The sequence below is a fragment of the Candidatus Avelusimicrobium fimicolum genome, assembly GCF_021632165.1.
GTDB lineage: Bacteria > Elusimicrobiota > Elusimicrobia > Elusimicrobiales > Elusimicrobiaceae > Avelusimicrobium > Avelusimicrobium fimicola.
Genome location: NZ_JAJWTS010000008.1, coordinates 1 through 56,012, shown reverse-complemented (window position 1 = coordinate 56,012; position 56,012 = coordinate 1). Strand labels below are relative to the sequence as shown.

Annotated in this window: 59 protein-coding genes (1 of these 59 running past the window's edge); 24 read left to right on the top strand and 35 right to left on the bottom strand. The window is 47.0% G+C overall.

Annotation, left to right across the window (positions count from 1 at the left end):
• Nucleotides 1-898 carry the 5' portion of a signal peptide peptidase SppA gene (gene sppA / locus ACQY2K_RS04495; protein ID WP_428040906.1) on the bottom strand. Its footprint begins 233 nt before the window's first position, so the window shows 898 of its 1,131 coding nt (coding positions 1-898); the start codon lies at nt 896-898; its stop codon lies beyond the left edge, outside the window.
• A 98-nt stretch (nt 899-996) separates the two neighbouring features.
• On the opposite strand from sppA, the gene dapA reads away from it, so the two are divergent.
• Genes dapA through ACQY2K_RS04475 form a run of 4 tightly spaced genes read left to right on the top strand, consistent with a single transcriptional unit; the run spans nt 997 to nt 4,854 of the window.
• Nucleotides 997-1,884: a 4-hydroxy-tetrahydrodipicolinate synthase gene (gene dapA, locus ACQY2K_RS04490; protein ID WP_428040905.1), complete on the top strand. Its 888-nt coding sequence runs from the start codon at nt 997-999 to the stop codon at nt 1,882-1,884.
• A gap of 8 nt (nt 1,885-1,892) precedes the next feature.
• Nucleotides 1,893-2,771 (top strand): aspartate-semialdehyde dehydrogenase, encoded by an 879-nt coding sequence (locus tag ACQY2K_RS04485; RefSeq protein ID WP_428040904.1) that lies wholly within the window; start codon nt 1,893-1,895, stop codon nt 2,769-2,771.
• Complete coding sequence (locus tag ACQY2K_RS04480; RefSeq protein ID WP_177746715.1) at nt 2,768-3,442, top strand: dihydrodipicolinate reductase C-terminal domain-containing protein; 675 nt, start codon at nt 2,768-2,770, stop codon at nt 3,440-3,442. The genes ACQY2K_RS04485 and ACQY2K_RS04480 overlap by 4 nt, the downstream gene beginning before the upstream one ends.
• Nucleotides 3,439-4,854 carry a UDP-N-acetylmuramate--L-alanine ligase gene (locus tag ACQY2K_RS04475; protein ID WP_428040903.1) on the top strand — a complete coding sequence of 472 codons (1,416 nt, stop codon included), beginning with the start codon at nt 3,439-3,441 and terminating at the stop codon, nt 4,852-4,854. The genes ACQY2K_RS04480 and ACQY2K_RS04475 overlap by 4 nt, the downstream gene beginning before the upstream one ends.
• A 76-nt stretch (nt 4,855-4,930) precedes the next feature.
• Here ACQY2K_RS04475 and pth read toward each other — a convergent pair whose 3' ends face one another.
• From pth to hrcA, 10 genes are all read right to left on the bottom strand, one after another.
• Nucleotides 4,931-5,491 (bottom strand): aminoacyl-tRNA hydrolase, encoded by a 561-nt coding sequence (gene pth, locus ACQY2K_RS04470; protein WP_428040902.1) that lies wholly within the window; start codon nt 5,489-5,491, stop codon nt 4,931-4,933.
• A gap of 3 nt (nt 5,492-5,494) precedes the next feature.
• Nucleotides 5,495-6,193, bottom strand: coding sequence for a 50S ribosomal protein L25 (locus ACQY2K_RS04465; RefSeq protein ID WP_428040901.1), 699 nt, complete (start codon nt 6,191-6,193; stop codon nt 5,495-5,497).
• Nucleotides 6,194-6,220: 27 nt separating this feature from the next.
• On the bottom strand, nt 6,221-7,165 hold the full coding sequence (locus tag ACQY2K_RS04460) for a ribose-phosphate diphosphokinase (protein ID WP_177746706.1): 945 nt from the start codon (nt 7,163-7,165) through the stop codon (nt 6,221-6,223).
• Nucleotides 7,158-8,561: a bifunctional UDP-N-acetylglucosamine diphosphorylase/glucosamine-1-phosphate N-acetyltransferase GlmU gene (gene glmU / locus ACQY2K_RS04455; RefSeq protein WP_428040900.1), complete on the bottom strand. Its 1,404-nt coding sequence runs from the start codon at nt 8,559-8,561 to the stop codon at nt 7,158-7,160. The genes ACQY2K_RS04460 and glmU overlap by 8 nt, the downstream gene beginning before the upstream one ends.
• A gap of 175 nt (nt 8,562-8,736) precedes the next feature.
• Entirely contained in the window at nt 8,737-9,294 is a 558-nt protein-coding gene (locus ACQY2K_RS04450) for a type IV pilin protein (RefSeq protein ID WP_428040899.1), read from the bottom strand.
• A 281-nt stretch (nt 9,295-9,575) separates the two neighbouring features.
• The gene (mtaB, locus tag ACQY2K_RS04445; protein WP_428040898.1) at nt 9,576-10,808 is read right to left on the bottom strand and encodes a tRNA (N(6)-L-threonylcarbamoyladenosine(37)-C(2))-methylthiotransferase MtaB; all 1,233 of its coding nucleotides are present in this window, start codon (nt 10,806-10,808) and stop codon (nt 9,576-9,578) included.
• Complete coding sequence (locus ACQY2K_RS04440; RefSeq protein WP_428040897.1) at nt 10,805-11,500, bottom strand: RsmE family RNA methyltransferase; 696 nt, start codon at nt 11,498-11,500, stop codon at nt 10,805-10,807. Before ACQY2K_RS04440 ends, mtaB begins: the two co-directional genes overlap by 4 nt.
• A 64-nt stretch (nt 11,501-11,564) precedes the next feature.
• A complete protein-coding gene (gene dnaK, locus ACQY2K_RS04435; protein ID WP_428040896.1) occupies nt 11,565-13,442 on the bottom strand; it encodes a molecular chaperone DnaK in 1,878 nt (625 codons plus the stop codon).
• A gap of 54 nt (nt 13,443-13,496) precedes the next feature.
• A complete protein-coding gene (locus tag ACQY2K_RS04430) occupies nt 13,497-14,066 on the bottom strand; it encodes a nucleotide exchange factor GrpE (RefSeq protein ID WP_177746695.1) in 570 nt (189 codons plus the stop codon).
• A complete protein-coding gene (hrcA, locus tag ACQY2K_RS04425; RefSeq protein ID WP_177746694.1) occupies nt 14,059-15,156 on the bottom strand; it encodes a heat-inducible transcriptional repressor HrcA in 1,098 nt (365 codons plus the stop codon). The genes ACQY2K_RS04430 and hrcA overlap by 8 nt, the downstream gene beginning before the upstream one ends.
• A gap of 259 nt (nt 15,157-15,415) precedes the next feature.
• Here hrcA and ACQY2K_RS04420 point away from each other — a divergent pair, with 259 nt between their 5' ends.
• Genes ACQY2K_RS04420 through ACQY2K_RS04410 form a run of 3 tightly spaced genes read left to right on the top strand, consistent with a single transcriptional unit; the run spans nt 15,416 to nt 17,601 of the window.
• Entirely contained in the window at nt 15,416-16,222 is an 807-nt protein-coding gene (locus ACQY2K_RS04420; protein ID WP_428040895.1) for a TatD family hydrolase, read from the top strand.
• A gap of 28 nt (nt 16,223-16,250) precedes the next feature.
• Nucleotides 16,251-16,898 carry a hypothetical protein gene (locus ACQY2K_RS04415; RefSeq protein WP_428040894.1) on the top strand — a complete coding sequence of 216 codons (648 nt, stop codon included), beginning with the start codon at nt 16,251-16,253 and terminating at the stop codon, nt 16,896-16,898.
• 16 nt (nt 16,899-16,914) lie between these two features.
• Complete coding sequence (locus ACQY2K_RS04410; RefSeq protein WP_428040893.1) at nt 16,915-17,601, top strand: hypothetical protein; 687 nt, start codon at nt 16,915-16,917, stop codon at nt 17,599-17,601.
• Between the two features lie 111 nt (nt 17,602-17,712).
• Here the strand turns inward: ACQY2K_RS04410 and ligA are convergent, their stop codons facing one another.
• A complete protein-coding gene (ligA, locus tag ACQY2K_RS04405) occupies nt 17,713-19,692 on the bottom strand; it encodes an NAD-dependent DNA ligase LigA (protein ID WP_428040892.1) in 1,980 nt (659 codons plus the stop codon).
• Between the two features lie 5 nt (nt 19,693-19,697).
• Nucleotides 19,698-20,108: a transcription antitermination factor NusB gene (gene nusB, locus ACQY2K_RS04400; RefSeq protein WP_428040891.1), complete on the bottom strand. Its 411-nt coding sequence runs from the start codon at nt 20,106-20,108 to the stop codon at nt 19,698-19,700.
• A 113-nt stretch (nt 20,109-20,221) separates the two neighbouring features.
• Between nusB and ACQY2K_RS04395 the strand changes: the two genes are divergently transcribed.
• The 4 genes from ACQY2K_RS04395 (at nt 20,222) to rplT (ending at nt 21,918) form a co-directional block, all read left to right on the top strand.
• Nucleotides 20,222-20,629 (top strand): hypothetical protein, encoded by a 408-nt coding sequence (locus ACQY2K_RS04395; RefSeq protein ID WP_428040890.1) that lies wholly within the window; start codon nt 20,222-20,224, stop codon nt 20,627-20,629.
• 81 nt (nt 20,630-20,710) lie between these two features.
• Nucleotides 20,711-21,250, top strand: a complete 540-nt coding sequence (gene infC, locus ACQY2K_RS04390; protein WP_177746687.1) for a translation initiation factor IF-3 — start codon at nt 20,711-20,713, stop codon at nt 21,248-21,250.
• A gap of 103 nt (nt 21,251-21,353) precedes the next feature.
• On the top strand, nt 21,354-21,560 hold the full coding sequence (locus ACQY2K_RS04385) for a 50S ribosomal protein L35 (RefSeq protein WP_177746685.1): 207 nt from the start codon (nt 21,354-21,356) through the stop codon (nt 21,558-21,560).
• Between the two features lie 10 nt (nt 21,561-21,570).
• The gene (gene rplT / locus ACQY2K_RS04380) at nt 21,571-21,918 is read left to right on the top strand and encodes a 50S ribosomal protein L20 (RefSeq protein ID WP_177746683.1); all 348 of its coding nucleotides are present in this window, start codon (nt 21,571-21,573) and stop codon (nt 21,916-21,918) included.
• A gap of 147 nt (nt 21,919-22,065) precedes the next feature.
• On the opposite strand, the gene atpC is transcribed toward rplT, so the two are convergent.
• The 16 genes from atpC to dnaA all read right to left on the bottom strand — a co-directional run bounded on the left by atpC (nt 22,066) and on the right by dnaA (nt 39,521).
• Nucleotides 22,066-22,476 carry an ATP synthase F1 subunit epsilon gene (atpC, locus tag ACQY2K_RS04375; RefSeq protein WP_177746681.1) on the bottom strand — a complete coding sequence of 137 codons (411 nt, stop codon included), beginning with the start codon at nt 22,474-22,476 and terminating at the stop codon, nt 22,066-22,068.
• A gap of 3 nt (nt 22,477-22,479) precedes the next feature.
• Nucleotides 22,480-23,898 (bottom strand): F0F1 ATP synthase subunit beta, encoded by a 1,419-nt coding sequence (gene atpD / locus ACQY2K_RS04370; protein ID WP_428040889.1) that lies wholly within the window; start codon nt 23,896-23,898, stop codon nt 22,480-22,482.
• A 21-nt stretch (nt 23,899-23,919) separates the two neighbouring features.
• Entirely contained in the window at nt 23,920-24,825 is a 906-nt protein-coding gene (gene atpG, locus ACQY2K_RS04365) for an ATP synthase F1 subunit gamma (RefSeq protein ID WP_177746677.1), read from the bottom strand.
• Nucleotides 24,826-24,834: 9 nt separating this feature from the next.
• Nucleotides 24,835-25,770, bottom strand: coding sequence for an ADP-glyceromanno-heptose 6-epimerase (gene rfaD / locus ACQY2K_RS04360; protein WP_177746675.1), 936 nt, complete (start codon nt 25,768-25,770; stop codon nt 24,835-24,837).
• On the bottom strand, nt 25,771-27,306 hold the full coding sequence (atpA, locus tag ACQY2K_RS04355) for a F0F1 ATP synthase subunit alpha (protein WP_428037855.1): 1,536 nt from the start codon (nt 27,304-27,306) through the stop codon (nt 25,771-25,773).
• A gap of 13 nt (nt 27,307-27,319) precedes the next feature.
• A complete protein-coding gene (gene atpH, locus ACQY2K_RS04350; protein ID WP_177746672.1) occupies nt 27,320-27,847 on the bottom strand; it encodes an ATP synthase F1 subunit delta in 528 nt (175 codons plus the stop codon).
• A 1-nt stretch (nt 27,848) separates the two neighbouring features.
• Nucleotides 27,849-28,343 carry a F0F1 ATP synthase subunit B gene (gene atpF / locus ACQY2K_RS04345; RefSeq protein WP_428040888.1) on the bottom strand — a complete coding sequence of 165 codons (495 nt, stop codon included), beginning with the start codon at nt 28,341-28,343 and terminating at the stop codon, nt 27,849-27,851.
• An 18-nt stretch (nt 28,344-28,361) separates the two neighbouring features.
• On the bottom strand, nt 28,362-28,592 hold the full coding sequence (atpE, locus tag ACQY2K_RS04340) for an ATP synthase F0 subunit C (protein WP_177746667.1): 231 nt from the start codon (nt 28,590-28,592) through the stop codon (nt 28,362-28,364).
• Nucleotides 28,593-28,636: 44 nt separating this feature from the next.
• Nucleotides 28,637-29,398 (bottom strand): F0F1 ATP synthase subunit A, encoded by a 762-nt coding sequence (atpB, locus tag ACQY2K_RS04335; RefSeq protein ID WP_428040887.1) that lies wholly within the window; start codon nt 29,396-29,398, stop codon nt 28,637-28,639.
• Entirely contained in the window at nt 29,385-29,642 is a 258-nt protein-coding gene (locus ACQY2K_RS04330; RefSeq protein ID WP_177746663.1) for an AtpZ/AtpI family protein, read from the bottom strand. The genes atpB and ACQY2K_RS04330 overlap by 14 nt, the downstream gene beginning before the upstream one ends.
• 202 nt (nt 29,643-29,844) lie before the next feature.
• Nucleotides 29,845-31,308 carry an alpha-amylase family glycosyl hydrolase gene (locus ACQY2K_RS04325; protein WP_428040886.1) on the bottom strand — a complete coding sequence of 488 codons (1,464 nt, stop codon included), beginning with the start codon at nt 31,306-31,308 and terminating at the stop codon, nt 29,845-29,847.
• 193 nt (nt 31,309-31,501) lie between these two features.
• A complete protein-coding gene (gyrA, locus tag ACQY2K_RS04320; protein WP_428040885.1) occupies nt 31,502-34,015 on the bottom strand; it encodes a DNA gyrase subunit A in 2,514 nt (837 codons plus the stop codon).
• 56 nt (nt 34,016-34,071) lie between these two features.
• Entirely contained in the window at nt 34,072-36,546 is a 2,475-nt protein-coding gene (gene gyrB, locus ACQY2K_RS04315) for a DNA topoisomerase (ATP-hydrolyzing) subunit B (protein WP_428040884.1), read from the bottom strand.
• 30 nt (nt 36,547-36,576) lie between these two features.
• On the bottom strand, nt 36,577-36,873 hold the full coding sequence (locus ACQY2K_RS04310) for a DciA family protein (protein WP_428040883.1): 297 nt from the start codon (nt 36,871-36,873) through the stop codon (nt 36,577-36,579).
• Nucleotides 36,873-37,982, bottom strand: coding sequence for a DNA polymerase III subunit beta (gene dnaN, locus ACQY2K_RS04305; protein WP_177746652.1), 1,110 nt, complete (start codon nt 37,980-37,982; stop codon nt 36,873-36,875). Before dnaN ends, ACQY2K_RS04310 begins: the two co-directional genes overlap by 1 nt.
• Nucleotides 37,983-38,153: 171 nt before the next feature.
• Nucleotides 38,154-39,521 (bottom strand): chromosomal replication initiator protein DnaA, encoded by a 1,368-nt coding sequence (dnaA, locus tag ACQY2K_RS04300; protein ID WP_428040882.1) that lies wholly within the window; start codon nt 39,519-39,521, stop codon nt 38,154-38,156.
• A 471-nt stretch (nt 39,522-39,992) separates the two neighbouring features.
• Between dnaA and ACQY2K_RS04295 the strand changes: the two genes are divergently transcribed.
• From ACQY2K_RS04295 to ACQY2K_RS04260, 8 genes are all read left to right on the top strand, one after another.
• On the top strand, nt 39,993-40,379 hold the full coding sequence (locus tag ACQY2K_RS04295; RefSeq protein ID WP_428040881.1) for a desulfoferrodoxin: 387 nt from the start codon (nt 39,993-39,995) through the stop codon (nt 40,377-40,379).
• A gap of 20 nt (nt 40,380-40,399) precedes the next feature.
• Nucleotides 40,400-41,596, top strand: a complete 1,197-nt coding sequence (locus tag ACQY2K_RS04290) for an FprA family A-type flavoprotein (protein WP_428038356.1) — start codon at nt 40,400-40,402, stop codon at nt 41,594-41,596.
• Nucleotides 41,597-41,609: 13 nt separating this feature from the next.
• Nucleotides 41,610-42,122 (top strand): flavin reductase family protein, encoded by a 513-nt coding sequence (locus ACQY2K_RS04285; protein ID WP_428040880.1) that lies wholly within the window; start codon nt 41,610-41,612, stop codon nt 42,120-42,122.
• Between the two features lie 20 nt (nt 42,123-42,142).
• Nucleotides 42,143-42,304: a rubredoxin gene (gene rd / locus ACQY2K_RS04280; protein ID WP_177746643.1), complete on the top strand. Its 162-nt coding sequence runs from the start codon at nt 42,143-42,145 to the stop codon at nt 42,302-42,304.
• A 136-nt stretch (nt 42,305-42,440) separates the two neighbouring features.
• Nucleotides 42,441-43,550 (top strand): glycosyltransferase, encoded by a 1,110-nt coding sequence (locus ACQY2K_RS04275; RefSeq protein ID WP_428040878.1) that lies wholly within the window; start codon nt 42,441-42,443, stop codon nt 43,548-43,550.
• An 8-nt stretch (nt 43,551-43,558) separates the two neighbouring features.
• A complete protein-coding gene (gene lepB / locus ACQY2K_RS04270; protein ID WP_428040877.1) occupies nt 43,559-44,527 on the top strand; it encodes a signal peptidase I in 969 nt (322 codons plus the stop codon).
• Nucleotides 44,528-44,612: 85 nt separating this feature from the next.
• Nucleotides 44,613-45,446: a ParA family protein gene (locus ACQY2K_RS04265; RefSeq protein ID WP_428037265.1), complete on the top strand. Its 834-nt coding sequence runs from the start codon at nt 44,613-44,615 to the stop codon at nt 45,444-45,446.
• Nucleotide 45,447: 1 nt separating this feature from the next.
• Nucleotides 45,448-46,353 (top strand): ParB/RepB/Spo0J family partition protein, encoded by a 906-nt coding sequence (locus ACQY2K_RS04260; protein WP_177746634.1) that lies wholly within the window; start codon nt 45,448-45,450, stop codon nt 46,351-46,353.
• A 547-nt stretch (nt 46,354-46,900) separates the two neighbouring features.
• Here ACQY2K_RS04260 and ACQY2K_RS04255 read toward each other — a convergent pair.
• From ACQY2K_RS04255 to ACQY2K_RS04240, 4 genes are all read right to left on the bottom strand, one after another.
• Nucleotides 46,901-48,040 carry a DegT/DnrJ/EryC1/StrS family aminotransferase gene (locus ACQY2K_RS04255; RefSeq protein ID WP_428040876.1) on the bottom strand — a complete coding sequence of 380 codons (1,140 nt, stop codon included), beginning with the start codon at nt 48,038-48,040 and terminating at the stop codon, nt 46,901-46,903.
• A gap of 18 nt (nt 48,041-48,058) precedes the next feature.
• On the bottom strand, nt 48,059-48,688 hold the full coding sequence (locus ACQY2K_RS04250; RefSeq protein ID WP_177746632.1) for an MgtC/SapB family protein: 630 nt from the start codon (nt 48,686-48,688) through the stop codon (nt 48,059-48,061).
• 97 nt (nt 48,689-48,785) lie between these two features.
• Complete coding sequence (locus ACQY2K_RS04245) at nt 48,786-49,424, bottom strand: outer membrane protein (protein ID WP_428040875.1); 639 nt, start codon at nt 49,422-49,424, stop codon at nt 48,786-48,788.
• A gap of 42 nt (nt 49,425-49,466) precedes the next feature.
• The gene (locus tag ACQY2K_RS04240; protein WP_428040874.1) at nt 49,467-50,063 is read right to left on the bottom strand and encodes a KdsC family phosphatase; all 597 of its coding nucleotides are present in this window, start codon (nt 50,061-50,063) and stop codon (nt 49,467-49,469) included.
• Nucleotides 50,064-50,110: 47 nt separating this feature from the next.
• Between ACQY2K_RS04240 and ACQY2K_RS04235 the strand changes: the two genes are divergently transcribed.
• The 5 genes from ACQY2K_RS04235 to ACQY2K_RS04215 all read left to right on the top strand — a co-directional run bounded on the left by ACQY2K_RS04235 (nt 50,111) and on the right by ACQY2K_RS04215 (nt 54,322).
• The gene (locus ACQY2K_RS04235; RefSeq protein WP_177746626.1) at nt 50,111-50,791 is read left to right on the top strand and encodes a CsgG/HfaB family protein; all 681 of its coding nucleotides are present in this window, start codon (nt 50,111-50,113) and stop codon (nt 50,789-50,791) included.
• Nucleotides 50,788-51,042, top strand: a complete 255-nt coding sequence (locus ACQY2K_RS04230) for a hypothetical protein (protein WP_428040873.1) — start codon at nt 50,788-50,790, stop codon at nt 51,040-51,042. Before ACQY2K_RS04235 ends, ACQY2K_RS04230 begins: the two co-directional genes overlap by 4 nt.
• Before the next feature lie 10 nt (nt 51,043-51,052).
• Nucleotides 51,053-52,342 (top strand): serine--tRNA ligase, encoded by a 1,290-nt coding sequence (serS, locus tag ACQY2K_RS04225; protein ID WP_428040872.1) that lies wholly within the window; start codon nt 51,053-51,055, stop codon nt 52,340-52,342.
• Nucleotides 52,342-53,535 carry a tetratricopeptide repeat protein gene (locus ACQY2K_RS04220; RefSeq protein ID WP_428040871.1) on the top strand — a complete coding sequence of 398 codons (1,194 nt, stop codon included), beginning with the start codon at nt 52,342-52,344 and terminating at the stop codon, nt 53,533-53,535. Before serS ends, ACQY2K_RS04220 begins: the two co-directional genes overlap by 1 nt.
• A 151-nt stretch (nt 53,536-53,686) precedes the next feature.
• Nucleotides 53,687-54,322 carry an outer membrane beta-barrel protein gene (locus ACQY2K_RS04215; protein ID WP_428040870.1) on the top strand — a complete coding sequence of 212 codons (636 nt, stop codon included), beginning with the start codon at nt 53,687-53,689 and terminating at the stop codon, nt 54,320-54,322.
• Nucleotides 54,323-54,485: 163 nt separating this feature from the next.
• Here ACQY2K_RS04215 and speB read toward each other — a convergent pair whose 3' ends face one another.
• Both speB and ACQY2K_RS04205 read right to left on the bottom strand, forming a co-directional pair.
• Nucleotides 54,486-55,358, bottom strand: a complete 873-nt coding sequence (speB, locus tag ACQY2K_RS04210) for an agmatinase (protein ID WP_177746616.1) — start codon at nt 55,356-55,358, stop codon at nt 54,486-54,488.
• 14 nt (nt 55,359-55,372) lie between these two features.
• Entirely contained in the window at nt 55,373-55,927 is a 555-nt protein-coding gene (locus ACQY2K_RS04205) for a pyruvoyl-dependent arginine decarboxylase (RefSeq protein WP_177746613.1), read from the bottom strand.
• Nucleotides 55,928-56,012 lie beyond the last annotated feature (85 nt).

Sequence of the window (56,012 nt, the reverse complement as noted above, 5' to 3'; positions counted from 1 at the left end):
TAAATACACGCCCGTCGGTATATTCGGCCAAATCTTCGGGTTTTACATTAGGCCGCCCTGCTTTTACGGCCGCAAAAAACTGCGTATAAGTATCGTTTACCATATCCTGCAAAATGGCTTTTTCGGCATCACTCATCGGGCGGAAAGCGGACCCCATATCCTTATATTTGCCGGAGGTAATCGGGGTAACTTTTACGCCGATTTTATCAAACAAACCTTCTACATTGCTCGTTTGCATAATCACTCCCACCGAACCGGTAATCGTGCCGGGCTCCGCCACGATTTTATCCGCCGCCATAGCAATATAAAAGCCACCGCTTGCCGCCACATCCCGGAACAAGGCTACAACTTTCTTTTTCTCTTTGGCTTTTAAAATTTCGCTGTAAATGTTTTGAACGGAAGCCACCGTGCCGCCGGGAGAATTGATATCCAGCACAATGGCTTGGACGTTTTCATCGCGCCCCGCTTCGCGGATTTTTTTAGCGATAGAGGAGGCCCCGGACGGACGGGAAAACGCAGAGGAATTATTATCCTGCGCAATCACACCGCGGACCTTAATCCAAGCAATACCCTTTTCCCCTTTGGACCGTACAAATGCCGCCGCCAGTTTGGAAGTGTTATCCTCCTTCTCGGCCGTTTTGGCAGGAGCACATTTAGCCACAGGCTTAACCGTTAAATACACCCCGCATACCGCAGAAACGGCAAAAACGGCCAGCAACAGCGCGGCCCAAATGCCGTGTACGGCGTGTTTGTCTGCGGGCTTTTTTTCGTTAGGGTCTTGCGGGAGCGGAAACTCCGTGAAGGCCGTTTTTTCGTTTTCTAACAACTTCTTTTCCCACTCTTCTTTGGGAAGGCTGATATCCGTATTGGTTTGGTTTGTTTTATCGTTTTCTGGCATAAAATATCCTTTCATTAAAATTGTTACTTAATTATACAAATTAAATTGCTAAAATATGGGCAGTTCTTCTTGCGCGCAAAACATATTCAGGAGGCGTTATGTTTACCGGAGTTTACACCGCACTTGCCACCCCTTTTACGAAGCAGGGCCAAGTGGATTATCCCGTTTTAGAGCGTTTAATTCAGGCGCAACTGGCCGCCCGGATAGAAGGCTTTGTATTGTTAGGCACTACCGCCGAAGCCGCTACTTTGTCAGCCGAGGAAAAGACCGAAATCTTACGTTTTTGCACCCCTCGCATAAAAGGCCGCGCCAAAATAATTATCGGCACAGGCACGAACGATACCGCTTCTACTGTACAAAACACCCGCGCCGCGCTTGCGTTTGAACCGGACGGGGTTTTAATCGTTACGCCTTATTATAATAAACCCAATCCAAACGGGCTGGTTGCCCATTATAAACAAGCGGCGGCTTTGGGAGTGCCGGTTATTTTATACCATATTCCCGGCAGAACAGGTTTAAAACTTGCTGCCGCAACTTTGGACAGATTACTAAATGAAGTACCGCAAATTGCAGGGGTAAAAGAATCCGATTATGATATGGCACACGTTACCGATACCGCCGTAAAATATAGCAGCAAGTTAAGTTATCTGTGTGGAAACGACGATTTATTCCCGCAGTATCTGGCACTTAACTCCTCCGGCATTATCAGCGCGGCGGCCAATGTGTTTGCTCCTGCTTTTGTGCAAATTTATAAACTCTTTCAAGAGGGCCATACAAAAGAGTCTTTTGCCTTGTTTGCACAACTTTATCCGCTTATAAAAGCCTGCTATTTGGAAACGAATCCCACTTGCGTAAAGTATATGCTTTCCAAAATCGGATTCGGCACGGAAGCCGTGCGCTTGCCGCTGGGAGAAATATCCACAGAAAACAAGCAAAAGATTGACCGTTTATTGCAAACGGCAGATAACAATTTATTTATTAAATAAGGAATTTTATGAAAACCGTTGGAATTATCGGCATTAACGGGATGGTGGGGCAGAATATGCTCCGCGAACTCAAAAAACTTAAAACACCCGTTGAAATTAAAACCTTTGGGCGCGAGGACGAAATCACACCCCTGGATGTTGCTATCTTATGCACGGACAACCCTGTCAGCGCAAAATTGGCTCCCCTAATCAAGGACCGCGTAAAATACATAGTGGATATGTCCTCCGAGTTCCGTATGACACCGGGAGTACCTCTTGTGATTCCGGAAATTAACCCGCAGGACATTACGCCTGCTACCCGCTTAATCGCAAGCCCTAACTGCACAACTACCGGGCTTGTAATGAGTTTGGCCCCGCTTAAACCGTTTTATCATTTTGAGGAAGTTTTTTTCTGCTCTTACCAGGCCATCAGCGGCGGGGGCAAAAAACTGTTGGACGATTTTCACACGCCCGGGTCCTATTACGAAAACAACTGCGTGCCGCTTATCGGCTCGGTGCAACCCAACGGCCACACCGCCGAGGAATTAAAGGGCTTGTACGAATCACGCAAAATTTTAGGGCTTCCGGGCTTAAAAGTATATTGCCACACGGTGCGCGTATCGGTGGAAAATTCCCACTCGTTAGGCGTTACCGTAAAAGCCAAGGAGCCGTTTGACTTGGCCCAGGTAAAGCAACAGTGGAACGTCTTTCCGAATTTATCATACAGCGAAAGCGTAGTTACCCCCAAAGAAGCCAGCGGACAAGAAACCACTTACATCTGCCGCCTGCGCCAAGATGTAGAAGAACCAAATGTAATTCACTATTTTGTAACTTTTGATAATTTATTAAAGGGGGCCGCGATGAACGGCCGCCAAATTGCAGAACTGTTATTGGAGCGTTTTGTATGAAGAAAGTTTTATTAAACGGCGCGGAAGGGAAAATGGGCAAAGCCATTACGCGCTTAATTGAAACCAACCCCCAATGGGGACTCTCCGTAGCCGTTAAGCGCGAAAGCGGACAAAAGGTAATCGGCGATTTTGATATTGTGATTGATTTTTCCACCCCGCAGGGCGCGCAGGAAGCCTTTACTATTGCGCATAAGCACCGCCGGCCTTTTTTAACGGGCACCACGAATTTGCCCGAAACCTTTTTGTTCCAAATGCAGGCAGAAGAAAAAATACCTGTTTTTTATGCCCCAAACGTCAGTTTAAGCGTTTATTTCTTTACCGAACTGGTACGCCTGGCAGGTAAAATGTTTCCGCAATATTCGGCCGCCCTGCACGAAATACACCATATCCATAAAAAAGATGCCCCCAGCGGCACAGCCAAAACTTTGGCCGACGGAATCGGCCTGCCATATGAAGCCGTTACTTACGAACGGATTGGCGAAACGGTGGGCACGCACACGGCTAAGTTTGTTTCCCCCTTTGATGAAATTACGCTCACGCACGAGGCCAAAAACCGGGACTTGTTTGCCGAATCGGCTATACAGGTAGCCCTGTGGCTGATGAAGCGCGAGAGCGGGTTTTACACAATGTCGGACTATGCAAAATTTAAATTGAAGGAAAAACGCAAATGAAAATTCACTTCGTAGGTATTGGCGGTGTAGGAATGAGCGCCCTGGCGCAACTGCACGCTATGGGCAAGGACCAGGTAACCGGGTCCGACCGTTTAATCAGCAAAGGTTATACCGATATGGCCTTATGGGAATATCTTAAAAAATTGGGCATACAACTCTTTCCGCAAGACGGCAGCGGCATTGACCACAAAACCGATTTGGTTATTTTGTCCTCGGCCATTGAGGAAACCAACCCCGAAATTATCAAAGCCAAGGCCCTGGGCATTCCCACTATGCACCGTTCGGAACTATTGGCCAAACATGTGGCGGAACACCGCACCATTGCCGTTTCCGGCACCAGCGGCAAAAGCACCACGACCGCTATGGTTTACGACATTTTGGCTTTTGCAGGATTAAGCCCGTCCGTTATTACGGGAGCATCTATTTTGTCTTTGCAAAAAGAACAGGGTGTTTTCGGCAATGTATATAAGGGAAATAGCGATATTTTGGTTATTGAAGCCGACGAAAGCGACGGCTCTATTGTCAAATACCATCCCCATTTGGGCCTTTGCTTAAATCTGCAAAAAGACCATAAAGAAATCAATATTTTACAAGGATATTTTAAAGAGTTTATCTCCCATTGTAAAACGGCTATTATTAATGCCGAAGAAGAAAACCTGCGCGTGCTGGCTCCCCAAGCCAAAACCTTCGGGCTTTCTCTGGGCGACATACACCCGAGCGAAATCAAGGCCGACGGATTCGGCTCGGATTTTACGATTCAAGGACAACCCTTCCGCCTGCATATTCCGGGCCTTCACAATGTATGCAACGCCACTGCGGCGGTAGCCGTAGCCCTGCAAATGGGAGTAGATTTGGAAACCTGTGCCAAGGCATTAAACAAATTTACCGGAATTGCCCGCCGTTTTGCCAGTGTAGGCAGTTACAACAAAATTGAGGTAATAGATGACTTTGCCCACAACCCGCACAAACTGGCAGCCACCATTGAAGCGGCCCACTTGCGCGGCAAACGCGTGCTGGCCTTTTACCAGCCCCACGCGTTTACTTCTATCAAAATGCTGGCAGCGGACTTTGTGGACAGTTTTGCTAACCATATCGGCCCCAATGACCACCTGTGGCTGACCGAGGTGTATTATCCGGGCGGAACGGTTCCGCAAGGGATTTCCTGCCGGACGATTTTTGAGGGCTTAAAGGCGCGCGGCACAAACGTAAGTTACGACGACTGCCGCGAACGCATTTTGCAAGAAATGGCCGGAGCGGCACAGCCGGGGGATATCTTGCTGGTTTTAGGTGCGCGCGACCCCACTTTAACAGATTTTGCCCGCAAGTTGTTGGCTTCTTTAAAAGACCGCCAGCCGGCAGAGCCGTGCAAAACCTGCATGTTGGGCAACTGTTGTATGGCCTACACCAAATAACCTTGCCGTAATATACGAAAATCCGCCCCGGAGTGAAAAATACTCCGGGGCGGTGTTTTATCTAAACAAATTTATATTAATTAAAGCGGTTCATCGCCTTTTCTATGCCGTCTTTTAAAAACACTTCCAGTGCTTCCACCGCGCGGTTAAGCGATTCTTCCAACAAAGACGCATCTGCTTTGGGAAAATTAGACAGTACAAAATTGGCCAAATCAAACTTTTCGGGTTTTGGCCCAATACCCACGCGCAGACGGGCAATTTCCTGCGTACCCAACTGCTCAATCACGCTCTTCATACCCTTTTGTCCGCCCGCAGAGCCATTTTTGCGGATACGCAATTTGCCCACATTGAGCGATACATCATCAAAGCAAACCAGGCAATTTTGCGGCGGAATTTTGTAGAACCGGGCCAGGCTGGATACAGCCCGACCCGATTCGTTCATATAAGTGGATGGTTTGATGAGAAAGACATCACACCCGGCCACAAAGACCTTGGCATACACTCCCAGGTTTTGCCAGGCTTTCCACTCGGCCCCCCATTGGCGCGCAGCGTGGTCCAACACCATAAATCCGGCGTTGTGCCGCGTATGCTCGTATTGGGTTCCGGGGTTGCCCAGCCCAGCCAGGAGATATTGCATAGGTTATTTCTTCGCAGCGTCCTTGGCAGGGGCGGCGGCGGCAGCGTTCTTGGTGAGGTTGCCTTCTTCGTCCTTTTTGCCTTTGGTAGAAGAACTTTCCGGCTGCGCAGCAGCGGCATCAGCCGCGGCAGGAGCAGGGGCTTCTTCTTCTTTCGGAATCATCAAGTGTACGACCGGGGCTTCCGGATCGGTCAAAAGTTCAACGCCTTCCGGCAATTTCACTTCGCCCGCGACAATACCTTTGTTGATGGTCATCGGCGTAATATCAAGCACAATTTCGTGCGGGATAGCGCTTACCAAGGCGCGGACTTCAATTTCGCGCATAATGTGTTCAATGATAGCGCCATAGTTGGCCACATCGGCAGGCGTACCTTCCAGTTTGAGCGGAACGATAACGTCCATTTTGTCCTTCATACTAACGCGCTGAAAATCGGCGTGAATCGGGTTGTCGGTTACAGCGTGGTATTGGATTTCTTTTACCAAGGCAAGTTCGTTGTCTTTGCCCAAGGCAATTTCTACCAGCGTGTTTTTACCGGCTTTAACGATTTTATCCAAATCTTTTACGGTTACGGTTACGCTAACAGGTTCTTTATGACCGCCGTAGATTACGGCCGGTACTTTCTTTTCGGCTCTGATTTTAGAAAGAGCCCCTTTGACACCGATTCCTTCGCGGGATTCGGCAGCAATATTTACTTTTTCCATTTGTTTCCTCCAAAGTATTTACAAAATTTAGTTAAACATATCGCTGATAGAGCGGCCATCGTGGTTGCGTTTAATGGCGTCCGCCAGCAAGTACGAAACGGACAGTACGTCCACTTTCGGGCCCAGGTCGCGGATAGGCAGCGAATCGGAAATGATTAATTTTTTAATATCGGACTTGTTAATCTTTTCCATTGCGTTGCGCGAGAGCAACCCGTGCGTGCAGACGGCGTAAATTTCACGCGCGCCGCGTTCTTTGATTTTTTGGGCTACGGTGGTCAGCGTGCCGGCCGTATCCACGATATCGTCAAAAATAATCGCCACTTTGTCTTTTACATCACCGATAACGTTATAAACCACGGCTTCGTTCGGTTTCGGGCGGCGTTTATCAATAATCACTAGCCCCGCGTCCATACGGGCGGCAAATTTGCGGGCGCGTTCCACACCGCCCACGTCGGGGGAGATAACCACGATATCTTTTTTATCAAAATCTTTAAAATAATCCAAAAATACTTTGCGGGCGCGCAAGTGGTCCACCGGGATATCAAAGAACCCCTGAATTTGGCCTGCGTGCAAATCTACCGTCATAATGCGGTCCGCCCCGGCCGTAGTAATTAAGTTGGAGGCCAGTTTGGCCGTAATCGGCACACGGGGAGAGGCCTTGCGGTCTGCACGCGCATAACCGAAATAGGGGAGCACCGCTGTAATTTTCCCTGCACTGGCGCGTTTGAACGCGTCAATCATAATGAGAAGTTCCATCAAGTTTTCGTTGACGGGCGGGCAGGTGGGCTGAATAATATAGCAATCGTGCGCGCGCACACTTTCCAAAATCTGCACGTCAATTTCGCCGTCGGCAAAACGCTCCACGCGCAACTTTCCCATCTCCATATTCAGGTGATTGCAAATCTTTTGAGCCAGGGCAATGTTGGAATTGCCGGAGAAGATTCTCAAATCGCCGTTTACGCTTTTAGTCATTTTTTTTGATACCTTTGTTTTCTAGAACGACCTGGCGCGAGCGGGCAATAGCCAATGATTCCGCCGGAACCTCTTTGGTTATGGTTGAACCCGCGCCGATTTTTGTATATTCGTGCACCGTTACAGGCGCTACAAAATTTACATTGGACCCCACAAAAGCGTGGTCCCCGATGACGGTTTGGTGTTTGTTTTTTCCGTCGTAATTGCAGGTAATGGTTCCCGCACCGATATTGACACCCGCGCCCATTTGGGTATCGCCGATGTAACTTAAATGGTTGACCTTGGACCCTTCCCCAATAACAGATTTCTTAATTTCCGAAAAATTGCCAACCTTCGCACCTTTCTTTAACACGGATTTCGGGCGCAGGTGGGCATAAGGCCCCAACTGGCATTCTTCGGCCACTTCGGACTCCTCAATATACGTTCCCATTTTAAGGGTTACGTTATCACCAATAATGGAATCTTTAATATAGACGTTGCCCTCAATCGTGCAATTTTTACCGATAACCGTTTTGCCGCAAATATAGCAACCGGGGCAAATGAACGTATCCACACCGATTTTTACGCCCGGATCAATAAACACCTCGTGCGGGCGGACCAGGGTTACACCTTCGTCCATTAACTCGTGGGCTACGCGGTCGCGCATAATCTGCTCGGCCTCGGCCAGTTGCGCCTTACTATTCACGCCAAGGGCTTCGCGGTAGTCCGGCCCGGCAAATACCAAGACCGGCTTTTGCATTTCTTTAATCAAAGCCAAGGTGTCGGTTAAATAATATTCCTGTTTCGGCCCTTGCGGAGTTAACTGGATAAGCGCGGCTTGTAAGGCTTTGGAATTAAAAACGTACATACCGCTGTTGATTTCGGAAATCTTTTTGGTGTCCTCGTCGGCGTCGGTTTCTTCTACAATTTTTTCAAACGCGCCGTCCTCCGCGCGGATAATGCGCCCGTATCCCGTAGGATTTGGTACATTTACGCCTAAAACCAACGCTCCCATTTCGCCGCCTTCAAACACATCTGCCATATGGGCAAGCGTTTTGGCTTTCAAAAGCGGAGTATCGCCGTTTAACACCATTATCGTTTCAAATTTTTGCAAGAGAGGCACCGCGGCTTTTACAGCGGAAGCAGAGCCGGATAAATCCGTCTGCGGAATAAACACTACCGGGGCAGTAATGCCCCAATCGGTCAGCCCGGCCTTAACAGCCGAAACAACTTCGTCAGCCCCGTGGCCGACCACAATGCCGATAGCGGCGGGACCCAATTCCTGGGCCGCCTTTAAAATATGTGCAAGTATCGGGATTCCGCAAACCAGGTGAAGCGGTTTGGGAAGAGGAGATTTCATCCGGGTGCCCTTTCCGGCCGCCAAGATGAGTACACACAGATTTTTTTTGGCTACCATTTTGTTTAACTCTTGCCTAAAAAAGAATCTAACTTGTTAATGAAAAATCAGGAACAAATTATATAAATATTATACCAATAAACCGCCAAATCTGCAAAGCCGGAGTGTTGGCACTTCCTGCCATAGGCGGGGCATTAAAAGTATTGTAGCATTTATACTCCAAGGTGAATACCTTTTAATGCACCAGATAACTCCCACTGTCTGACCGCTTGCCACCGGATAATGCTCTGCAGACTTTTTCACCTTCTGCTGCAGCGACATAGTCTACCAGTGGCTCACAGATAACACGATTTGGGGTTCTCCAGTTAACGCTAACGGCATACCGCCAATACCCGCCGGGGGTGGAAGTACCTTTAGGAGGCTTCTCAAACACACGCAACTGCAAATCATTCCATTGATAATAAAAATGCTCTCCCTCCGCCTCATAAGGTCCCGGCGGAAGTTCTTTTAAACCCGTATCCTCTAACAGCATGGAGACGCTGTTTGCATCTAATTTTATATAAGATTCCTTCAACGTGACCCAGTATTGCATCTCTGCACCAGATAATTCCAGCATATGGTAATTATCTTGTATCTTCTTCATCATTATACGCGCTTCCGTATACCGGGCCTTAATGACTGCTTTTTCATACTGTGGCACCGCTATGGCCGCCAAAACACCAATAATCAAGACTGCCACCAAAAGCTCTAGAAGCGTAAACCCGCCTATCCTGCTCGTCAATGCGTCTTTCATGTACCGCCCTCCATTTTTGATAAAGTGTATTTTCATCCAATTTATCAAAAAAAAAGAACCAAATCAATCCATTGCACCGGAGATATCCCCTTCCAAGCTGACAATTTTGTGCGATGCACTGCTTCTTCCTGGAAATGACAGTTTACACACAACCGGAGGACAGCAAGTCATCCCTCCGGACAGGCCCCTGTTCCATGGGAGTACGCTCCGCAGGGGCGGAAAGCAAATAAATGCAAAAAGCCGCCCATGTATTGGGCGGCTTGTGTGGCATCAAATGATTATTAGTCAGTCAATATACCGTAACAGACAGGGCCTTCGGCCCGGGTGATTCGGGCGCGTACCAGCCCGTGCGCCTGAGCCGCGTTTTCCAACACGACGGGCTGAAAGTTAGACGTAATGCCGTGCGGGCGTCCGTCTTTATGTTCTTCCACAAACACGTCCTGTGCCGTACCCACCAAAGAGGCCGCAAAGGCGGCGCGCAATTCCTTATCCAGCGCGCGCAAAGCCTCTGCGCGGCGCTTGATTTCTTCGTGCGGCAGTTGCTTTAAAGCGGCCGCCGGCGTGCCGGGACGCGGGGAATAACTAAAAACGTGAAGCCCCGCCAACTTTACCTGTTTAATAAATGCGTAAGTGGCTTCAAAATCCGCTTTCGTTTCGGTGGGGTATCCGGCAATTACGTCTGCAAAAATGCCTATTTGCGGCACGCGGGCACGCAACTCCTTTACCTTGTCCGCATAGGCGGAAGTGTCATAATGACGGTTCATATCTTTTAGCACCTTATCGCACCCGGCCTGCAAGGGCAAGTGAAAATAGTTGCAAAAGCGGGCGGGGTATCGGTGCATCATTTCTATCACGCCGTCCGTAACCGTTTGGAGTTCAATAGACGAAAAGCGTACGCGGAAATTGCCCTCCATTTGGGCAATATGGCGGCATAGTCCTGCTAAATCGGCCCCTGTTTGCGGGCATTTGTAATTACCAATGTTAATACCCGTCAAAACGACCTCGGCAAAGCCCTTCCGCTCCAAAGCATCAATTTCTTTGAGTACATCTTTTAAAGGTTTGGAACGTTTTACGGGGCGGGCATACGGTACAATACAATAGGAACAAAAACAATCGCACCCGTCCTGAATTTTGATAAATGCGCGGCTATGTCCCTCGTGTCCGGAAACCGTCCAACAAATATCGTCCGTATGAAACAGGGTCTTGCCTAAATCATATTTCCCTACAATTTCCGCCTGCGGAAATTTTTGGCGGACTTCGTCCGCGTGTGCCGCGGCATAGCACCCCGTCAGCACAAGGCGTGCGTGCGGATTACGGCGCAGAATTTGGCGGATTTGCTTTTCCACGTCTTTATCAGCCTGGTGCGTAACCGTGCAGGTATTAAGCACGCAAATATCGGCGGTTTCAAAGGAGTCCGCAGGAACAGCCCCGGAGTTTAAAAATTGCTCCAATAATGCCTGGCTTTCCACTTGGTTGACGCGGCAACCGAAGGTTTTAATAAAAAATGTGGTCATAAGAGTTTAGCGGCTACCGCAATACAGGCCGTTTCTGCACGCAAAATATTTACCCCTAGCGTAACCGGGAGCACATTGTATTGGGCGGCTACGACAATTTCCTCGTCCGTCCACCCGCCCGCAGGCCCCACAAATACGCGCACCCGCTTGGGATGGCCTAACTTTTCAAGTCCCCATTGCAAAGTATGCGTTTCCTCGGCCTCGTAAGCAATTAAAGACGGTATTTCCTGCACCAAGGCCGCCGGAAATTTAACAGGCGGCAGAATTTCGGGCACAAAGGGGGTATTACATTGTTTGCAGGCGGCAATCATAATTTGGTGCCAGCGGTCGTTTTTACCGTCCCATTTTTTGAGCACATCATACTCGCTGCGCTCCGTTATAATCGGGCGAAAAGCGGCTACCCCTAATTGGGTTCCTTTGTCTAATACTTCTTCCAGCCCTGTACGGGAATTGGGAGCAAAGCAAAGTTCCAACTCTAAGGGAACGCGGCGCACCGCACAAGGTTTTAACAATGTTCCGCGGACAAACTTTTTTTGTACGCGGTCTATGCGGGCCAAAAACTGCTTGCCTTTTCCGTCAAAAACACGGATTTCATCGCCCTCTTTATGACGGGCGACGGCGGACGCGTGGTGTGCTTCTGCGTCGGTTAAAAAAAATTCTGTTTCTTTGATATCGGCAAAATACTGCGACATAGGGATATTTTACAAAAAAAGGGGAACCTTTCGGGTTCCCCTTTTTAGCGGCTGTATTACTAGATTATTTATCAACGACTTCCGCTTCCACTACGTCGTCTTTTCCGTCGTTGCTGGCGGCACCGGCTTGCTTGCCGGCATTGGCGCCCGCTTGGGCTCCGGCCTGTTGGGCCTGGGCACTCGCGTTAGCCTGCTGCGATTTGTACATCGCTTCGCCAAGTTTCTGGCTGGCTTGCAAGGCCGCATCAGTGGCCGATTTCATCTTGGCAGCGTCTTCGCCTTTCAAGGCATCGCGCAAGTCATTCAAAGCGCGGTCAATGGCCAAACGGTCGTCCTGGGACACTTTATCACCGTATTCTTTCAAGGCCTTTTCGGTCTGATAGAGCACGCTGTCGCCCTGGTTTTTGGCTTCAATAACTTCTTTGTGCTTTTTATCTTCGTCGGCGAATTTTTCCGCATCTTTGACGAATTTTTCCACTTCGGCATCGCTGAGTTTGTTAGGCGAACTAATGGTAATGTGCTGTTCCTTGTTAGTACCCAAGTCTTTGGCGGATACGTTCAAGATACCGTTGGCATCAATATCAAACGTAACTTCAATCTGCGGCACGCCACGAGGAGCTGGCGGAATACCGTCCAAGTCAAACTTGCCCAGCGGTACGTTGTCTTTGGCCATCGGGCGTTCACCCTGCAAGACGTTAATGGTTACGGCCGGCTGGTTATCAGAAGCCGTAGAGAAGATTTGCGTCTTGCGCACCGGGATAGTGGTGTTGCGTTCAATAAGGCGCGTGCATACGCCGCCCAAAGTTTCCAAGCCCAAAGACAAGGGGGTAACGTCCAACAAGAGGACGTCTTTCACGTCGCCCGTCAAAATACCGGCTTGCACGGAAGCACCGATTGCCACGCACTCCATCGGGTCAATACCGCGTTCAATCTTTTTGCCGACCAAGTCTTCCACATATTTCTGCACAATCGGCATACGGGTCGGACCACCGACCAAGATGATGCGGTCAATTTGAGAGGCGGACAATTTGGCGTCGCTCAAAGCCTGTTCCACAGACTTGCCGCAGCGTTTTACAATGTCGTCCACCAAACTTTCCAGTTTTGCGCGGGAAAGCGTCAAAGCGAGGTGTTTGGGGCCGGTGGCATCGGCAGAGATGTAAGGCAAGTTGATGTCCGTTTCCATAGTGGTAGACAATTCAATCTTGGCTTTTTCGGCCGCGTCTTTCAAGCGTTGTTGGGCTTGAATATCTTTGGACAAATCAATACCCGTTTGTTTGCGGAATTCATCTTCCATCCATTTGATAACGGCATTATCCATATCCGTACCGCCCAAATGCGTATCGCCGGAGGTGGAAAGCACGTCAAAAGTACCTTCTTTACCCATTTCCATAATGGTTACATCCAGCGTACCGCCGCCCAAGTCAAACACCATTACTTTTTGCTCTTTCCCGGCCTTATCAATACCAAAGGCCAAAGCGGCTGCCGTCGGTTCGTTTACAAGGCGCACCACATCCAAGCCGGCAATGCGGCCCGCATCTTTGGTGGCCTGGCGCTGGTTATCGTTAAAATAGGCAGGTACCGTGATGACGGCCTTTTCCACAGGCTCGCCCAAAAAGGCTTCGGCATCCTTTTTAACTTTCTGCAAGACAAACGCAGATAATTGTTGCGGTGTAAATTCCTGTCCGCGCAAATTATATTTATAATTTTCCCCCATTTTGCGTTTGAACGCAGTTACCGTGCCATCCGGGTTGGCGATGGCCTGGCGGCGGGCAGGTTCGCCCACGAGGCGTTGTCCGTCCTTGGTAAACGCTACATAAGACGGAAATGCTTTACCGCCGATAGAACTGCCTTCGGCAGACGGAATAATCGTTCCTCTGCCCCCTTCCATTACCGCCGCGGCGGTGTTAGAAGTACCCAAGTCAATACCAATAATCTTAGCCATATATGTCTATCTCCTTCAAATCTTATAAATTAAATTGTTGTCAAATGGGCGGAATTAATCTTCCGCGTGCTGGCCGACAATCACGCGCGCCGGGCGCAGGACTTTGCCGTCCATTGTAAATCCCATTTGCACTTCCTGCAACACGAGACCGTCTTGGTCCCCGGAGGAAGGAATCATCGCCACCACTTCCTGCGTGGCAGGGTCGTACGGTTTATCAAGCACGTCCATATGCTCAATACCCTCGGCCTTAAATGCTTTTTCCATTTCGCCAAACACCATTTTCAGGCCCGTTTTAACGGCTTTAAGTTCGGCGGACATTTGACCTTCTTCTTCCTTTTTGTCCATCTCCACTAACTGACGCAAGAGCACTTCGTACGAAGGGAGCAACTTCTCGGCAAATTCTTTTTTGCCATATGCCAAGAAAGAGGCTTTTTCGCGCTCGGTGCGTTTGCGGAAGTTTTCAAAATCTGCGCTTAAACGCACATATCTGTCGTAATAGTCAGGCTTTTGTTCTGCGGCGGGAGTTTCCTGCTCGGTTTCGGCGTTGCAAGGCTGTTCCGGCTGCGGAACTTCTTGTTTCATTTCGGCGTGTTCGTGTTCGCCGTGTTTTTCGTGCTTACTCATAATCATCTTCCCCGGAGGGTAATGCCGTCCAATTTTTCATAGAGGATTCCAACAAACTGCCGATAAAATTTACCAGCGACATCACCCGCGTATATTCCATATGTTTCGGCCCGATGATGCCCAGCATACCCACCGTTTTGTCCCCCACACGGCAAGCGGTAGAAACGATACTTAAATTTTTAAGTTCTTTCAGTTCGTTTTCGCTGCCGATACTGACATTTAATTTTTGTTTGGATTTCTCCATATCCGTCATTTTCTCGCTAAGCAGCGAGGAAAAGCGTTCGCGCTCCTCTACTACGCGCATCATTTGTTTCAAATCTTCGTAATCGTCCTCGGTCGTGTTTTCCAAAAGCCGGCCGATACCTTCCACATATAACTCGTCCGCACCCGTTTGGGGGCGCTCTATATCCTTTAATACCTTCGTGGCTAAATCGGCTACGCCTGCAATTTCCGGGTGTCCGCTGTGGATATGATGCCAGAGCACTTGGCGCGCTTCCGCCAAGGTGCGGCCCGCAATCTCGCCGTTAATAAAGCGGCTGAGCACACGCAAGCGGGCAGGGTCAATGACATATGCCGTGCGCACCGGCCAATGGCGTACGGCCCCGGACTGGGTTACCAAAACCGCCAACATCATACCGGGAGCCAGCGGAATAAAATCAAGCCGTTGGATACGTTGGTCGTCCACGTGGGCTGTATAGACAAACCCCGCCGCCCCGGACAGCATTGCCAGCAAACGCGAGGTTTGCACGAGCATATTGTCCACTTCGTTTACGCGCTCATCATATTGTTCTTCAATGCGTTGGCGTTCACGGGCGGCCATTTGCTGCACACTGGCCAAGTAGTCCACATAATAGCGGTAGGCTTTATCCGTAGGAATACGTCCGCCGGAAGTATGCGGCTGGTAAAGATACCCTTCTTCTTCCAGTTCCTTCATAATGTTGCGAATCGTAGCGCTGGATATATCTTGCAACGCTCCGTCCGCAATCATCTGCGAACCGACCGGGCGGCGGGTTTCCACAAACTGCTGAACCACCCACCTTAAAATCTTTTCTTTACGCGCCTTGGCAATTTCCGGTTTTAAAATTCTCATACGCTTAAACTTCCCGGGTTCTGGGAGTGTGTTTCGTTTTTATTTTAGCACTCTTTGAACCTCTCTGCTATTATTATAGGTAAAAAATTCTTTTTTGTCAACCCCCTTTTTTGAGTGCTAATTTTGAAATTATATTTTTGCATTTTCTCCTATACAAATACTAATTTTTATTTGCGTTTAACAAGTGTTTTTTTGGATTAGTAGTTTTCGTTGCACCCGCCTGATGACGGGAGCCTGCCAGAAAAGTTACAATATTATTATGCAATTTATTGATTCACACGCCCATTTGAACGACCCGGCCTTTGACCCTGACCGGGAAGAACTGATTTCTAAACTCCCCGCCGCGCAGATTGCGATGAGCGTGGAAATCGGCTGTTCGCCCGAAGAGTGGCAGCCCGCCTTGGACCTTTCCCAAAAACATCCGGGCTTTATCTCCGCCGTCCTGGGTGTCCACCCGGAGTATGCCGTTAAAACCGCTCCCGGTGATTTGGAGGTTTTGTCCGGCCTGCTGAAACACAAAGATTGCGTGGCGGTGGGAGAAATCGGGCTAGATTACACTTGCTTGGATATTTCCGGCAAAGAACTCCAACAAACCATTTTTTCACAAATGCTTACGCTTGCCAACCAAACGGAAAAGCCTATTGTACTGCACACCCGCCGGGAAGGCGAAGATTACAGCGCCTACGAAGATGTTTTTTATTCGTTAAAACACGAGTGGAAGCAGAAATCTTCCACCGCATATCCGGGTGTCCTCCATTGTTTTTGCGCGCGCTATGAGGAGGCCCGCAAAGCACTGGATATGGGCTTGTTATTAGGTATTAACGGTTGCTTTACTTATAAAAAGAACGAATATATCCGCGAGGCTGTTAAAAAAGCCGGGGCAGATAAAATCATATTGGAAACAGATTGCCCGTATTTATCCCCCCAAGGCAAACGCGGGCAGCGCAACGACCCCTCCAATATCCCGCTGATTGCACAATATGCCGCCGATTATTTGGATATCCCGTTGGAAAAATTAGCCGAAATTACCACCCGCAATACAAAAGCCTTGTATGGACAGGTGTAATTTGTTATATTTTGAGAACAGAGGATTTATGAAAAAATACACGTTACTGCCTTTAATTGCCGTAGCCCTTTTAGCGGGGTGCACCACCAAAGAACAAGACGAAAAAATCAAAACTTTTTGGATGATGCAATCTATGCAATTAATGAATAAAGTGGCTAGTACTAAAATGGACCAACTGACCAAGTTAGCAGCCGGTTCGGCCAATTTCGGCGCAATGGGTGCGATGGGAGCCCGCCATATGGATTTTCCTGAACATTTTGACGGCCCCACCCCGGCACTCCCGGCGCAAAATGCGTCCACAGCCGCTGTTCCCGTCCGGCGCACGACACCCGCGCCGCAAATTATGGATGTAACGATGGACACGGACGAGTTGCCCGGCAAAGCCCCACAAGCCGAACGTGCCAAAATGAAGCGCGCCTTTGACGCGGTGCAGGTTAACAATCAAGCAGCGTTAGTTTCTATTGAACGGACTTTCAATACCGCTGTAAAGCATAAAGCTTTTTTAATTACTACTCAAACAGAAAAGGACTTGAAAGCCGCCGCTGCCAAAAGCGCCAATTTTCAAGCCTATCTGTCCGAGCAAAAAAGGCTCTTGGCGCTGCAAGACCAGAAACTGATGCAACTGATGAAGCAGAACGCCGCCAATTTAAAACGGACCCGCCGCACCAACCGCTGATAGATAAAGGAACAGTATGAAACGATTTCAGTTTATTGTTTTCCTACTGTTGATTGCCGTTTCTCTGCATTATTTTGCCAATACCCTGCGGGCCACCTTGTTTTTGGTCCGCGGGGAATTGCCAACAAAAATGACCTCTCCAAGTGTTGCCCGTTCTGCCAAAACTGCCTTTGCCCGCCAAGTAAAGGGCATACGCGCCTTTTGGGATAAGTTACAACCAAAACCTAAAATGATATTGATTACATACCAAGACAGTCCGGCAGAAAAGAGCCCGGCGGTAGCGGTGCCGGGACCGGCAGTAATGCAAATCACTATGGAAAACAAACGGGAGCCCATCCGCAACACGCACTTGGGCAAAGCAAATTCCGCCAAATTAAATATGTGGCTGGCAAGCCGATGGTCCGCCAACGCAGAACTAACCGCCGAAACCGGACGTTTATTTGGAGAACAGGCAAAAAAAGAAGCGTTGTTCATTTTACTGGATGATGAAAAAGCCTGTCTGGACAACGCCACATCCAGCCAAACGGTCAAGGAATTCGACACCCGCCAAAGCCAAATCAACCGGCACACCATAGCCCGGTTAAACGAAGTGTTTGAGAAATATAAACAGGAAGTAACCCGCCCCAAAGGTATTTCCCCCGAGTGGGAGGCCTTTTTCCGCCGGCTGGACAATTACCGCAACGCATCCTTACGCGTGCCTTAACCACACCCTGAGTGCGGTTTTTCCTTGTCCGCCTGCTATGGCAATTTATGGAAATTGGTTTTATTTAAAAAGAGGAAAGCGGAAAATGAATTTAGTTTGGTTGAACACCAACTATTTTCCTAACAGTTTTAAAAATTCTTCTTCGGTCAGTACGGGGATACCCAGTTCCTGTGCTTTTTTAAGTTTTGTTCCGGCCGCTTCCCCCGCTACTACATAGGAAGTCTTTTTGGATACACTCCCGCTGGCTTTGCCGCCATATTCTTTGGCGAGCCGTTCGGCTTCGGTGCGGGACATTGTTTTGAGTTCGCCCGTAAACACGAGCGTTTTCCCTTCTAAAACATTTCCGGAGAGTTCCTTTTTGGGCTGGGTGAAATTAAGCCCGGCGGTGCGCAATTTTTCAATTTGGGCCAAGGCGCTTTGGCTATGGAAAAAATCATAAATACTTTGCGAAACCGTTTCCCCCACGTCCGGGACGGCTTGCAATTCAACCAAAGAAGCATTTTTTAAAGCATCTAAAGTGCGGAACTTGTCGGCTAAAATTTCGGCTGTTTTCGCGCCCACAAACGCAATTCCTAATGCAAAAAGCAGGCGGGATAAAGGTTTTTGTTTGCTGGCTTCTATGGAGTCCAACAGATTTTGGGCTTTTTTATCTTTAAAATTTTCCAAATTTAAAAGGTGCAGAAAAGTCAGCCCGTAGATATCGGCAAAGTCATTTACATAATGGCTTTCCAACAATTTATCCATTACCACGTCGCCCAACCCCTCAATATCCATTGCCCCGCGCGAAGCAAAATGCAATAGGCGCGCACGCAACTGGGCCGGGCAAGCGGGGTTTATGCAATAATAGCCCACCTCATCAGGCTCTTTATAAACAGGTTCCCCGCAGGAAGGACACTTGGCGGGGGGCAAAACCTCTTGCGCACCTAATTGCTCCACCACCTTTACCATTTTGGGGATAACTTCCCCCGCACGCTCAATAATTACGCGGTCCCCAATGCGTACGCCCAAGCGTTTAATTTCATCAAAATTATGCAGGGTGGTGTTGGAGATAATCACGCCCGCACACGGCACAGGTTCCAATTCGGCCACCGGGGTAATCACCCCGCTTCTGCCTACGGAAAATATAATATTTTTAACCGTCGTCGTGGCTTGCGGAGCCGGATATTTAAAGGCAATCGCCCAGCGCGGGCTTTTAGCCGTTACCCCTAATATCCGTTGGTCCTCAAACCGGTTCACCTTTACCACCAGGCCGTCCACATCAAAGGGCAGTTGGTGGCGGGATTCGTTAAACTGGTTGTAAAAACGGATTACGTCGCTGATGAGCGTCGTTTTCGTGCGGACAGGGCAAACGGAAAAGCCCCAAGATTTGCACAAATCAATAAACCCGCTGAAACTGTCTGTGGCTATGTTACCCGTGCCAAACGAGTGGGCAAAAAATTTAAGGGGCCGCTGGGCCGTAATAAGCGGGTCCTTTTGGCGCAAAGACCCTGCCGCCGCATTGCGGGTATTGGCAAAAATATTTTCGCCTTTTAATTGTTGGCGTTCGTTGAGGGCGGTTAAATCCTTTTTATCCAAATAAACTTCGCCGCGCACTTCCAAAAGTCCGGCAGGGGCATTTTCTATCTTTTGCGGGATATTTTTAATAGTACGGACATTTAACGTAATATCCTCGCCTACTTTTCCGTCCCCGCGGCTGGCGGCCGTAATCAAAATACCGTTTTCGTAAGTGAGAGAGCAGGAAACTCCGTCAATTTTGCCCTCCACCACCATTTCAAAATTGTTGCGCTGTAAAATCTTTTCCGCGCGGGCATACCACTCCCGTATTTCGTCCGGAGAATAGGAATTATCCAAGGACATCATCGGAACGGCGTGCTTGACGGGCGTAAATAAATTGCCCGCTTGCCCGCCCACGCGCTGGGTGGGAGAGTTTTTGGTGCGGTATTGCGGATATTGGTCTTCTAAATCTTTAAGTTGTTTGTAAAGTTCGTCGTACTGTGTGTCGGACAAAACGGGGTTGTCCAAGTTATAGTACAGGTTATTGTGATAATTGACCAGTTTTTTAAGCCGCTCAATTTCTTCTTTCGGGTGCATAACTTTTATTTGCGTTCTTTTTTCAGTTGGTCCAACAATCCGTTAATGAATTTGCTGGAATTTTCGGTGGAATATTTTTTTGCCAGTTCAATGGCTTCGTCCATAATTGCGGCCAAGGGCGTGTTCTCGGGGCTGAAAACCATTTCGTAAGTAGCCATACGCAAAATAGAGCGGTCCACCGCCGACATACGCGAAATGGTCCAGTTTTTGGCATAGGAGGAAACGAGTTTATCAATTTCGGACAAATGTTCCGTGGTGCCGGTAACTAATTCTTCGCAGAACGGATAGCAATCGCCCAAGTCGTGTTTGAAATCCGCCGCGTAACGCAAAATATTGTTTTCATCGGCCGATTTGGAACTGTCGGCGTAATAAAGCGATTGTAGGGCACACTCACGGGCCATTCTTCTGTTGCTCATAGTTTCCACCTGTATAAAGCGTACAAATTTTAAATAAAAGTTTACATCTATTTTAGCAAATTTACGTCGTCCTTGCAGAGCCGCCTTGCGCGGGTTTGTGGTAAAATATACTTATGAATAGAAAAGTCCTTTTTACAATGATTCTGGCATCTTCTTTGGGCGCGTGTGCTTCCACCGGCCCGTTGACGGGTGCGGACAGAGATAAACACGGCTGTATTCCGTCCGCGGGGACCGCTTGGAGCAACGTGAAACAAGCGTGCGTACAACCCTGGAAAGAGGGTATCCGCCTGACCCAAACCGCACAAACGGGCAGTGCGCAATTTGCCGCGTACGTCATTTTATCGGCAGACGGAACCCGGGCCGAAGTGTTCACCAAAGACGGAAGCCAAGTGTTGGTCCGCTCTTTTACGGACGACGGCCCCCAATGGAGCGGGGAAAAGGTACTTCTTAAACGGTTGCCCGCCTCGTGGGAAATGTACGAAAACGGAACGCTATCATACCGGGCGGAACAGGCACAATAATTTTGACACCCGGTCTAGTAAGTTTGTATAATAAAAATGTTCCCGTATAGGGACAATTTTTGCAAAAAGATAATATAGATAATGGCCAGATTTGATAACAGAAGAGAATACAAAAAAGATCTCTACCGCAGAAACCAGAATATTCGCGTACCCGAAGTACGCGTGATTAATTCCGACGGAAGTATGGTCGGCATTTTGCCGGTGGCGCAAGCCATCGCCCTGGCTAAGGAACAAGAGTTGGACTTAGTGGAAATTTCTCCCAACGCCCAACCTCCTGTCTGTAAGATACTTGATTACAACCGGTATGTGTACGAACAGGGTAAAAAAGCCGCGGAAGCCAAAAAGAAACAAGCCAAAGTAACCTTGAAAGAGTTACGCATTAAATCGCGCATTGCCGCGCACGATTTGGACGTAAAAATCCGCCAAATTGAAGAATTTTTGCGTAAGAAAGATATGGTGCGTTTTGTAGTGGTGTTCCACGGGCGCGAAAACCAGCACAAAGACATTGGCATCCAGATTTTAAACGATACGGCCAAACGCTTGGCCGAAATTGCCAATGTGGACGGCGGTTTGCAGCAGTTGGGCAACCGTATGTCTATGACGTTTGTGCCCAAAAACTAAACAGATTTTTAGGTCCTTTTTAGTGTACTGCGTGCGGGGCTTGACCGGCTCCCGGCGCAGGTCGTTCTGAAAAAGGGCTAATTAAACAGAGGTAATATTAACAATGCCTAAATTGAAAAACCATAGCGGTGGTAAAAAACGTTTCAGAAAAACCGCCACGGGTAAATTTACCCACAGAAAAGCCGGCAGAAAACACTTGCTTACGCCTGTTTCTGCCTCCCGGAAGCACGAAATGAGAAAGACCGGCGTCATTACGCCTGAGTCCAACAAAGGGAAGATTTTGGAAAAATATCTCCCGATGGCCAAATAAGAGGTAGAAAATGAGAATTAAATTCAGCGTCGCGAGACACGCGAGAAAGAAAAAAGTATTGAAAAGAGCCAGCGGCTATTACGGAGATAAATCCCGCCGCTTGCGTATGGCCACCCAGCAGCTGGATCACTCCGGTGTGCACGCTTATGTGGACCGCAAAGACAAAAAAACCACTTACCGCCAGATGTGGATCACCCGCATCAACGCCGCGGTGAGAGAAGAAGGTTTGTCTTACTCCAAATTCATCAGCGGCTTGGCCAAAGCCAACATTACGCTTAACCGCAAAATGTTGTCTGAAATGGCGATTAAAGACCCGGTGTCCTTCAAGAAATTGGTGGACGTGGTAAAAGCCGCCTAAAAGCGTTCTTGCAGCAAGTAAAGCCCGTACCGCTTATGTGGTGCGGGCTTTTTTACGGTCTCTTTCGGGCAGACAGCCTTTTTTAAAAGCATAAAAATACCCCGCCGGGACACTTTTCCAAGCGGGGTATAGAAACTGCAAATACTGCTACATATGCCGTTTTTTGACTTTCATACGCGCAATGGCTTGTTTTAATTCCATTTCGGCAAGTTCAAAATCAATATCGGCATCTTTGCCGGAGAGAGATTCCTTCGCCTTTTTAATTTTTTGCTTTTCGGCTTCTTCGTCAATCTCATCCGCCAAGGCGGCGTTTTCGGCAAATACGTTTACCACGTCGTTGAGCACTTCCACAAACCCGCCTAACGCGGCAAACTCTTCTTCCTTCCCGTCCTTTTTATAACGCAGGGAACCCATACCCAACTGCACAATTGTTTTGACGTGCCCGGGTAGAATACCCATTTCCCCCAGCAAAGCGGGCAGAACAACCATATCCACTTCCAGGTTGGAAATAAGCGGTTTTTCCGGCGTAATCAGGTTAAGGGTCAGTTTTTTTGCCATAAATTACTCTTTGTCTTTTACTTTTTCGTAATTGGCCAACACATCTTCTATGCCGCCGCACATATAGAAGCAAGATTCCGGAATATGGTCATATTCGCCTTCCACAATACCCTTAAAGGCTTTAATCGTATCGGCCAATTTGACATATTTGCCCGGGTGCCCCGTAAATTGTTCGGCCACCGAGAACGGTTGAGACAAGAACTTTTGGATTCTTCTGGCGCGGGCCACGGTCTTTTTATCCTCGTCGCCGAGTTCATCCATACCCAAAATGGCAATAATATCCTGCAAGTCTTTGTATTTCTGCAAGATTTTGCGTACGCTTTGGGAAACATTATAATGTTCAGCACCGATAATGCGCGGGTCCAAAATGCGGGACGTGGATTCCAAGGGGTCCACCGCCGGATAAATACCCAAACTGGCAATTTGGCGCGACAATACGGACGTGGAATCCAAGTGCGTAAATGTAGCCGCCACACCGGGGTCGGTCAAGTCGTCGGCGGGAACGTAAACGGCCTGAATAGACGTAATAGCGCCTTTTTTAGTGGAAGTAATACGTTCCTGCAAGTTGCCGATTTCGGTGTTTAACGTCGGCTGATAACCTACCGCAGAGGGCATACGGCCCAACAGTGCGGATACTTCGGAGTTAGCAAGCACAAAGCGGAAGATGTTATCCAAGAACAACAGCACGTCCTGGCCTTTTACATCACGGAAATATTCCGCCTGCGTAAGAGCAGTCAAGGCTACTTTGGCACGGGCACCTGGCGGTTCGTTCATTTGTCCATAGACCAGTACCGTTTTGTCCAGTACGGTGCTACCGTCCGAAAGTTTGGATTCGCTCATTTCCAGCATCAAATCGTTCCCTTCGCGGCTTCTTTCCCCCACACCGCCGAACACGGAACTGCCGTGGTGCTCACGCGCCACGTTGTTAATGAGTTCCATAATAAGTACGGTTTTGCCTACACCGGCTCCGCCGAACAGACCTACTTTTCCCCCTTTCATATACGGGGCAATCAGGTCAATAACTTTAATACCGGTTTCAAAAATTTCCGGGGTCGGGTTTTGGTCCTCTAAGGTAGGCGGGTCGCGGTGAATAGGCATATTCATAGCGGCCTTAATATCGCCCTTGTGGTCCTGCGCCTTGCCCAGCACGTTCATCAAACGGCCCAGGCACGCTTCCCCCACCGGCACGGACAGAGGCCCTTCGGTATCCACGGCTTTGGCACCGCGTTGGAGACCGTCGGTACTTTCCAAAGATACGCAGCGCACAATCCCGTCGCCCATTTGCTGGGCCACTTCGGCCACAATCTTTTTCCCGCCGTCCATTTCTATTTCAATGGCGTTCTCAATAGCGGGGAGATGGTCTTGTTCAAACTGCACGTCCACCGCCGCGCCAATGATTTGAATTACTTTTCCAGTCTTCATATGGTTTCCTGTATTGTAGAATTAACTGTTCAGGGCTTCGGCCCCGTTCACAATATCCAAAATTTCGTTCGTAATGCTGGCCTGGCGCACCTTGTTGAGTTTTACACCCAACGCAGCAACCAGTTCCCCGGCATTTTTGCTAGCGGCGTCCATTGCGTTCATAGTAGCGGCCAAGTTGGCTGCCTGCGATTCCAGCAGCATACGGTACATATTGGCCTTTACCAAACGGGGCACCAAAAGTTTAAAAATTTCCAGCATACCCGGTTCAAATAAAAAGTCGCTTTCGTCTTTTTTATTTTCCGTGGCTTCAAAATGGAAAGGCAGAAATTTCTGCTCTACCAAATTTTGGCTGGCCAGGGATTTAAAGTCGTTGTAAATCAGCGTTACGGAGCCGAGGTTTTGCTCAAAATATGTTTTGAGCACCGCTTCGCCCAAAAGTTCAGCGTGTGCGTAAGATACCTTAGGAAAGATACCTACGCTTTCATATACCAAATGCAGGTTCGGCATTTTCAAGCGCGCCAAAAAATCACGCCCTTTTTTACCTACGGCAAAAACAAAGACTTCCTTGTCCTGGTTTGCCTTTAAAAAGTGCAGCGCGCTGCGCAGAATAACGGCATTAAACGAACCCGCCAGCCCTTTATCACCCGTAATGACGAGGAGCCCGACTTTCTTCGGGTCCCCCGTCTTGTTGATAAAAAAGCGTCCTGCCCAACTTTCTGCCGCGTCATCCGGCTGTGGCATAGCCAAAATATCCTGCTTTAAATCGTCCACCATTTGATACATTTTTTTGGCGAACGGACGGGCGGCGGTCATCGCATCCTGCGCACGGCGTATGCGGGCGTTAGAAATCATCTTCATCGTCTGCATAATCTGCTGCGTGGATTTGATGGCTTTAATATTTTGCCGTATGTCCCTTAACGATTCCATAGCGGTTCCTTATTTGTTGCGGCCTTCCAAAATGGACACATAATCCGCAATACCCGCTTCCAACGAGTAGTCCGGCTCGTAGCCCAATTTTTCTTTGGATTTGGTAATATCCGCCTGGGTTTTTAACTGGAAGAACGGATACGGATTATCAATGTATTCCGGTTCCAAGTTAGTGCCCAGTTCTTTGTTTAAGCATTTGATAATGTCGTTATAATCGCGCGGAATACCCGTAGCGGCATTGTAAACGCCGGTTTCTTTGCCGTTATTCAAGGCGCAGAGGTTGATTTTAACGATATCCTTTACATACACAAAGTCGCGCATTTGCTCGCCGTGTTTAAACACGCGCGGGCGTTTGCCGGCCTTCATCTGGTTGTATAACTGATAGACCATACTGGCCATTTTGCCCTTAAAATATTCGCCGGGACCATATACGTTAAAATAACGCAAGCCGATAATTTTCATATCATTATTATCATCGGCAAATTGGCGGGCTACATTATCCATAATGGCCTTAGAAAAACCATAAACATTTTCCGGGTGTGTGGGTTGCGTTTCCACATTGGGAACAGGCCCGTTGCCGTAAGTGGCCGCAGAAGAAGCATAAATAACCTTTTTAATCTCGTTATCCGCCGCAAAAGCGAGTAAATTCTTGAACGCTTCCACATTTTGTTCCATCATCGCTTTTTGGTCCATAACCGTCGTATCGGTGATGGCCGCTTCGTGGAAAATGGCGTCAAAATACATATCGGTCGGCATATATTCAAACAAGTCAGCCGTAATGACGTCGCCCTTAAAACCGATTAAGTTTTTGAAATGTCCGTTTTTGGAAAAATCGTCCAATACGGTTACTTCGTGTCCCTGGGCTTCCAGCGTTTTAGCAATGTTGCTGCCGATAAATCCGGCCCCGCCGGTAACCAGGTATTTTTTCTTGGTTTTAGCGTCCATTTATTTCTCCTGTTGTAAAGGTTTAAAAACCGTTTTAAAAGCATCTAACGCGCTGACCATTTTTTCTTCCACTTCTTGGGTCAGTTCCACAGAGGCATTGAGCATATCCAGCACGTCCGGGCGTTCGGCGCGGGCATAGGCGAGGAGTTGTTTTTCATATTCCAACACGTCGCTTACTTCCACCGTGTCCAAATAGCCGTGAGTCCCCGCATAGAGGACCAACACTTCTTCGCCTACTTTCATAGGAGAATACTGGTTCTGCTTTAACAGTTCCGTCATACGTTTGCCGCGGGCAATTTGACGTTGGGATTCTTTATCCAGTTCGGAACCGAATTGGGCAAAGCCTTCCAATTCCTGATACTGGGATAAGTCAATACGCAGTGTACCGGCCACTTTGCGCATTGTTTTGCGCTGGGCCGAACCACCCACGCGGGATACGGACAAACCGACGTTAATAGCCGGCTTAATACCGCTTAAAAACAGGCTGCTTTCCAAGTAAATCTGTCCGTCGGTAATAGAAATTACGTTGGTTGGAATATACGCGGAAACGTCGTTGGCCTGCGTTTCAATAATAGGCAAAGCGGTAATGGAACCGCCGCCGTTTTCCTTGGAAAGTTTACACGCGCGCTCCAACAAGCGGGAGTGCAAGTAAAATACGTCGCCGGGGTAGGCTTCGCGGCCTGGCGGACGGCGCAACAGCAAGGACATCTGGCGATATGCCTGCGCGTGTTTAGACAAATCGTCATACACAATAAGCACATCTTTGCCCTGCCACATAAAATATTCGCCGATAGCGCAACCTGCGTATGGGGCGATATACAAAAGGGAGGCCGGGTCCGAAGCGGTGGCGGACACTACAATCGTATAGTCCATAGCCCCAAAATCGGTCAAGGTTTTGACCACTTGGGCCACCGTGCTCTGTTTTTGGCCGACAGCCACATAAATACAGATGCAGCGCTCGGAAGCGGGAATATTCTTTTGGTTGATAATAGCATCCACCGCAATAGCGGTTTTACCCGTTTGGCGGTCGCCGATAATCAGTTCGCGCTGGCCTTTGCCAATCGGCACCATTGCGTCAATGGCTTTGATACCGGTTTGGAGCGGCTGTTTAACGGGCTGACGGTCAATAATACCGGGGGCTACAATGTCCAACGGCATATTTTTATCGGTTTTTACCGCACCCTTGCCGTCCAATGCGTTGCCGAGCGGGTCCACCACGCGGCCAATCATATCTGCGCCTACGGGAATACTGATAACTTCGCCGGTGCGTTTAACGGTACCGCCTTCGTGAACCAAATGGTCCGGCCCCATCAGCACGCAGCCGACGTTGTCGTATTCCAGGTTCAGCGCCATACCTTTTACCCCGTTGCCGAAGTCCACCAATTCCGATGCTTTTACGTTGTTTAACCCGTGCACACGGGCGATACCGTCCCCTACCTGGATAACGGTACCTACTTCGTTTACATCAGCAGACGCGTCAAAATGTTCAATTTTTTCTTTAATGATATTGGTTATTTCTTCTGGTCTGATTGCCATATAATTACCATTGTTACTGTGCGAGTTCCGCCTGCAACTTGGCTAAACGCCCTTGCAGGCTGCCGTCTATCAGTTCTCCCCGGCACCAAATTTGGAGTCCGCCCAAAAGAGCCGGGTCCGTTTTAAAAATCGCTTTAACCTCTCCGCCGTAACGCGCGGAAAGGGCTTCTTCGGTCTGGCGTTGCTGGGTTTCGTTTAAGGTGCGGGCGGAAACAACTTCCGCGCGCAAAATACCCAACCGTTCGTCTAACAGTTCTTCCACGCGGCGGACGACGGCGTCCAACAGCGCGTAACGCTTGGCATCCAGCAAGACTTCCACAAACGAAGCGGCTTCCGGCAAAGCGGCAAGAGCGGCCTTGACGGTTTGTTTTTTCTCTTCGGTGGAAATACGCGGGCTGGACATATACGTTTGCACACCTGCCAATGCTTGGGCAGCCAGCCGGAGGGATTCCGCCCGCCGGGAGGCATCCTCGTTGGTGGCGCTTAACGCATTGTAAGCGGCCGCGTAACGCTGCACCGCAATTCTGTCTGAACTGTTCATATTACTTCGCCTTTACTTCTGCCAGTACGCGGTCCACCACGGCTTTGGCAGCGTCTTCGTTCAACTGCTGTTCAATTACCTTGGAAGCAGCCAGCACGCTCACGCGGGCAATTTCGCCGCGCACGTCCGAGAGTGCTTTGTTCTTTTCGGCTTCAATTTGCGCTTTTGCCTGTTCTGCCAGGCGTTCGGACTGCTCTTTGGCCGCAGCCAAGAGTTGTTCTTTTTGCGTTTCGCCCATTTTTACGGCTTCGGCCATTTTTTTAGCGGCTTCATCGGCAATTTGGGCTAATTTTTCGTCCAGTTCGCTTTTGATTTTTTCCGCGGCCTCGCGCGCTTGTTGGGCTTGCAGTTTATCCTGCGCTATTTGCTGTTCACGCGCTTCCAACGCACCAATGATGCGGTTCCACGCAAATTTTTTAAGCAAATAGACGAGCAGCAAAAAATTGCAAACCGTCAAAGCGAGTACGCCGTAATCAGGCTTCAATAAATCTTCCATAGATTACTCTTTTTCAGTTTATTTCATTACCATCGTGAGCAAGCAGATAACCAAGCCCAACATAGCGGCACCTTCCAACAACGCGGCGATAATAATCATCGTGGTGCGCAGGTCGGAACCGGCTTCCGGTTGGCGGGCGGTACCTTCCAAAGCGGCGGTGCCGATTTTACCCAAACCAAGCCCCGCACCAATGACGGTAAGTCCAGCGCCGATACCGGCGGCAATATATTTAAGTGCTACGAGTTCCATAAGTTCTTCTCCTTTGGGGTAATCCCCTTGATAGATTTTTCAAATTAATGCGTATGAATGACCGATCCTGCAAAAATAGCCGTCAGCAACGTAAACACATACGCCTGTAAAAACGCTACCAACAGTTCCAAACACGTCATAAAAATTTCCAAACACATCGCCGGCACAAGTGCCCCGGCACCTGCCGCAACGTGCATTTGTCCGACAATAAAAATAATCAAAAGCAAGCAAATCAATACCATATGGCCAGACAGCATATTGGCAAATAAACGGATAGCCAATACACATACCTTGATAACCAAACTGACAACTTCCAACGGGAAAATAAGAGGTACCAGCCAGCCGGGCGTGCCGGAAGGAACAAACCCTTTTAAAAACCCGATAATTCCGTGAAATTTAAGCCCGCTATACAAGATAAGCCCGCCCGAACACAAGGCTAAGGCGGCCGTAACGGAAATATTAGAAGTAGCGGTCTTCATTTCCGGAATCATACCCGCTAAGTTTACAAACAAAATAAACAAAAACAGCGTGCAGAAATACGGCAGAAAATTTTTGCCTTCTTTACCCATATTGGGTAAAACCATACCATCGCGGATGAACAACACATATTCTTCGGCTAAGGCCGTAAGCAAACGGCCGGAACGGCTTTGGCGGGCGCGGGCAATCCAGCACAACACGCCAAACAACACTACACTTACCGCTAAAATAGTAACGCTATGCGTGGTAAGCGGAATACGAAAACCACCCAGGGCCAGGCCCCAATCGTGGTCCAAAATATGATGAGAAATTATTTCAGCTACGTCCATCTTTTTTATCTGCCTTTTTTAAAGTTGCGGCGTCCTTTTGCATCTGTTTGGCCGAACGCACAATTTGGTAAAAGCCCAATGCAAACCCGGCTATTACTCCCCCGATTAAACACCACGGGCTTGTGTTCATTTTTATATCCAGCCGGTATCCTACATACGCGCCTAAAATTTCCGACACGGCAAACTCCAAGCCTAACGTCGTAATTTGTAAATGGTCCTGTTGGGTAAAAGGTCCAAGCGCCATAAGTATCCCCCGGTTTATTTACCGGGCGGTAAGTACACTTAATATTATAAAACAATTTGGGCAAAAAATCTACCGCTTTAAGTCGTACAACCGCCGCCTATTAGTATTGTATTAAATTTATCAACCCCGCGCACTTTTTTAAGCGAATAAAAAACCCCGCATAAAACAGTCGGCGGGGCTTCTAATACAACTTTTACTTTTATCACACCGTATAAGTGAAGATTTTGCTTTCGTAAGGTTTCAAGTCCACCACATAACCTTGGGAAAGCATTTCCGGCGAAACAGTTACCGTTTCTCCCGTAAACTCCTCGGTTACCTGGCTGTTGGGACCATAGACCCCTTTTAAATGCAGGCGGCCTTTGGCAGGAGCATTACTGTAATTGATAACCACCATTTTGCCGGTGTTCATTTGTTTCCATTGCCAAGACAAAATATTGCGGAAACTGTTATTTCCCATTTCGGCCGGAGTTACATCCCGCAAGGACCATTGTCCGCCGTGAAAGGCCGGAGCGGAGGCGATTTGCAGCAACCGCATATAATAGGCTTTTACTTCGGCATTTTCCGTAAAGGTATCGTTGATATATTGGATAGGCATCCGCGCCGGGCGGCCCAAGATTTGAAAATAATGGAACATCCGCGCACCGGGCAGCGTAGCGATAATCGTACCGGCCGCCAAAGATTTTTCCTTACCAAACGCCTTTAAACTTTCTTCTTCGTCGTGGTTAGCGATAAAGCGGATAGACCGCATTTGGAACAAATGCTCCGCGCCCAAGTGGCCCTTGATATCCTCGGCATTAGAAAAACGCAAACGGTCGTAGAGGACTTTATCGTATGTATAATCAAAGCCCATTTCCTGGATGTCCCACTCTAATCCCCAATACACTTCGGCAATGAAAGTAAACTCCGGGTGTTTTTCACGCACGCTGTCTAAGGCTTGGCGCCAAAATTCTTCTTTGGGCAAATCGCTGCCGATAAATTCCCACCAAGTATCCCGATGGACTTTATTGAGCAGCAGCATTGCCATATCACAACGAACCCCATCACACATATCGGCTACGCGCAATAGGTTTTGCAACATAAAGGCCCGCGTTTTGGGATTAAAATAATTCAGTTGTGCCGTATCGGTCCACGGAGCAAAATACGGGTCGCGCCCGTGGGCAATATATACCCCGTCCGGATTTTTAAAGAACCAATCCGGGTGCGATTTGGGCGCATTTTTACCGGTATTAATATACAAATCGGGTTGTGCGGTAATCATCGGGCTGTCAATAGCCGTATGGTTGCCGACAAAATCTAAAAGCAGACAAATGCCGCGCTCGTTTAATTTACGGCGCACGGTACGCAAGGCTTCGTCCCCACCCAACGACGGATTAACCGTGTACTCATATACGGCATACGGAGAAGCCGTGATATCCTCCGGCTTAAAATCCGGCTTAATGGCACGGATTTGCGCTTGGATATCCTTATGCTCGCGCGCAATTTTTTCTGCCGCCGGGCTTAATTTCCATACCCCCATCAGCCAAACGGCATCAAAGCCCGCATCTTTGATTTTATCCCATTGTTCATCCGGAATATTTGCCAAAGTTACAGGCCGGTTTAATTGCGTTTCCAGCCGTTTTAACCAGGAACGCGTATTTATTTCTAAAATATGCGGATTTGTCCTCATAATAGATTTCCCCTCTTACTTTTATAGCACTTTCGCGCCCGCTTGTAAACACCTTGCCGAGCCTGCGGACAGCCACGCTGTTACTGTTGTGATGCCCCCTTATAAAACAACCCGTAAGAAAACTCCTTTAACACGCAAAAACCCCGGCAGAAATTTGTTCTGCCGGGGGTTTGCAATCTGGTCCGTTGGCGGATTATTTTTCGTCCGTTGCGGATTCTTCCTCGTCTTTTACGACAGGAGCAATACGCGCAATTTTATCGCCTTCGTCCATTTTAGCCAGCGTAACCCCTTGGGAGTTGCGGCTGACGGAACGGATATCGGCACAGCGAACGCGGATGGTCATACCCTTTTCGGTTACAATCATCAAGTCTTTCGTTTCGTCCACCAATTTAATGCCCACTACCGAGCCGTTACGCGCACTGGTTTTAATGGTAATCACACCCATACCGCCGCGGTTTTGGCGTTTATATTCGCTAAATTCCGTGCGTTTACCAAAGCCGTTTTCACATACGGAAAGCACGTCGGGCTGCGGTTCGTCATTGGGGGCTTGTTCCATACCCACCACTACGTCGCCGGTGCCTAAGTTAATGGCGCGCACACCCTTAGCCGGGCGGCCCATACAACGCACTTGGTTTTCGTCAAAGCGGATAGATTTGCCGTTTTTAGTAGCCACTAAAATATCCGATTTACCGTGCGTCGTTTGTACACCGACAAGCACATCGCCTTCTTCCAACCCGATAGCAATAATACCGGAGCGGCGGATATTGGCAAATTCGCTTAATTCCACACGTTTAATGGTGCCCAAGCGGGTGCACATTGTTAGATAAGTATTTTCACAATGTTCTTTGTCAAACGTTTCAATCGCGGTGGCGGCGGTTACTTTTTCCTCGCCCGTCAGTTGCAACAGGTTGACAATAGCCTTCCCCTTGGACATACGGTTTCCTTCGGGAATTTCAAAAGCGCGTAAAGCAAACACACGGCCGCGGTTGGTGAACATCAAAATAGTGGCGTGGGAAGACGTTACAAAGAGGTGTTCCATAAAGTCTTCCTCTTTCGTCTTACTGCCGATAATGCCCTTGCCGCCGCGGTTCTGGCTCTTGTAAGTGGAGAGCGGAATGCGTTTGGCATAGCCGTCGTTAGAAATGGTAATGACTACATCTTCCTTCTCAATTAAATCTTCCATAGAGAAGTCCGTCATATCCGGGCCGATTTCGGTGCGGCGCGGGTCGTTGTAGTCTTTTTTCAACTGCGTAAGTTCTTCTACGATAATATCCAAAATACGCTGCGGGTTACCCAAAATATCCTGCAATTCCGCAATCAGTTTAAGCAGGTCCTTGCGTTCGTTTTCAATAGCAAGCGCGGACAGTTGCGTCAACTGGTGTAAGCGCATATCCAAAATAGCCTGCGCCTGCACTTCGGACAAGGTAAAGCGTTGCATTAACGTAAATTTGGCTTCGGTCGGGTCCTTGGCTTTGCGGATAATGGCGACGACTTCGTCCATATTAGCAATAGCCACAAGTAAACCGTTCAAAACGTGTTCACGTCTTTGCGCTTTATTTAAATCAAATTTCGTGCGGTTGGTAATAACCTCTTGGCGGTGTTTTACATATGCCTTCATTACTTCTTTAAGCGACAGCACGCGCGGGCGGCCGTCCACAATCGCCAACATATTGACCGGGAACGAGGTTTGCAACTGGGTATGCTTAAAGAGGTGGTTCAACACCACTTGGGCATTTCCGTCGCGTTTTACTTCAATCACCAGGCGCATACCGCGTCTGTCCGACTCGTCGCGGATATCGGAAATATCGGTAACTTTTTTATCGCGCACCAAACCGACAATGCTTTCAATAAGAGCCGTTTTGTTTACCTGATACGGAATAGCCGTTACGATAATGGCTTCGCGGCCGTTTTTGCGTTCTTCAATTTCCGTAGAGGCTTGTACTTTTACACTGCCGTGGCCTGTTTCAAAATATTCGTAAATACCTTTTGTTCCGCGGATAATAGCACCCGTGGGGAAGTCCGGCCCCTTGATAATCTTCATCATTTCCTTGGTGGAAATATCGGGGTTTTGGATGTAAGCAATAATGCCGTCGCAGACTTCGCCCAAGTTATGCGTAGGAATATTGGTAGCCATACCTACGGCAATACCGGCAGAACCGTTGACGAGCAAAGCCGGAAGTTTGGCCGGCAATACGGAAGGTTCCATTAAAGAGCCGTCATAGTTGGGAATCATTTTGACGGTATCTTTATCCAAGTCCCCCAGCATTTCGTCGGAAATGCGTTGCAGGCGGCACTCGGTATAACGCATAGCGGCGGCGGAGTCCCCGTCAATAGAACCAAAGTTACCCTGACCGTCAATTAAAGGTTTGCGCAGGGAAAAATCCTGCACCATACGAACTAGCGTATCATATACGGCGGTATCACCGTGCGGGTGATATTTACCGAGTACATCACCTACTACACGGGCAGATTTCTTATAGGCTTTATTGTATTTTAAGCCCATTTCGTTCATAGAATACAACACACGGCGGTGTACCGGCTTCAAACCGTCGCGTACGTCAGGCAAAGCACGTCCTACAATTACGCTCATAGCGTAATCAATGTAATAAGAACGCATTTCGCCCGCTATATCGCGCTGCTGAATATTGCCAAACAAGTCCACATTTGTATTTTGGGCTTGGGGCTGGTTGTTCATTTCTTCGCTCATTTAAAAATATCTCCTGTTACGGATTAAATCTGTTGGGGCGTTTAACGCCCCGTATATTAAATATCCAAGTTCTTTACTTCCAAGGCGTGCGATTGAATAAAGTCGCGGCGCGGCTCCACTTTATCGCCCATCAACATTGTAAACGCCTGTTCGGTGTCGGCAGCGTCGTTGATTTTTACCTGGATAAGTTTGCGTTTAGCAGGGTCCATAGTGGTTTCCCACAACTGTTCGGGGTTCATTTCACCCAAACCTTTGTAGCGCTGAATGGTAGCACCGGAGGAAGCGGCTTCCTTCACCGCGTGCAAGAGTTCCGCCAAACTATAAACCAAGGCATCTGTTTTGCCGTTGTTTACTTTAAACAAGGGATTGATACGTTCTTTTTCGTTTTCAATCACCGGGTATTGGGCAAACGTAAAGCCAAAAACTTCCATCTTCTTTTCGGAGGCTAATAATTTGCCAAATTCAAACAGACTCTGGTGTTCGGGCACGAGCGAATCTGTGTTGATGGTGGCAATATCCACACCGTCGGCAGCCAATTCCTCGCGTTTTTCCTGCATATACTGTTCCTCGTATTCGCGGTATTCCTGTTCCGCATAGAAATAGCGGAAACCGCCGCTTCTTAACGGAATGCGGTACACCGGCACTTTGCCTTCGGCGAGGAACGCCATAAAGTCAGCAAGCGTAATGTTTTTAATTTCCAGTTTTGCAAGGATATCTTCCACATCACGCAAGATTTTAAGTAAATCGCGCAACTGGTCGCCGGACAAGGCTTCCTGTTTTTTCATATCCGTAACCGTAACGGTAGCAAGCCCCTCTTTCATCAACCATTGTTGCATTTGGTCTTCTGTTTGCAAATATTGTTCCACTTTGCCTTTTTTAACCTTATACAAAGGCGGTTGGGCCAAATAAATGTGTCCGTTTTCAATAAGCGGCTTTAACTGGCGGTAGAAGAACGTCAAAAGCAAGGTAGAAATGTGCTGTCCGTCCACATCAGCATCAGCCATTAGAATAATTTTGTGGTAGCGGAGTTTGGAAAGGTCAAACCCCCCCTCCCCTTCGCCTACCCCCGTGCCGACAGCGGCAATTAAGTCGCGCACGGTATCGCTGGATAAAATCTTTACGAGCGGGGCTTTTTCCACGTTCAAAATTTTACCGCGAAGCGGCAAAATAGCCTGAAATACGCGGTCGCGCCCTTGTTTGGCGGAACCACCGGCGGAGTCCCCTTCTACGAGGAAAAGTTCGCACTTGGCGGAATCTCTTTCCTGGCAATCGGCGAGTTTACCCGGCAAGCCGCCGCCTTCTAACGCACCTTTGCGGCGGGTTAAATCGCGGGCCTTTCTGGCGGCTTCACGCGCCACTGCGGCACCGACACATTTTTCACAAATAGCGCGGGCCGTTTTAGGGTTTTCTTCAAAAAACGTAGAAAGTGTATCGCTCACGACGGAGCGGACAATACCTTCCACTTCCGAGTTCCCCAATTTGGTTTTGGTCTGCCCTTCAAACTGCGGGTGCGGAATTTTAACAGACAAAACAGCCGTTAAACCTTCTTTAATATCATCCCCGCCCACAGAAATATCTTTGTGTTTGGAAAGGTTATTACTCTTGATATATTCATTAATCAAACGTGTAAGCGAGGAGCGGAAACCGCTTAAATGCGTACCGCCTTCCACGGTGTGAATATTATTCACAAACGAAAACACGTTTTCAGAATAACTTTCGTTATACTGGATAGCAAAGGAAATATAGTTATCCCCCACCTCTTTGGTTAAGTAAATAGGTTCCGGGTTGATAACGGTTTTGTTTGTGTTTAAATACTTAACAAACTGGGAAATTCCGCCTTCATAGTGGAAGGTAACGGTTTGGTTATCCTCTTTGCGTTCATCCGTGTAAACAATTTTGATACCCGCGTTTAAAAACGCCAGTTCGCGCAAACGGTTACCAATTGTTTCATAGGAAAAGGCTACATCGCCGAAGATTTCTTTATCAGCGTGGAAAGTTACTTTTGTACCGTGTTCCTCGGTATCGCCGATAACTTTAACAGGTTCAGCCGGTTTACCGCGGTGATAGCACTGGTAGTGGATATGACCATTGCGGCGGACTTCCACTTCCATAGTTTCGGATAATGCGTTTACGCAGGATACACCCACCCCGTGCAAACCGCCGGATACTTTATAAGCACCGCTGTCAAACTTACCGCCCGCGTGCAAAACGGTCATTACCACTTCCAAGGCGGATTTATTGCGCAGTTTGGCATCTTTGGCGTTCTTCATCAGGTCCACAGGAATACCGCGCCCGTCATCCTGAATAGAGCAGGTCATATCATCTTTAATTGTAACGGTAATGGTAGTGGCCCCGCCGGCTAAAATTTCGTCCACAGAGTTATCCACCACCTCATACACTAAGTGATGAAGCCCGGGAAGCCCCGTAGAGCCAATGTACATAGCCGGACGTTTGCGGACCGCTTCCAATCCTTCTAAAACGGTAATTTTGGAAGAATCGTAATCCTTCTCTTTCTGTTCTTCGGTTGTCATTTACAACTCCTTAATGTAAATACGGCAAATCTATTGTATTTCTATTTTTCCAATCCACGGCTGTTCAAAATGTTTATTCAGTTCTTTGATTAACTGTTGGCGGCGGGCGATTAATTCGTTCCTAGCCACCGAAATTTTAACCTGCACATAGATTGTATCGTCTTTAACGGCCTTTAATACCCAAAATTTAGCTTTATTTCCAATCAACTGATGCCAAACGTGGTCCAAAATCATTAATCTGTTTAAACGGCGGTTTAGGCCGTTAAAACGGTTTTCCAGTTCTGCGCTGGAACGCCACTCTTTTTTGGGGTTTTGGCCAAACTTCATTAAGCGCGCACCGGCATAATGACGTATTTAAACATAGTATCACCCACCGGCTCCACTAATACAGGCTGTGAAGCATTTACAAACGAAAAAGAAACTTTTTCCGTGGCGATATTTTTAAGTACATCAATAATATAATCCGGGTTAAAAGCCACATCAAAGGCTTCTTGGGTATATTCTACGGGTAATTCGTCCGTAAAATCCATTTTCTGGGAGTTGGCGGAAATCGTCAAATTGTTATTTTCCAATTTAAATTTAACAAGCGCCCCAAATTCCCCAATACAAAGTTTCGCGCGGCGGGTAGAAGCCAGTAAATCTTTAGTAAACACCTCAAAACCGAGGTTCTTTTTGGTAGGAATTACTTGGTTGTAATTCGGAAAATTGCCTTCAATTAAGCGGGAGATGAAAGTGGTTTCCTTCATCATAAAACTGACTTGGTTAGAAGCCACATTCACTTCAATCATATCGTCCTTGCCGGGTTTAGCAATAGCGATATAACGGCAAACTTCGTTTAAAATTTTGGTAGGAATAATGATTTTAAATTCATTACTGCCCGGTAAAGCCGCGTGAGAAGCCACAGCCAAGCGGCCGCCGTCCGTGGCGACAACTTCAAACTTTTCGGGTGTGTTATTCCACAAAAGGCCGTTCAAAATATAGCGGGTTTCCTGGGTGGATGCGGAAAAGGCCGTCTTGACCACCATATCCTGTAATTCCAAGGGAGATAAGGAAACGCTGTTGGTGCGTTCCACCTCGGGGATAGCCGGATATTCGGACTTGGGAGTACCGATTACCCAAAATTTACTCTTGCCGGATTTGATATGAAATTTATTGTTTTCGTCGGTGTATAAGTTAATTTCTTTATCATCGGGTAAGTTTTTGATGATTTCCGAAAATTCTTTTATCGGTACGGTAATGCTGCCTTCTTCTTCCACTTCGGCGTTTAAATAGTGGATAGTGGCCATTTCCATATCGGTACGGACCAACTTTAACTTTCCGGCTTGCGCCTCAATCAAAAAGTTATGCAGGATAGGCAGAGTGGTTCTGGACGAAACACCCGAAGAAACAATCTGTATGCCTTCCAAAAAGGTTGATTTAGTAATATTTATTTTCATATCTTAATCTCTGTTATATGTCCTGTTGATTGCGTGGATAATGTGATTTTACCTATACAACTTGTTTGTGATAATTGTGTATAACCCGGTTTATTTATCCACATCATCCACCGCAAAAAAATTTATGAGCCGTTTTTTAACCTTATTCCCAAGTTATCCACCGGTTATATACTACTTATCCACAGCCTTAATATCCAAAATAATTTGGTTTATTTCGGCTGCAAAAAAGGGATCCGTTTCTATTTTTTCTTTTACCAAGTCGCGCGCGTGGACCACTGTGCTATGGTCGCGGTTAAATTCCCGCCCGATTTCCGGCAGGGATAAATCCGTCAGTTCTGTTGTTAAAAACATGGCTATCTGGCGCGGCCACGCAATAGACTGGGTTTTGCGCTTGGAATTAAAATCTTCCATTTTTATATTAAAATGTTTGCCTACAATTTTTTTAATGGTATTGACGTTAATAGATAAATCATTGTCGCTTACCAAGATATCGGCCAGCAGTTCCTTGGCAATAGAAATAGTAGGCGTTACGCTGTGCATTCCGCAATAGGCCACCAAACGGAAGAGGGAGCCTTCTAATTCGCGGATATTGGTTTGCACACCTTCTGCTATAAAGGCGAGTACATCGTCGCCAATGTCAAAGTTGATACTGTCGCGCTTTTGGCGCAGAATAGCGATGCGCGTTTCCAAATTAGGACGTTTTACTTCCACGCAAATACCGGAGAGTAAACGCGAGGATAAACGTTCATCTAATTCCAACTGCTGCGGCGTTCTGTCTGACGACAACACTATTTGTTTATGGCTTTCAAACAGTGCATTAAAGGTGTAGAAGAATTCTACTTCACTGGCGGATTTGCCGGCTACAAATTGGATATCGTCCATTAAAAAACAATCTAAGGAACGGTATTTTTTGCGAAAACTTTCCGAGGCTTTATTTTGTAAGGCTTCAATGTATTCACTCACAAATTCTTCGCCGGACATATATAATACCTTGGCATTTGGATTTTCCTTTAAAATTTGGTTTCCGATAGCGTGCAGTAAGTGGGTTTTACCAAGCCCCGGGGAAGAATAAATGACCAAAGGATTATTTTCGCGGTTGCCTAATTTATGAACTACGGCCTCAGCCGCTTTATAAGCAAAACGGTTGGAGGGGGATTCAATAAAGTTATCAAACATATAGGCGGAATTTAACCGCGATGGAAAAGAATTCTTTTTTATCACAGGAGCCGTTGGGGCCGGTGCCGCGGGAATAACATCTTGCGCGGATTGCACTGCCGGGGCGGGTTCCTGGACGGAAACTTCGTAAACAATGGTAATTTCCGCGCCCAAATGTTTTAAAAAAGCGTCCTTTATAATATGTTCGTAACGCTCGCGAATTGTTTTACCCCAAAATTGGTTGGGTAAAGAGATAGTGAGTACATTACCCACATAGCCAAATTGGGCCGGGCGGAGCCACATATCGTAAGTATCCTTGCCTATAATGTTTTCTATATCTTGAAAAACGGGAACTAATTGGGGTGTGTCCTGAAAATTATCCACAGTAAAGCCACCATAAAATAATATATTCTTTATAATACCACTTATTACGGACTCCGTCAAATAAAAATAATTAAAACGTTTAATAATGGGGTTAAAATGCAAAATAAAACGATTTTTAAAATTTCGGCTATATTTCTATTAAAAAGTTGTAAAAGTGGTAAAAACGCTGTTTTTGCCAAAAAACACACTATTAAATAAACTAATCTCTTTTTTGGCTTGTGCGGGCGCGGTTCCTTTGTTATGATGCAAAGAAGCATAAAATATGATATATTATTAATAGGAATTATTATTAATAAGGTTTTTTGAACATAATAAACTGATTTGTAAAAAATAAAATAAAGTTCTGTTTTATTACAGATAAAACAGAGGTTATAGTAATCAATAAACAAGGTATAATAACTTATATACAGTTTATTGCAGATAAAAAATAAGATTGGTTACAAAAATACCAAATTTTTATTAGAGGTGCATATGACAAAATTGAACGAAATTTATAAATGCGAAATGTGCGGCAATATAGTGGAAGTAGTCCACGCGGCGGGGGGAGAACTTTCCTGCTGTGGGCACTCTATGAAACTAATGCAGGCAGGTTTTTCCGACGGAGCGGCTGAAAAGCACGTCCCGGTGATAGAAAAAATTGACGGCGGATACCGCGTAACTGTGGGGAGCGTGGAACACCCGATGCTAGATAACCATTATATTGAGTGGATTGAACTGGTTTGTGAAAAATGCGGCAAGGTTCAGCGCAAATATTTGAAGCCCGGAGAAAAACCGCAGGCAGAATTTAAGAGTGATTCGGATAAAGTAATAGCGCGTGAATATTGCAATTTGCACGGTTTGTGGCAGAAGGAAAATTAATTTAAGGGGAAAAACATAATATGATGCAAGCGGTAAAAATTTCGGAAAAAGTTTATTGGGTGGGGGCGATTGATTGGAATATTCGCGATTTCCACGGTTATTCCACCAAGCGCGGTACGACGTATAATGCTTATTTGGTAATGGGAGAAAAACCCACTCTTATTGATACGGTTAAAAAGGAATTTTACGGCGAAATGATGGAGCGCATACAAAGCGTAATTGACCCGAAAAAAATCAAAATTATTATTTCCAACCACTCGGAAATGGACCACTCCGGCGCTTTACCCCAGGCCGTTAATTATATTGAGCCGGAAGAAGTCTATGTTTCTACTATGGGGTTTAAAGACATTACCGAGCAATTTCATTGTGATTTGAAATTAAAAACCGTTAAAACAGGAGACCGCATTGACGTTGGCGGTGATACGATTTCGTTTGTAGAAGCGCGTATGCTGCACTGGCCGGACAGTATGTTTTCATACTTGGAAAAAGAGAACGTCCTGTTTACCAACGACGTGTTTGGTATGCACTATGCCACAGGAAAACTGTTTGACGACGAAAACGAAGAACGTCTTTGGTTGTATGAAGCGGAAAAATATTATGCCAATATCGTATTGCCTTATTCCGATATTGTCTTGCGCTTTTTGGAGCAAGTTAAACAAATGGGCTTGGCTCCGCGTTTAATTGCACCGGACCACGGTTTTATATGGCGCAAGGACCCGGCTAAAATCGTTAATTTATATGCTAAATGGGCCGCTCAGGCTCCTAAAAATAAAGCGGTTGTTGTTTACGATACCATGTGGGGCAGTACGGAAAAAATGGCTTCTTATATTACCGACGGCCTTCGCGCAGGCGGCACGGAAGTAAAACAACTTTCTATGCACAGCAACCACCGCAGCGACGTAGTTACAGAACTGCTGGACGCAAGTGCGCTGATTATCGGTTCGCCGGTACTTAACAGCCAAATTTTTCCGTCTATGGCGGATATGCTTTGCTACTTAAAAGGTTTGCGCAAAAAAGGTCTTATCGGGGCGGCTTTCGGCTCTTATGGTTGGAGCGGAGCGCCTATTGATGAATTAACTAAAACCTTGGAAGCGATGAAAGTGGAGGTGGTGGCTCCGGCTATTAAATCTCCCTTTGTTCCCGACGAGAAAGTAAAGCAAGCCTGCCGGGATTTAGGCTTACTTATCAGCCAAAAATTGGCCGAAAAAGTAAAATAACGGAGTATTTGATATGGCGGTAAACGACATTAACAAAGGGCTTAATTATATCACGTACGGGCTGTATATTGTTACCACATGTGAGGGGGGAAAAAAGAACGGGCTTATTGTAAATACCGTTTTTCAGGTAACGGCGGAACCGGCCCAAATGGCTATTTCCGTCAATAAAAATAGCCTTACGCACGATATGATTTTAAAAAGCCGCGTGTTTGCCGCTATGCCGCTTGAACAAAATACACCTTTGCCGTTTATTGGAATTTTCGGTTTCCGCTCGGGGCGGACATTTGATAAATTGGCCAAGGTTCCCTATAAAATGGGTTTTTTGGGGTGCCCTATCGTTGGGGAACATACACTTTCTTATATGGAAGTAGAGGTGAGCCAAACGGTAGATATGGGCACCCATACACTTTTTATTGGGCAGGTAAAGGATGCGGGTGTGTTAAATCCGGAGGGAAAACCTTTGACGTATGATTATTATCATCACGTTATAAAAGGAAAAACGCCTGCGGGTGCTACGCATTTATAAAAAAATGGGAGGAGTAAATTATGGTGAAATATGTTTGCGAAGTTTGCGGTTATGTGTATGACCCGGCGGTTGGCGATCCGGATAACGGAGTTCCGGCCGGAACCAAGTGGGAAGATGTAAAAGAGGACTGGATTTGCCCGGTTTGCGGGGTAGGAAAGGACCAGTTTAAGCCGCAAAATTAAAATTAGGGGCTGTTTTGAAAAAAATGCTTAAATTTTAAGTATTTTTTACACATAAAAAACGGGCACATTTTACGGCCCGTTTTTTTATTCTTTTTACAACCCGCGTACAAGTGTTAAACTTGGTATAATAAGAAATATGAAAATTTTATATGTTATTACTTCAACTGATGTGGGGGGGGCGGAAAAAGCCCTTTTGGAACTGGTTGTAAAAACAGCCCAAGTTCACTCTGTGCGGGTGGTCTGTTTAAAACCGCTTGGCCCGGTGGCACAGGAATTAACCAAACATCACATTGAGGTAATAAGCCTAAATATGCGCGGATATGGTGGAGGAGTTATCCAAAAACTAGCGGCGCAGATAAAAGATTTTCAGTCGGATATTGTGCACGCTATGCTCTACCGTGCGATAGAATATGCCCGGGTGGCGTGTGCAGGCAAAAAAGTGAAACTTATTAGCACGCCGCATTTTGACTTATCTAAAAAGATTTTTCCGCTCCGTTGGGCAGATAAACTATTAAAAGATTTAGATACGCTGACAGTGGCAGAGTCCTTTTCAACGGCTCGGTATTTGATAGAAAAGCAAAAGTATAATAAAAATAAAGTTTATTTACTTCCAAACGGAGTGGATAAAACTGTTTTTTATGCGGACGAAACACTGCGTGATAAAATGCGGAAAAAGTATGCCTACACCTCGGAACATACTGTATTTATAGAAGTGGCCCGATTGACCTCGGTTAAAGATCCTCTGTCTTTATTGCAGGCATTTCGTAATGTGGCACGAACGTATAAAAATGCCCGCTTGGTATATGTAGGAGAAGGAAAAAAACGGACCGAATTGGAAGATTTTATCCGCCAAAACGGCTTGGAAAAAACAGTCTTGTTAGCCGGAAAGCAGGATAATATTAATGAGTGGCTTAATATGGCAGATGTGTTTGTTTTGCCGTCCATAGAGGAATCTTTGCCTTTATCTTTACTGGAATCTATCCAAGTAGGATTGCCTTGCTTGGTTAGTAAAGTGGGCGATATGCCTTTGTGGGTGGAACACGGGAAAAATGGATTTGTTTTTCCATCCAAAGACATTACACTGTTAAGTTGTTTTATGGCAGAACTGATAAATAATGCACAACTGCGCGAAACAATGAGGGGTAATTCTCTTCAAATTTCCAAGCGGATTGGGCAGAGTTCTCAACAATATCAACAAATTTATCAACAAGTTTTAAACAATAGTTTTCACGTGAAAACAAATTAGGAGTTTTTATGGAACAACGTCTTTTTGCGGTGGCGTGTATTATGTACGCCTTTACGTTATTTACCCGCTATTTAAATAAAAAGAATAAATTAAATTCTAATACGTCTTTTGCTTGGTGGCACGCTAGTTTTTTGTTTATTATTTTATCCTGTGCGGTGTATGTTTTAACCTTTGTAATGGGCGGCGGAGCGGGAGAACCCTTAAACTGGTCCAGGCTTGTTTGGGGTATTGTTTTATCTTTGGGGTGTGCAATATATGGCCTGCTTAAAGGAAAAAAAGCCACAGATGATAAAAGAAAGAAAATAATGAAGGCGGACTTGGAGTGGAGTAATACGGTATATTTTGCCGGGTTTGTGGCCTCTGTGGTGATGTTCTTTTTTATACAGGCTTTTAAAATTCCCTCCGCTTCTATGCGTTATACTTTGGTAGAGGGGGATCATTTATTCGTAAATAAAGCCGTTTATGGTTTCCGTGTTCCGTTTACAAAAGTTCGCTTTGGTGTGTATGAACAAATTAAGCCGGGGGATATTATTGTTTTTCAATTTCCCGCTAAGGACCGCTCTCAACAAAATTGCGGCGGTAGTCAGTATGGTAAGGATTTTGTTAAGCGCATAATTGCTATGCCCGGTGATACAGTTCAGGTAAAAAATGGTCGTCCGTGGGTGAACGGAAAAGAACTTCCTAAGCAAGATTATGAGGTTTATGAGGATTTAGAACGAGTCCCTTATTTTGAGGTAGATGATAAAGAAGAATATCAGAACTTGTGGGAAGACCATTTATTGGATAATTATTTAGGAATTGAATTGCGTGATTCTTTTGGTCCGGTTGTGGTTCCTGAAAATTCCTATTTTGCTATGGGGGATAATAGAGATAATTCCTGTGATTCTCGTTTTTGGGGCCCCGTTCCGCGCGAAAATATCAAAGGAAAGGCTTGGTTTGTACATTGGCCGCTTAACCGTATTCATTGGATTAAATAACTGTTTTCACGTGAAAACAAGGCCCTTTATATTGCAATTTAACACCAATTAATGTTTAATATATGTATAGAGAAACGGAGGATTTATGGGAGAAATTGTCGTCATTGCCAACCAAAAAGGCGGAGTAGGTAAAACCACCACTTCTATCAACCTTTCTTATGCGTTGGCTTGTTTAAATCAAAATGTGTTGCTTGTAGATTTTGACCCGCAAGGTAACGCCGGTTCTGGCTTGGGGGTAACGGTACAAGACGGCGATAAATCTGTATATCATTTACTTACCAAAACAGCCACATTTGAACAGGTGGTCCGCCAAACATCTAGCGAAATGTTAGATGTATTGCCTGCCTGCAAAGATTTATCCGGCGCTGAGGTGGAACTGGTAAATGTGCGCGGGCGCGAAAATATGCTTAAAGATGTCTTGGACCCTCTGCGCGCTATGTATGATTATATTATTATTGATTGTCCTCCATCTTTGGGCCTTTTAACTTTAAACGCGATGATGGCCGCAGACAGTGTGATTACCCCAGTGCAGTGCGAATATTATGCGTTGGAGGGATTGGCCCACTTTATGAATACGGTGGCCAAAATTAAACAATTTTTGCATCCAAAACTAAAAATGGACGGCGGCCTTTTGACAATGTATGACGCCCGTATGAATTTGTCTAAGCAAGTATTTGCTGAGGTCAGCCGTTATTTTGGCGACCAAGTATATAAAACGCCGATTCCGCGTAATATCCGTTTGGCTGAGGCTCCCAGTTTCGGGCAATCTATTTTTAATTATGACCCGGCTTGCCGCGGAGCCAATGCGTATATCCAGTTGGCTATTGAATTTTTGGTTCGTCGCGGGGCTGATGCAAGTGCTTATAAAGATTTTAAGATGACGGGCGAACTCCCGGTGAATTACGATTTTGGAGGATAAGATGGTAAGACAGGCATTAGGTAAAGGTTTAGACGCTTTAATTAAACAAACGCAACAAGTGGTTAATATGCCCACCAACGAGGCGGCTGTGCAAGTGCAGCAAACCCCGGGGATGAGTGTTACGCGCATTGATGTAAACAAAATTGTTCCCAACCGTTTTCAACCGCGCCGCGTATTTAACGAAGAAAAATTGCAAGAGTTGGCCCAATCTATTAAAGAACACGGCCTGACACAGCCCATTGTGGTTGTCTATGATGCGGGACTGGATAAATACGAAATTGTAGTGGGGGAACGCCGCTTCCGCGCTACCCAGTTGGCCGGGTTAAAAGAAATTGATGCTATTGTACACAAACACTTGGGCGACCAAGAAATGTGTGCGCTGGCACTGATTGAAAATATCCAACGCGAAGATTTAAACCCCATTGAAACGGCCCTCGGCTACCGTAATTTGATGAGTAAATTCTATATTACGCAGACCGATTTGGCTTCTTATTGCGGCAAATCTAAGGCCGCCATTTCCAATGCGTTGCGCTTGCTGGACTTGGAACCCGAAATTCAACAAGCCTTGCAGGACGGTGCTATTTCCGAAGGGCACGGACGTGCCTTGTTAATGGTTACGGACCCGGCCAAGCGCGAAATGTTGTTTAAAAAAATGCACAATAGCAAAATGTCGGTCCGCCAAGCCGAAGATGCCGCCCGCGCTTTAATGTTCCCGGTAAAAAAAGCCGAAAAAGGAGCCAAGCCGGTGGAAGTGGCTTCCTTTGAAAATGATTTGCAATCTGCATTAGGTACCAAGGTGGAAGTGAAGTACGGCAAAAATATGAAGAAAGGAACGCTCGTTATTCACTATAATTCCTTAGACGAATTGGACAATATCGCAAGCCGCCTTAAAACCAAAATGTTATAGTCCTGCGGGTCCTGCGGACGGCGACTCAATACGCTGGTTGGGTGGTCGCTGTTGGGTAAAACAGCCGATAGGCAAATTCCTTGATGATTAGAGCAACACCGTTTTAGTGTTGCTCTTTTTAATTGTCCTTAACGGCTTTTGGCTGTTTGCTGTCATCCTGGAAAGTAGTAGTCCAGGATCTGTTGTTATTCGAAAAGAGGAAAACGACAGATACTGGACAGCAACCTTCCAGTATGACCTTTTAGATAACAACAATCACTACCCAAGTTGTAGATCCTGAAAACCCTGCGGGCCGCCAATTTAGGATGACTTTTGATTAATAACGCCGTCATCCAGCAGGGTTTTGATAGGGTATTGTTAGAAACAGATTTGTTTTACTAAAAAACACTTAAAAAATAAGGATAATTTTAAAAATCAAGCGTCATAAAGTGTTTTTGCACAAGGGGTAATACGGATATCCTGCTTTATCAAAACAGGGCAACCCATAAAAACCGGATTGCCCTGTAAAGTTTTTGGCGCACACCACGCGCTAACCTAAAACATCCGTTTAGATAGTGGAGTCTTTTTCATAAAAGGCACGAATTGTTTCGCACACGCGGCGCACTTGTTCTTCGGTAATTTCCGGGAACATCGGGATAGAGAGGACTTCTTTGGCGGCCTTTTCGGCTTCCGGGTAGTCCTCTGCTTTAAAACCACGGTCCTTATAGGCCGGCTGTTTATAAAGCGGTACCGGATAATACACCGCGCAACCAATATTGTTGGCCTTTAAATAGGCTTGCAATTCATCGCGTTTTTCCGCACGGATGGTGTAAACATAGTAAGATTGTTCATATCCGGCGGGAGGGGTAGGGGGGAGGACCACCGGCACACCCTCTAATCCTTCGGCATACCAAGCGGCGGCCTTGCGGCGCTTCTCAGTCCACTCTTCCAAATGTGGTAGTTTTACGCGCAAAATAGCGGCTTGAATTTCGTCCATACGCAAGGTGGACCCTTCCAAATCGTATTCATAGGCCTTGTCTTTGGCGCGTCCGCTGTGGCGCAGGGAGCGGCACCGGTCGGCAATTTCGTCATCATTGGTGGTTACACAGCCCGCATCTCCGCAGGCACCCAGGTTTTTGCTCGGGTAAAAACTAAAACAACCCGCATCGCCAATGCCGCCAACTTTCACACCGTCTGCCATAGCCAAATGGGCTTGCGCGCAATCTTCAATTACCTTTAAACCGTGTTCATTGGCCAGGTGCATAATAGCGTCCATATCGGCCGGATAACCGTACAGGTGGACGGGCAAAATGGCTTTTGTTTTTTTGGTGATTTTGCGTTCCACGTCCTGTACGTCCAAATTATAGGTGCGCGGGTCAATATCGGCAAATACAAACTTGGCTCCCGTCAAACTGACAGAGGAGGTCGTGGCAATAAAGGTAAAAGGGGTGGTAATTACTTCGTCTCCGGGGCCTATTCCGGCGGCGGCCAGAGCAATTTGAATAGCACTTGCGCCGGACGAGCAGGTAATACAATGTTTCACGCCGATAAGGTCGGCAAATTCTTCTTCAAATTTTTCGGTTTGCGGGCCTAGCAGCCAATGCATAGAGTTTAGGGCTTCCAACGCCGCCGCATTAATTTCCTGCTTCAAACTGTCGTGCTGTTCTTTTAAATTAAACAGCGGAATCGGTTTCATTTCGTCCGTCATAGATTAACGTATCTCCTGTTATTTATATAAACTATACACTTCGGGCATTTCCAGAAGGTCTTTGGTAATGTTTTGGAAGTCGTGCCCGGTAAAAGTGGCTACTAAACTAACGTAAAAACGGTTATCCTGTTTGGTAACCTCATTTTTTAAGATAGTTACTTGGTGCGCTTCAATTTTTTTGATAATTTGGTTTACAGTGTCCCAAGTGGGGTCGCATACAATGTAAACCGTATCGTAATGTTTGACGAGTTCCACCAGTTTAAGCGTTTTACGCACCCCCAGTTGCACCAGCAAAATGGATACCGCCGAAAGGGAAGCCCAAAAATACTGTCCGTATCCTATCGCCATACCGATAGCGGCTACCAACCAAACGCCTGCGGCGGTGGTTAAGCCGGAAATTTTGTTGCCGTCGCGCCAAATGGAACCTGCACCCAAAAAACCCACGCCTGTTACCACTTGTGCGGCAATACGGCCGGGATCTCCGCCCTGTTGGCCCATATATTCGGATAAAATCGTAAACAGCATTGCGCCCAGACAGATGAGGCAGTTAGTGGCGAAGCCGGCTGGCTTATCGTGATATTGGCGTTCCATACCCAACACGCCGCCCAAGATAAGGGATAAAAATACCTTTATAAAAATATCGTCCATATTCTTATCATACAATACCCGGGGTAAAAAAGTAAATAACCCGGGCATAAATAAAAAACCCCGCCGTGTTGCGCGGCGGGGTTTTGCAATAAAACTATTAGAAGCGCCAACCCAATTTGAGCATTACGTTCGAATAGTGGATACGGCTTTTGCCAAAGGCGTTTTTAAAGTCGCTGGCGGCTTCTACTAAATAGTAGCGGCCTTCCACACCAAAGATGGTGGAATCGTCAATATCAAATTCCAAACCGATACCTATCATTTGTGCCAAGTCGGTGCTGTTGGTGGTTAAGTGGGAACCGTCGTCAAATTTTTGGCGGGCAAACATATGGCCCACACCGATACCGAAAGGAACATACAAGCGGGTGGCTTGGGTGGGGAAGAAATTTACGCGCCCGGTAACAAGCCCGGTAGCAATACCTGTGCGGTAGTAGGATTCTTTCCCGCCGGAAATAAAGGTATCGCCGTCGCCCAGTTGGGCATAGTTAGCATCTAAACCCAAAGAAAAGACAGGCACCAGGTTGCGGGTAAAACCGATACCGGCGGTCCACCCAGTGGTACCGAGGTCCACTTCCTGTCCGTGATGGGACCAAGTGTTTTGGGGTAATACCATACCGCCGTAAAATTCTACGCGGGTGGTATTTTGGCGCAAGCCATATTCTTGCAAGCCGTAATAGTCCTGCGCAAACACCACAGGGGCGGCTACGAATAAGGCGCATAATAAAAGCAGTTTTTTCATAAGTCTCCTTACTGAATATAAGATAAGTATATTGTAAAAATTTTATAATCCTTTTACAATGTGAATTTGATTTTTTACGGTGGTAAAAGTTCCGTCGGTATTGTCTTGCACTACTTTATCCCATTGGCCGCGGGCGCGCAAAATTTGCTCCGCAATATCGCGTACTGCCGCATTACCTCCGTGGCGGGGGGAGGTGTAAAGGGCTAATTTTTTGGCCTCCGGTACGCTGTTGGCTACCGCAAGCGGCAAGCCTACGCGCGACATCATCCCCAGGTCAATGAGGTCATCTCCGATAAAAGCGGTTTCTTCGGGTTTGATGTTAAAATGCTCCTGTAAATAGACAAGAGCCTTATGCTTTACAGGCGTGTTGTAAAAGAGGTATTTCATCCCCAGAATTTTCGCCCACCAGGCCAAGGTGTCGCTGGACCCGCGGGAAACAATGCCCGTTTCCACGCCGCAGTAGGTTAAATACATAAGGCCCATACCGTCTAACGATTCAAAATGTTTGATTTCGCGCGTAACGCCGTCTTCGCCTGTAAAAAAACTTAACTGGCTGTTCGTCATCACGCCGTCCACATCTGTAAGCAGCAGTTTTAATTTCTTCGCTTTTTGTATGAAAAGGGGGGATAATTCGTTCATATCATTATTATACCTTTTCGTAGGGCTAAAAATTATATAATACATTTATGAGAAAGTTCTTAACTCTGGCGCTGGCAACTTGTTTGATTGCTTGCGGCTGTACGCCCAAAACGGTTATCAGCAAAACATATGATTTTAACCAAATGGACCGTATCGGTGTAATGGCATTTACAAATGCGCGGCCTGCTTTGCAGGGCGTGGAAAATCTGTTTGCCAAATATTTAATCAGTGCCGGATTTAAGGTAGTAGAGCGCGCCCAACTGGAAAGCGTTTTAAAAGAACATAATATTTCGGTGTCCGGCTATTTGTCGCCCGAAACTACGCGCGAGATAGGCAAGATTTTAGGTGTAGATGTATTGCTTATCGGCGAGGTGAGTTCCTATTCGCCCGCCCGCACGGAATTAACGCTTACCAGCACCCGCCGCACGGAATCCCGCCCGGTTTACAAGCAAGACGTAATGCAACTGCCCGACGGAACATATGTGGGCTATACGCGCAACGTGGGTACGCAATATACACACTCGGCGGAAGTCCGCCCGACGGAATATACCATCAATGCGCGGGTGGGCATTATTGCCAAACTGGTAGATGTGGAAACAGCTGAAATTGTATGGATTGGCTCGGCTGATGAAACCAGTTCCAGCGCGTTGGACGCGGCCGATTATATCGCGCGCGGACTCGTCAAAAGTTTCAGCAAGGAATTGGCCAAAATACAGGAGGCCAAATGACCCGCGTTTCTCATCCGTCTTTGGCGGAACAATCGGCTGTTTGGTTGTTAAAAGCGTTTTTTATGAGTGTGAAAACGCTGTTCGTTTTAGCGGCGCTTACGGTGGGCGCCTTGGTGGCTGGGCAAAGTTCCGTCGCTCCTGTCAGCGTGCATTTATTGACTTCCTATGGAATGGAATATGCCGTTGCCACTTTTAAACCGTACCGTCATTGGTTCCCGGAACCATATTTAATAGAGTTAGAAACTAAATAAGAGGACTTATATGTTAGACATTAAATATATCGTTGCTCATCCTGATGAAGTAAAAAAACGTCTGTCGTTGCGCAAGCCGGAATTGGCCGCGCAAATTGACGGCGTACTGACCAAATATTCTGTTTACAAAACCGTTTTAGCCCGCGTGGAAGAATTGCGCGCCAAACGCAACGAAATGTCTAAATCTATCGGCAAGATTAAAAAGGAACAGGGCGACGAAGCCGCCAAAGAAGCAATGGCCGAAGTGGGCAAGTTAAAGGAAGAAATGACCGTCAAAGAAGCCGAGTTGGACCCGCTAAAAAAGGAAATTAACGACTTGCTTTTAAGTATTCCGAACTTGCCGAACGAAAAAATCCCGGTGGGTGTGAGCGATGCGGATAACCCGGAATATTTGCCCTGCACAATTCCGCTGCCTAAATTTGACTTTAAACCGTTGGACCACCAGTCGGTAGGTGAAAAATTGGGTATTTTAGATTTTGAAGCCGCCGCCGCCTTGTCCGGCAGCCGCTTTGCGTTGTTTAAGGGAGACGGTGCCCGCTTGGAGCGCGCCATTATTGCGTTTATGTTGGATATGCACGCCAAAAAAGGCTATACCGAAATTTTGCCCCCGGTGGTAGTAAACGAGGATATTCTGATTGGTACGGGCCAGTTGCCCAAATTCCGCGAAGATATGTATGAACTGGTGGGCGAACCGAAACAATTTTTGATTTCTACCGCCGAAATTCCGCTTACGAACTTGAACCGCATCCGCGTGATTCCAGAAGCAGAACTGCCGGTGAAATTGACGGCATACTCTCCGTGTTTCCGCAAGGAATCCGGCACCTATGGTAAAGACACCCGCGGCTTAATCCGCAACCACCAATTTGATAAAGTGGAACTCGTAATGCTTTCCCACCCGGAACACTCTTACCAAATGTTGGAGATTATGGTTTCTGATGCGCAAGAGGTGCTTAAAGAATTGGGCCTGCCCTATCACGTGGTGGAACTGTGCAGCGGGGACATTGGCTTCTCTTCCGCCAAAACGTACGACATTGAGGTCTGGATGCCGAGCGAAAACCGCTTCCGCGAGATTTCCTCTTGCTCCAACTGTCTGGATTTCCAGGCCCGCCGTATGGGGTTGCGCTTTAAAAATGCCCAAGGCAAACAGGAATATGTCCACACTCTTAACGGCAGCGGTTTGGCCGTAGGCCGCACCTTTGCCGCTATTTTGGAAAATTTCCAACAGGCCGACGGCTCTGTGATTATTCCGCAAGCCTTGCGCCCTTACTTCGGCAAAGATAAGATTGAGGCCAAGAAGTAATGAAGAAGTTTTTGCATTTACTGGCGGCGGTATGCCTTTTGGCGTCCGCCGCCGTTTCGTCCCAAGCGGAAATTACGCTCCCGCCGGACGTAATGGCCTATGCCACGGAAGGGATTAACGGCGTATATAGTTTAGATTTTGACACCGCAGATAAAAATATCCAAAAAGTATTTGCCGAATACCCCGACCACCCGTTTGCCCACTTTGGCAATGCAATGATTGCTTGGAGCCGCTACGAATACGAATACGAACTGAGCGACGATAAACAGCGCAAGGTGTTTGAGCAAATTTTGGATGATTCTATCAGCGGTATTAAACGCTGGATTAAAAAGAACCCGGACGATTCCAATGCCTATATGGGTATCGGTGCGCTATATGGTTTGCGTGCCATGTTTACAATGCGCAACCGCAGTTGGATTACCGCCTATTTCAGCGGCAGGAAGGCAATTAAAAATCTGGAAAAGTCGCTGGAAATAGACCCAACGTATTACGATGCTTATTTCGGTCTGGGTATTTATCAGTATTACGCAGGAACGCTTCCTTCCGTAATTAAAATATTGGCGAAAATTGTCGCCATTAAAGGCAACCCGGACGAAGGAGTAAAACAACTCAACTTGGCGCGCGAAAAGGCGCACTTTACGTCTGATAGTGCCAAACTGATTTTAATTGAAATTCAAAACACGCGGGGAAGTAAATATTATGCTCCGGAAAAATCGTTGCAGTACATCCGCGATTTGCGTGCCAAATATCCCAAAAATCCGCTCATGCACTATGTGGAAATTATCTGCCTGTACGAAACGGGCCATTACAAAGAAGTAACCGAACAGGCCGAAAAATTTTTATCCCTGATTGGCAAAGACCCGTTCTATAAGGATATTTACATTTCCCGCGCTTATACCGCATTGGGCACTTCCCAAATGGCGCAAGGCCATTTTGAAGAAGCCAAAACCTTGTTTGAGCAAGGCCATCAGGCGCTTGAAAAGCAAGAGCCTAGCCGCTGGGGGGTGTGGAACGAATTTAGATTAGGCGAAGTATATGATATCTTGGGCGAGCGCGAAAAAGCAAAAAAGCAGTATCAGTATGTGCTTTCGTTCAAAGACAAATGGGGCTTTGATGATGCCGCCAAGACTCTCTTAAAAACGCCGTACAATGTGCCGGAAGGCGGAAATGTAGGTCCGTTACCCCCGTTATAAAATGTTTGCTTGCGAGTTTTTTAGCCGCCCGGAAGGGCGGCTTTTTGTTGTTATGAAAAATATTCCTTTTGGCTTGCCGTAATAATCCAAATGTGTTATACTCTACTTATGTCAGGTTTCCCGCTTGACTAATCAAACAAGGAGACATCAAATGAGAAAACTAGTAGTTTTAGGAGTGCTTTTGAGTATTTTGTGCGCCTGGCCGACCGCTGCCAAAGCCGATAACTGGGGCATTGGTGTAAAAGTTGGCGTGGGCGAAAATGACCCCAAAACAATGAAAGAACTTCAAGATGGAACAATATATGACACCGAATTAAATGAAAATGGTGCGGTATTTAGTGGATTGGAAGCCCTGTATGAGTTTAATTTAGACGACGAAACCAATAAGTTGGGTGTTAAATTAGGTGTTGATGTGTTTGGGCACAACGATTTAAAAGTTACTACCCCATTGGCGTGGGTTAAATGGACCGAAACCACATATGCTATCCCGTTGACCGTATATTATAAAAGAGATAATGGCGTGTCCGCGTGGGCCCCGTATGTGGGGGCTGGGGTATCTTTCTTCCGCAGCGAACTTAAAGTGGAGTTCTCTGGAGATGAAGTTAAGGACCACAAAAGTAAAATTGTTCCGCATCTTATGGCCGGGGCAGAATACAGATTTACCAAATTGTTTGCCTTGGGCTTGGAAGCCAAATACAATTTTGGGGCAAAAATTGAAAAAAACGGAGAGGTCTATTCCGATCATACGGGTTTAAGCGGCGCAATTACGGGCCGTTTCTACTTTTAGTTATTGATAAATTGTTTTGCACAAGGGCTTGCGCAAGTTTTACGCAGGCCCTTTTTTATCGGCAAAAACGGGGCTTTTCCGGGCGCAAAAAACCGGGTGCTTGCAACTGCACCCGGCTCATCAAGGATTCAGTAAAAAACCCGCTCTTGCGAGCGGGTTTAAATTATTTTTTAACGGACAAATAGCCCATTAAGCGGTAGATTAACTTGGAGACGTTAAACTCCGTAATGGTATCGGCCTTGCGTTGGCAGGCTTCCACTACATCCACCGCCACGATTTTTTTATGTTTAATGACTTCGCGGAACAAGTCCAGCGCTTCATACCACATAAAACCGCCGGGTTGCGGTGTGCCCGTGGCCGGAATAACAGCCGGGTCAAAGCCGTCCACGTCAATAGTGATATAGACGGTATCCGTCAATTTTTCAAGCACTTGTGGAATCAGTTTTTTAATGTCACGGTGTTCGTGCATTAAAAACGTGGTAACCTTGCCCGCATTGCAGTATTGCTTTTCTTCGCTGGCTACGCTGCGGATACCCACCTGTACCACCGGTACCTGACGGCTGGCCGGATAAAGCGCGCAGGCGTGGCTTTTAGGCGTGCCTTCAAAGGTTTCGCGCAAATCGGCGTGAGCGTCAAAGTGCAGGATGCTTAACTTTTTATATTTATCAATATACGGCTGGGCCAGGGCTTGCGTTACCGTGTGTTCACCGCCAATATAAAACGGGATGGCTTTGTATTGCATTAAATTCCGCACGGTTTTATCAATATTTTTAAAAACCGTGTTGGTGGAACCTTTGCAGTTGATGGCGGGTTGGGTGTTGATGCCCAATTCCCAGGTTTCGGTTTTGGTTTCTTCGTCCCAAAGTTCAATTTGGGTAGAGGCTTCAATTACGGCAGCCGGCCCCTTGGCGGTACCGTGCCCGTAGCAGACCGTTTTTTCAAACGGCACAGGCACTACCACGAATTTACAAAGGGGCAGAGAACTATATTTGCTCTCTAGCCCCATAAACTTATCGGTTTGTACGTTATCGCTCACAAATATTACCGGAGTTATTTGACAAACACAGCCGCAGCCACTACGGTGGTCCAAAGGCCTTCCACGCAGATGGCGGACTGGGTAATGTTGGTCGTGCGGACGATTTTTCCGCTCATTTTCCAGATTTCTTCTTTCTGGTCCCACGTCGTATTGTTATCAAACTCAATACCCAACGTGGTAGAGAGCATCAAAGCGGCCAAGTCTTCCGCATAGTCGCCGGCCTGTTTATCGGTTTCGCCGAAACTGTGGTGTTCGGAAATATATCCGTGAGTGGTTTTCCCTTCTTTCGGGATAGCCAACCCCACCGAGGCGGAAATCAAGCGGCGATATTCATTGCTGGTGTTTCTGCTGATTACACAATGCAGAATTTGGCCCGGGTGCAATTCTTGAAGCCCTTTGGAAACGGGCACGGTTTTGCAGCCGGGAGGGAAGATGCTGGACACAGGCACCAAGTTGAAACTGGCAATTTTGGCGTCTCTCAACGCTTCTTCAAAACTGGCCAATTTTTCTTTGTGTCTGCCAATTCCTTTGGTAAGGAATATCTCTTTGGGTACAAACGCTTCGTACATTTTTATTTTTCCACTAATTCCTTGATGTTGAGAATTAATATAATATTAATTATAATTGATCATAAATATCGCATCCGCTTTCGCC

What these genes read in the sequence shown, in the direction of transcription:
- infC (WP_177746687.1), top strand. Translation starts at nt 20,711, where the DNA reads ATGGCCAGATTTGATAACAGAAGAGAATACAAAAAAGATCTCTACCGC.
- ACQY2K_RS04440 (WP_428040897.1), bottom strand. Translation starts at nt 11,500, where the DNA reads ATGTCGCAGTATTTTGCCGATATCAAAGAAACAGAATTTTTTTTAACC.
- ACQY2K_RS04415 (WP_428040894.1), top strand. Translation starts at nt 16,251, where the DNA reads ATGAAAAAATACACGTTACTGCCTTTAATTGCCGTAGCCCTTTTAGCG.
- ACQY2K_RS04385 (WP_177746685.1), top strand. Translation starts at nt 21,354, where the DNA reads ATGCCTAAATTGAAAAACCATAGCGGTGGTAAAAAACGTTTCAGAAAA.
- atpB (WP_428040887.1), bottom strand. Translation starts at nt 29,398, where the DNA reads ATGGACGTAGCTGAAATAATTTCTCATCATATTTTGGACCACGATTGG.
- ACQY2K_RS04250 (WP_177746632.1), bottom strand. Translation starts at nt 48,688, where the DNA reads ATGGACGATATTTTTATAAAGGTATTTTTATCCCTTATCTTGGGCGGC.
- atpF (WP_428040888.1), bottom strand. Translation starts at nt 28,343, where the DNA reads ATGGAAGATTTATTGAAGCCTGATTACGGCGTACTCGCTTTGACGGTT.
- ACQY2K_RS04275 (WP_428040878.1), top strand. Translation starts at nt 42,441, where the DNA reads ATGAAAATTTTATATGTTATTACTTCAACTGATGTGGGGGGGGCGGAA.
- atpE (WP_177746667.1), bottom strand. Translation starts at nt 28,592, where the DNA reads ATGGAACTCGTAGCACTTAAATATATTGCCGCCGGTATCGGCGCTGGA.
- atpD (WP_428040889.1), bottom strand. Translation starts at nt 23,898, where the DNA reads ATGAAGACTGGAAAAGTAATTCAAATCATTGGCGCGGCGGTGGACGTG.
- rd (WP_177746643.1), top strand. Translation starts at nt 42,143, where the DNA reads ATGGTGAAATATGTTTGCGAAGTTTGCGGTTATGTGTATGACCCGGCG.
- hrcA (WP_177746694.1), bottom strand. Translation starts at nt 15,156, where the DNA reads ATGAGAATTTTAAAACCGGAAATTGCCAAGGCGCGTAAAGAAAAGATT.
- ACQY2K_RS04420 (WP_428040895.1), top strand. Translation starts at nt 15,416, where the DNA reads ATGCAATTTATTGATTCACACGCCCATTTGAACGACCCGGCCTTTGAC.
- pth (WP_428040902.1), bottom strand. Translation starts at nt 5,491, where the DNA reads ATGCAATATCTCCTGGCTGGGCTGGGCAACCCCGGAACCCAATACGAG.
- ACQY2K_RS04465 (WP_428040901.1), bottom strand. Translation starts at nt 6,193, where the DNA reads ATGGAAAAAGTAAATATTGCTGCCGAATCCCGCGAAGGAATCGGTGTC.
- glmU (WP_428040900.1), bottom strand. Translation starts at nt 8,561, where the DNA reads ATGGTAGCCAAAAAAAATCTGTGTGTACTCATCTTGGCGGCCGGAAAG.
- serS (WP_428040872.1), top strand. Translation starts at nt 51,053, where the DNA reads ATGTTAGACATTAAATATATCGTTGCTCATCCTGATGAAGTAAAAAAA.
- gyrA (WP_428040885.1), bottom strand. Translation starts at nt 34,015, where the DNA reads ATGAGCGAAGAAATGAACAACCAGCCCCAAGCCCAAAATACAAATGTG.
- ACQY2K_RS04265 (WP_428037265.1), top strand. Translation starts at nt 44,613, where the DNA reads ATGGGAGAAATTGTCGTCATTGCCAACCAAAAAGGCGGAGTAGGTAAA.
- nusB (WP_428040891.1), bottom strand. Translation starts at nt 20,108, where the DNA reads ATGAGCAACAGAAGAATGGCCCGTGAGTGTGCCCTACAATCGCTTTAT.
- ACQY2K_RS04325 (WP_428040886.1), bottom strand. Translation starts at nt 31,308, where the DNA reads ATGAGGACAAATCCGCATATTTTAGAAATAAATACGCGTTCCTGGTTA.
- ACQY2K_RS04230 (WP_428040873.1), top strand. Translation starts at nt 50,788, where the DNA reads ATGACCCGCGTTTCTCATCCGTCTTTGGCGGAACAATCGGCTGTTTGG.
- atpH (WP_177746672.1), bottom strand. Translation starts at nt 27,847, where the DNA reads ATGAACAGTTCAGACAGAATTGCGGTGCAGCGTTACGCGGCCGCTTAC.
- ACQY2K_RS04240 (WP_428040874.1), bottom strand. Translation starts at nt 50,063, where the DNA reads ATGAACGAATTATCCCCCCTTTTCATACAAAAAGCGAAGAAATTAAAA.
- ACQY2K_RS04295 (WP_428040881.1), top strand. Translation starts at nt 39,993, where the DNA reads ATGACAAAATTGAACGAAATTTATAAATGCGAAATGTGCGGCAATATA.
- ACQY2K_RS04215 (WP_428040870.1), top strand. Translation starts at nt 53,687, where the DNA reads ATGAGAAAACTAGTAGTTTTAGGAGTGCTTTTGAGTATTTTGTGCGCC.
- ACQY2K_RS04310 (WP_428040883.1), bottom strand. Translation starts at nt 36,873, where the DNA reads ATGAAGTTTGGCCAAAACCCCAAAAAAGAGTGGCGTTCCAGCGCAGAA.
- rplT (WP_177746683.1), top strand. Translation starts at nt 21,571, where the DNA reads ATGAGAATTAAATTCAGCGTCGCGAGACACGCGAGAAAGAAAAAAGTA.
- ACQY2K_RS04430 (WP_177746695.1), bottom strand. Translation starts at nt 14,066, where the DNA reads ATGAGTAAGCACGAAAAACACGGCGAACACGAACACGCCGAAATGAAA.
- ACQY2K_RS04330 (WP_177746663.1), bottom strand. Translation starts at nt 29,642, where the DNA reads ATGGCGCTTGGACCTTTTACCCAACAGGACCATTTACAAATTACGACG.
- ACQY2K_RS04485 (WP_428040904.1), top strand. Translation starts at nt 1,893, where the DNA reads ATGAAAACCGTTGGAATTATCGGCATTAACGGGATGGTGGGGCAGAAT.
- mtaB (WP_428040898.1), bottom strand. Translation starts at nt 10,808, where the DNA reads ATGACCACATTTTTTATTAAAACCTTCGGTTGCCGCGTCAACCAAGTG.
- dnaK (WP_428040896.1), bottom strand. Translation starts at nt 13,442, where the DNA reads ATGGCTAAGATTATTGGTATTGACTTGGGTACTTCTAACACCGCCGCG.
- ACQY2K_RS04205 (WP_177746613.1), bottom strand. Translation starts at nt 55,927, where the DNA reads ATGTACGAAGCGTTTGTACCCAAAGAGATATTCCTTACCAAAGGAATT.
- rfaD (WP_177746675.1), bottom strand. Translation starts at nt 25,770, where the DNA reads ATGGACGCTAAAACCAAGAAAAAATACCTGGTTACCGGCGGGGCCGGA.
- ACQY2K_RS04450 (WP_428040899.1), bottom strand. Translation starts at nt 9,294, where the DNA reads ATGAAAGACGCATTGACGAGCAGGATAGGCGGGTTTACGCTTCTAGAG.
- lepB (WP_428040877.1), top strand. Translation starts at nt 43,559, where the DNA reads ATGGAACAACGTCTTTTTGCGGTGGCGTGTATTATGTACGCCTTTACG.
- ACQY2K_RS04480 (WP_177746715.1), top strand. Translation starts at nt 2,768, where the DNA reads ATGAAGAAAGTTTTATTAAACGGCGCGGAAGGGAAAATGGGCAAAGCC.
- ACQY2K_RS04235 (WP_177746626.1), top strand. Translation starts at nt 50,111, where the DNA reads ATGAGAAAGTTCTTAACTCTGGCGCTGGCAACTTGTTTGATTGCTTGC.
- dnaN (WP_177746652.1), bottom strand. Translation starts at nt 37,982, where the DNA reads ATGAAAATAAATATTACTAAATCAACCTTTTTGGAAGGCATACAGATT.
- atpC (WP_177746681.1), bottom strand. Translation starts at nt 22,476, where the DNA reads ATGGCAAAAAAACTGACCCTTAACCTGATTACGCCGGAAAAACCGCTT.
- ligA (WP_428040892.1), bottom strand. Translation starts at nt 19,692, where the DNA reads ATGCACCCGAAAGAAGAAATTGAGCGGCTTAAAAAACTGGTCAATTAT.
- atpG (WP_177746677.1), bottom strand. Translation starts at nt 24,825, where the DNA reads ATGGAATCGTTAAGGGACATACGGCAAAATATTAAAGCCATCAAATCC.
- dapA (WP_428040905.1), top strand. Translation starts at nt 997, where the DNA reads ATGTTTACCGGAGTTTACACCGCACTTGCCACCCCTTTTACGAAGCAG.
- atpA (WP_428037855.1), bottom strand. Translation starts at nt 27,306, where the DNA reads ATGGCAATCAGACCAGAAGAAATAACCAATATCATTAAAGAAAAAATT.
- ACQY2K_RS04395 (WP_428040890.1), top strand. Translation starts at nt 20,222, where the DNA reads ATGAATAGAAAAGTCCTTTTTACAATGATTCTGGCATCTTCTTTGGGC.
- ACQY2K_RS04255 (WP_428040876.1), bottom strand. Translation starts at nt 48,040, where the DNA reads ATGACGGACGAAATGAAACCGATTCCGCTGTTTAATTTAAAAGAACAG.
- ACQY2K_RS04220 (WP_428040871.1), top strand. Translation starts at nt 52,342, where the DNA reads ATGAAGAAGTTTTTGCATTTACTGGCGGCGGTATGCCTTTTGGCGTCC.
- ACQY2K_RS04245 (WP_428040875.1), bottom strand. Translation starts at nt 49,424, where the DNA reads ATGAAAAAACTGCTTTTATTATGCGCCTTATTCGTAGCCGCCCCTGTG.
- gyrB (WP_428040884.1), bottom strand. Translation starts at nt 36,546, where the DNA reads ATGACAACCGAAGAACAGAAAGAGAAGGATTACGATTCTTCCAAAATT.
- ACQY2K_RS04475 (WP_428040903.1), top strand. Translation starts at nt 3,439, where the DNA reads ATGAAAATTCACTTCGTAGGTATTGGCGGTGTAGGAATGAGCGCCCTG.
- ACQY2K_RS04285 (WP_428040880.1), top strand. Translation starts at nt 41,610, where the DNA reads ATGGCGGTAAACGACATTAACAAAGGGCTTAATTATATCACGTACGGG.
- ACQY2K_RS04260 (WP_177746634.1), top strand. Translation starts at nt 45,448, where the DNA reads ATGGTAAGACAGGCATTAGGTAAAGGTTTAGACGCTTTAATTAAACAA.
- ACQY2K_RS04460 (WP_177746706.1), bottom strand. Translation starts at nt 7,165, where the DNA reads ATGACTAAAAGCGTAAACGGCGATTTGAGAATCTTCTCCGGCAATTCC.
- ACQY2K_RS04290 (WP_428038356.1), top strand. Translation starts at nt 40,400, where the DNA reads ATGATGCAAGCGGTAAAAATTTCGGAAAAAGTTTATTGGGTGGGGGCG.
- ACQY2K_RS04410 (WP_428040893.1), top strand. Translation starts at nt 16,915, where the DNA reads ATGAAACGATTTCAGTTTATTGTTTTCCTACTGTTGATTGCCGTTTCT.